37 protein-coding genes and 1 pseudogene are annotated in these 43,439 nt (G+C 72.2%); 21 read left to right on the top strand and 17 right to left on the bottom strand.

What is annotated here, in order from left to right:
* Positions 1-142: 142 nt before the first annotated feature.
* Both N798_RS11055 and N798_RS11050 read right to left on the bottom strand, forming a co-directional pair.
* Positions 143-772, bottom strand: coding sequence for a hypothetical protein (locus N798_RS11055; RefSeq protein WP_035948457.1), 630 nt, complete (start codon positions 770-772; stop codon positions 143-145).
* A complete protein-coding gene (locus tag N798_RS11050; RefSeq protein WP_035948481.1) occupies positions 769-2,121 on the bottom strand; it encodes a glycosyltransferase in 1,353 nt (450 codons plus the stop codon). The genes N798_RS11055 and N798_RS11050 overlap by 4 nt, the downstream gene beginning before the upstream one ends.
* Positions 2,122-2,212: 91 nt before the next feature.
* Here N798_RS11050 and N798_RS11045 point away from each other — a divergent pair, with 91 nt between their 5' ends.
* Genes N798_RS11045 through N798_RS11030 form a run of 4 tightly spaced genes read left to right on the top strand, consistent with a single transcriptional unit; the run spans position 2,213 to position 6,058 of the window.
* Complete coding sequence (locus N798_RS11045; RefSeq protein WP_052117208.1) at positions 2,213-3,328, top strand: glycosyltransferase family protein; 1,116 nt, start codon at positions 2,213-2,215, stop codon at positions 3,326-3,328.
* A 50-nt stretch (positions 3,329-3,378) separates the two neighbouring features.
* On the top strand, positions 3,379-3,978 hold the full coding sequence (locus N798_RS11040; protein ID WP_035948455.1) for an acyltransferase: 600 nt from the start codon (positions 3,379-3,381) through the stop codon (positions 3,976-3,978).
* The gene (locus N798_RS11035; RefSeq protein ID WP_035948454.1) at positions 3,975-5,072 is read left to right on the top strand and encodes a DegT/DnrJ/EryC1/StrS family aminotransferase; all 1,098 of its coding nucleotides are present in this window, start codon (positions 3,975-3,977) and stop codon (positions 5,070-5,072) included. The genes N798_RS11040 and N798_RS11035 overlap by 4 nt, the downstream gene beginning before the upstream one ends.
* The gene (locus tag N798_RS11030; RefSeq protein WP_035948452.1) at positions 5,072-6,058 is read left to right on the top strand and encodes a Gfo/Idh/MocA family protein; all 987 of its coding nucleotides are present in this window, start codon (positions 5,072-5,074) and stop codon (positions 6,056-6,058) included. Before N798_RS11035 ends, N798_RS11030 begins: the two co-directional genes overlap by 1 nt.
* Before the next feature lie 94 nt (positions 6,059-6,152).
* On the opposite strand, the gene wecB is transcribed toward N798_RS11030, so the two are convergent.
* Positions 6,153-7,220: a non-hydrolyzing UDP-N-acetylglucosamine 2-epimerase gene (wecB, locus tag N798_RS11025; RefSeq protein ID WP_035948450.1), complete on the bottom strand. Its 1,068-nt coding sequence runs from the start codon at positions 7,218-7,220 to the stop codon at positions 6,153-6,155.
* Positions 7,221-7,309: 89 nt separating this feature from the next.
* On the opposite strand from wecB, the gene N798_RS17405 reads away from it, so the two are divergent.
* The 4 genes from N798_RS17405 to N798_RS11005 are packed head-to-tail and all read left to right on the top strand — an operon-like array spanning position 7,310 to position 12,684.
* Positions 7,310-7,984, top strand: a complete 675-nt coding sequence (locus N798_RS17405) for a class I SAM-dependent methyltransferase (protein ID WP_052117206.1) — start codon at positions 7,310-7,312, stop codon at positions 7,982-7,984.
* 1 nt (position 7,985) lies between these two features.
* Complete coding sequence (locus tag N798_RS11015) at positions 7,986-8,720, top strand: hypothetical protein (RefSeq protein ID WP_035948448.1); 735 nt, start codon at positions 7,986-7,988, stop codon at positions 8,718-8,720.
* 50 nt (positions 8,721-8,770) lie between these two features.
* Positions 8,771-10,081 carry a nucleotide sugar dehydrogenase gene (locus N798_RS11010; RefSeq protein ID WP_035948447.1) on the top strand — a complete coding sequence of 437 codons (1,311 nt, stop codon included), beginning with the start codon at positions 8,771-8,773 and terminating at the stop codon, positions 10,079-10,081.
* Positions 10,078-12,684 carry a glycosyltransferase gene (locus N798_RS11005; RefSeq protein WP_229708656.1) on the top strand — a complete coding sequence of 869 codons (2,607 nt, stop codon included), beginning with the start codon at positions 10,078-10,080 and terminating at the stop codon, positions 12,682-12,684. The genes N798_RS11010 and N798_RS11005 overlap by 4 nt, the downstream gene beginning before the upstream one ends.
* Before the next feature lie 48 nt (positions 12,685-12,732).
* Here N798_RS11005 and N798_RS11000 read toward each other — a convergent pair whose 3' ends face one another.
* A complete protein-coding gene (locus N798_RS11000; RefSeq protein ID WP_035948444.1) occupies positions 12,733-14,205 on the bottom strand; it encodes an FG-GAP-like repeat-containing protein in 1,473 nt (490 codons plus the stop codon).
* A 171-nt stretch (positions 14,206-14,376) separates the two neighbouring features.
* On the opposite strand from N798_RS11000, the gene N798_RS10995 reads away from it, so the two are divergent.
* Positions 14,377-16,362, top strand: coding sequence for an FG-GAP-like repeat-containing protein (locus N798_RS10995; RefSeq protein WP_035948442.1), 1,986 nt, complete (start codon positions 14,377-14,379; stop codon positions 16,360-16,362).
* A gap of 118 nt (positions 16,363-16,480) precedes the next feature.
* Here the strand turns inward: N798_RS10995 and N798_RS10990 are convergent, their stop codons facing one another.
* Together N798_RS10990 and N798_RS10985 are read right to left on the bottom strand one after the other, a co-directional pair.
* Positions 16,481-17,119, bottom strand: coding sequence for a CoA transferase subunit B (locus N798_RS10990; protein ID WP_035948439.1), 639 nt, complete (start codon positions 17,117-17,119; stop codon positions 16,481-16,483).
* 1 nt (position 17,120) lies between these two features.
* Positions 17,121-17,903, bottom strand: a complete 783-nt coding sequence (locus tag N798_RS10985; RefSeq protein ID WP_035948437.1) for a CoA transferase subunit A — start codon at positions 17,901-17,903, stop codon at positions 17,121-17,123.
* 311 nt (positions 17,904-18,214) lie between these two features.
* Here N798_RS10985 and N798_RS10980 point away from each other — a divergent pair, with 311 nt between their 5' ends.
* Positions 18,215-20,062 carry a peptidoglycan-binding domain-containing protein gene (locus N798_RS10980; RefSeq protein WP_035948434.1) on the top strand — a complete coding sequence of 616 codons (1,848 nt, stop codon included), beginning with the start codon at positions 18,215-18,217 and terminating at the stop codon, positions 20,060-20,062.
* A gap of 30 nt (positions 20,063-20,092) precedes the next feature.
* Here the strand turns inward: N798_RS10980 and N798_RS10975 are convergent, their stop codons facing one another.
* Positions 20,093-20,818, bottom strand: coding sequence for a TIGR03089 family protein (locus tag N798_RS10975; protein ID WP_035948432.1), 726 nt, complete (start codon positions 20,816-20,818; stop codon positions 20,093-20,095).
* Positions 20,819-20,923: 105 nt separating this feature from the next.
* On the opposite strand from N798_RS10975, the gene N798_RS10970 reads away from it, so the two are divergent.
* Complete coding sequence (locus N798_RS10970) at positions 20,924-23,020, top strand: hypothetical protein (RefSeq protein ID WP_035948430.1); 2,097 nt, start codon at positions 20,924-20,926, stop codon at positions 23,018-23,020.
* Here the strand turns inward: N798_RS10970 and N798_RS10965 are convergent.
* The 4 genes from N798_RS10965 to N798_RS10950 all read right to left on the bottom strand — a co-directional run bounded on the left by N798_RS10965 (position 23,007) and on the right by N798_RS10950 (position 26,189).
* The gene (locus N798_RS10965; protein WP_035948429.1) at positions 23,007-23,795 is read right to left on the bottom strand and encodes an inositol monophosphatase family protein; all 789 of its coding nucleotides are present in this window, start codon (positions 23,793-23,795) and stop codon (positions 23,007-23,009) included. The genes N798_RS10970 and N798_RS10965 overlap by 14 nt on opposite strands.
* Positions 23,796-23,867: 72 nt before the next feature.
* Positions 23,868-24,629 (bottom strand): alpha/beta hydrolase family protein, encoded by a 762-nt coding sequence (locus N798_RS10960; RefSeq protein ID WP_035948428.1) that lies wholly within the window; start codon positions 24,627-24,629, stop codon positions 23,868-23,870.
* Between the two features lie 16 nt (positions 24,630-24,645).
* Complete coding sequence (locus tag N798_RS10955) at positions 24,646-25,686, bottom strand: succinylglutamate desuccinylase/aspartoacylase family protein (RefSeq protein WP_052117204.1); 1,041 nt, start codon at positions 25,684-25,686, stop codon at positions 24,646-24,648.
* A complete protein-coding gene (locus N798_RS10950) occupies positions 25,683-26,189 on the bottom strand; it encodes an ATP-dependent zinc protease family protein (RefSeq protein WP_084100540.1) in 507 nt (168 codons plus the stop codon). Before N798_RS10950 ends, N798_RS10955 begins: the two co-directional genes overlap by 4 nt.
* Between N798_RS10950 and N798_RS10945 the strand changes: the two genes are divergently transcribed.
* Complete coding sequence (locus tag N798_RS10945) at positions 26,188-27,378, top strand: RimK family alpha-L-glutamate ligase (protein ID WP_035948426.1); 1,191 nt, start codon at positions 26,188-26,190, stop codon at positions 27,376-27,378. The two genes, N798_RS10950 and N798_RS10945, sit on opposite strands and share 2 nt — an antisense overlap.
* A gap of 125 nt (positions 27,379-27,503) precedes the next feature.
* Here N798_RS10945 and N798_RS10940 read toward each other — a convergent pair whose 3' ends face one another.
* Entirely contained in the window at positions 27,504-28,544 is a 1,041-nt protein-coding gene (locus N798_RS10940; RefSeq protein WP_035948425.1) for a DNA polymerase III subunit beta family protein, read from the bottom strand.
* A 174-nt stretch (positions 28,545-28,718) separates the two neighbouring features.
* On the opposite strand from N798_RS10940, the gene N798_RS10935 reads away from it, so the two are divergent.
* Both N798_RS10935 and N798_RS10930 read left to right on the top strand, forming a co-directional pair.
* Complete coding sequence (locus tag N798_RS10935; RefSeq protein ID WP_035948424.1) at positions 28,719-29,237, top strand: SigE family RNA polymerase sigma factor; 519 nt, start codon at positions 28,719-28,721, stop codon at positions 29,235-29,237.
* On the top strand, positions 29,234-30,619 hold the full coding sequence (locus N798_RS10930; RefSeq protein WP_035948422.1) for a TolB-like translocation protein: 1,386 nt from the start codon (positions 29,234-29,236) through the stop codon (positions 30,617-30,619). Before N798_RS10935 ends, N798_RS10930 begins: the two co-directional genes overlap by 4 nt.
* A gap of 15 nt (positions 30,620-30,634) precedes the next feature.
* On the opposite strand, the gene N798_RS10925 is transcribed toward N798_RS10930, so the two are convergent.
* Positions 30,635-30,835, bottom strand: coding sequence for a hypothetical protein (locus N798_RS10925; protein WP_035948419.1), 201 nt, complete (start codon positions 30,833-30,835; stop codon positions 30,635-30,637).
* A 138-nt stretch (positions 30,836-30,973) separates the two neighbouring features.
* Between N798_RS10925 and N798_RS10920 the strand changes: the two genes are divergently transcribed.
* On the top strand, positions 30,974-31,669 hold the full coding sequence (locus tag N798_RS10920; protein ID WP_035948418.1) for a class I SAM-dependent methyltransferase: 696 nt from the start codon (positions 30,974-30,976) through the stop codon (positions 31,667-31,669).
* A gap of 22 nt (positions 31,670-31,691) precedes the next feature.
* Here the strand turns inward: N798_RS10920 and N798_RS10915 are convergent, their stop codons facing one another.
* Together N798_RS10915 and N798_RS10910 are read right to left on the bottom strand one after the other, a co-directional pair.
* A complete protein-coding gene (locus N798_RS10915; RefSeq protein ID WP_035948415.1) occupies positions 31,692-32,252 on the bottom strand; it encodes a suppressor of fused domain protein in 561 nt (186 codons plus the stop codon).
* A gap of 19 nt (positions 32,253-32,271) precedes the next feature.
* On the bottom strand, positions 32,272-32,907 hold the full coding sequence (locus tag N798_RS10910; RefSeq protein WP_035948472.1) for a trimeric intracellular cation channel family protein: 636 nt from the start codon (positions 32,905-32,907) through the stop codon (positions 32,272-32,274).
* A 100-nt stretch (positions 32,908-33,007) separates the two neighbouring features.
* Here N798_RS10910 and N798_RS10905 point away from each other — a divergent pair, with 100 nt between their 5' ends.
* From N798_RS10905 to N798_RS10880, 6 genes are read left to right on the top strand one after another with little or no spacing between them, the layout of a single operon-like run.
* Positions 33,008-34,231 (top strand): MFS transporter, encoded by a 1,224-nt coding sequence (locus N798_RS10905; RefSeq protein WP_229708660.1) that lies wholly within the window; start codon positions 33,008-33,010, stop codon positions 34,229-34,231.
* Between the two features lie 11 nt (positions 34,232-34,242).
* Entirely contained in the window at positions 34,243-35,361 is a 1,119-nt protein-coding gene (locus tag N798_RS10900; RefSeq protein WP_198030743.1) for a glycosyltransferase family 2 protein, read from the top strand.
* On the top strand, positions 35,354-37,324 hold the full coding sequence (locus tag N798_RS10895) for a glycosyltransferase family 4 protein (RefSeq protein ID WP_229708661.1): 1,971 nt from the start codon (positions 35,354-35,356) through the stop codon (positions 37,322-37,324). Before N798_RS10900 ends, N798_RS10895 begins: the two co-directional genes overlap by 8 nt.
* A 30-nt stretch (positions 37,325-37,354) precedes the next feature.
* Positions 37,355-38,287 (top strand): lysylphosphatidylglycerol synthase domain-containing protein, encoded by a 933-nt coding sequence (locus tag N798_RS10890; RefSeq protein WP_035948412.1) that lies wholly within the window; start codon positions 37,355-37,357, stop codon positions 38,285-38,287.
* The gene (locus N798_RS10885; RefSeq protein ID WP_084100537.1) at positions 38,284-39,144 is read left to right on the top strand and encodes a class I SAM-dependent methyltransferase; all 861 of its coding nucleotides are present in this window, start codon (positions 38,284-38,286) and stop codon (positions 39,142-39,144) included. The genes N798_RS10890 and N798_RS10885 overlap by 4 nt, the downstream gene beginning before the upstream one ends.
* Entirely contained in the window at positions 39,141-40,073 is a 933-nt protein-coding gene (locus N798_RS10880; protein WP_035948411.1) for a DNA-3-methyladenine glycosylase family protein, read from the top strand. Before N798_RS10885 ends, N798_RS10880 begins: the two co-directional genes overlap by 4 nt.
* Before the next feature lie 80 nt (positions 40,074-40,153).
* On the opposite strand, the gene N798_RS10875 is transcribed toward N798_RS10880, so the two are convergent.
* Together N798_RS10875 and N798_RS18400 are read right to left on the bottom strand one after the other, a co-directional pair.
* Positions 40,154-41,506 carry a vWA domain-containing protein gene (locus N798_RS10875; RefSeq protein WP_052117201.1) on the bottom strand — a complete coding sequence of 451 codons (1,353 nt, stop codon included), beginning with the start codon at positions 41,504-41,506 and terminating at the stop codon, positions 40,154-40,156.
* Positions 41,507-41,878: 372 nt separating this feature from the next.
* Positions 41,879-43,439, bottom strand: a pseudogene (locus N798_RS18400) (HNH endonuclease); the annotation flags it as partial.

Raw genomic sequence — 43,439 nt, 5'->3', positions numbered from 1 at the left:
CGCGGCTCCCTACGACGTGTTCGCGGCCCGGCTCGAGGCGCTCGCCCGCGCCTGACCCCGACCTCCGTCGACCGGACGGCGGGCGCGCGCGGCTCGGCAGCGATCGCGCGGCACTGCCGAGAGCCGGTGGAGCCGCGTCCGGCTAGGACGAGCTGTCAGCCCGACCGGCGCGGCGGGCAGCGATGACCCTGCGACCCGCCGCCGTGCCGACGACGACGTCGGGGTCCGGGTGCCGACGGGCGAGCAGCCACGCTGCACGGTGGGTGTGGGAGTCGAGGGCGACGACGACGTCCGCCGCGCCGAGCACGTCCTTCACCTCGCGGGCGCGCACGGTGTTGATCGCAAAACGCGCCGAGACCCCACCGGGGAGGAACGCGTTGGTCACCTTGCGAACCTTGGTGCTGTTGCGCACCCGGCTCACCTTCGGGTTGTCGCGCACCGCGAAGCGCACCCGGCGCGCCCTCCAGGCGACGCCGTGCGCGAGTCGGCGGGGCAGCGGGGTGGGGGCCTCGGGGGAGGCGTCGCCCGGCGCCTCGTCGTCCGGCTCCTCGGAGGTGTCGAGCGCGGCGACCGGCAGGACGATCGCGTGCCGTCGGAGGCTGAGGTCGGCACCGGTCCGCAGGGTCGCCTCCACCGGGAGCGGGCGGTAGGGGCGGTGGGCGGTGACGACCGTGACCGTGTCCTGGCCGTCGACCACACCGAGCTCCTCCCGGATGGTGCGGAAGGACGCCGGGCGCAGGTTCCTGGCGGTGGCAAGGATGACGATGTTCACGCCGACCTCTCCGTCGACTCGGTGGCGGACCCGGAGACGCCCGCGAGCAGCGCGGCGACCCGCGGCTCGAGCTGGAGGTCACGGGAGTAGCGGACGGCGAAGTCACGGCACGCGCTGCGGACCGACTCGTCGGCGGTGCGGGCGGCCTCTGCCGCCTTCTCGATCGCGTCGGCGACCGTCTCGGGCCCCAGGTCGGTCACCGGGAACCACAGCGGGTAGCCCTCGAGCACGTCACTGGCCGCGTTGCGCGGGTCGTGCACTGACACGATCGGCAGCGCGCTCGCGGCGTACTCGAAGACCTTGCCGCTCGTGACGTAGAGGCCGGCGCCGAGGATGAGCAGCGCGGCGTCGAAGGTGTCGTAGACCTCGCGGACGCGCTGCTTCGGCAGCGGGCCGGCATACGACAGGCCGTCGTCCGCATGGTCGGCGACGAGGCGCACGAGGTGGGGGCTGGGCGTCGCGTAGAAGCCGAGGTAGCCCCAGATCTGCGCCGTCGCACCGGCGAGGGCGGCACTGCGCCGACGGGCGATCGACCAGCCCTCGGCGAACTCCGCCAGCGGGACCTTCGCGCTCACGGTGCCGATGTAGCCGAAGTTGAGGGGCTTGTCCGGGGCGGGGGGCTCGAGGCGCGGCGACGGTGCGAACTCGGGGTCGTAGCCGTTGGCGACGACGTGCATGCGCTCGGCCGTGGACGGGTAGCGCAGGGTGTGCCAACGCCGGATCGGCTCGTTGACGAACCACACCTCGGTCGCGGCGTCGACGAGCTCCTTCTCGAGCTTCGCGACTCGCGAGCCCTCCTCGTGGAGCAGGCCACCGTCGAAGACGTCGAGCATCCAGGCGTCGCGGTAGTCCATGACGTAGGGCACGCCGGCCACCCGGTGCAGGTGGTGGGCGACGGTGAAGTCGACGTTCGGGTTGGCCGAGGCGACGACGAGGTCGACGGGGTCGGCGTCGTGGATGCGCTGGGCCGCCTCCTCCAGCGGCCGCTTCCACGGCCCGTAGCCGACCTCGGGGAAGTCCCGGGTGTCGAGGCGGACCCGGGCCTTGCGCCACAGCTTCGGCGTGAGCACCCGCCACGGCGACCACTTGCGCAGGTCGGTCTCGAGGTTGGGCCAGTCGAAGGGCACCCGGACGACCTCGATGCGCGGGTCGATGAGCTCCTCGAGCGAGGTGTCGGCACCGGTGTAGTTGAGGAAGGTCTCGCGGGTCGCCGTGAGCACGGTGACGCGCGCACCCTGCGCGGCGAACGCGTTGGCGGTGGCGAGCGCGCGATAGACCCCGCCTCCGCGACAGGGGGGGTATCCCCACGCCACGTAGAGAACGTGGGGGGCGTTGCCCTGGGCAGACATGCAGGTCTCCTTCACGGGGGCCGGCGGGCAGCCCACGGTCGTCGAGTCGGTGGCGCCTAGAGTAGTTGACCATGAGCAGCGGTCCTCGAGCATGACCACGGCCCCGGAGTCGGCGGCGGCCGACGTGCCGACCGAGACGCCCGTCCGCCTCCTCGTCGGGGCGGCCAACTTCGCGGGCCAGGGACGGCTCTGGGCGGAGGCGGCGGCCACGCTCCCGGAGGTCGCGGCGACCTCGTTCTCGGTCGGCAGCAGCAGCCTCACGGTGCCTGCCCACCACATCGTCGAGCGCGACGTCTTCGAGGACCCGGTGAGGTCCGTCGAGCACGAGCGGTGGGTGCGGTCGTTCACCCACGTGCTCGTCGAGGCGGGTCGCCCCGTGACGGGCACCACCCGGGGCAAGTACGCCCCCGGGGACGTCGCCGCCCTGACCGAGGCAGGCGTCGTCGTCGGTCTCGTGGCGCACGGGTCCGACGTGCGCCGACCCGACGGCCACCTGCGGCGCGAGCCCGACTCACCCTTCCACCACGCCGACGACCGCACCCTCACGATCCGGCAGGCCTACGCGGACCTCGTCGCGCCGCTCACCGACAGCGCGGACTGGGGCTTCGTGTCGACCCCCGACCTGCTCGACGACGTCCCGCACGGCCGGTGGCTGCCGGTCGTGGTCGACGTCGCCCGCTGGGAGGCTCCGACGTGGCAGGCCCCGCCGCCGGGGGAGCCGCTCCGGGTCGTGCACGTGCCGTCGGACTCCTTCATGAAGGGCACCGAGCAGATCGAGCCGGCCCTGCACCGCCTCTCCGAACGGGGCGTCATCGCCTACGAACCGATCCGCGGAGTCCCGCAGGAGCGGATGCCCCAGGTCGTCGCGGGTGCCGACGTCGTGCTCGACCAGTTCGCCCTCGGCAGCTACGGCGTCGCCGCGGTCGAGGCGATGGCGGCCGGCCGGGCGGTCGTGGGGCACGTGCGCGACGAGGTGCGCGGCCACGTGCTCGCGACCACCGGTCACGCACTGCCCATCCTCCAGGCGCGCGCCGGCGAGATCGAGGCCGTCCTCGTGGACCTCGCCGAGAACCGTCACCGCCTCGCCGAGGCCGCGGAGGAGGGTCCTGTCTTCGTCTCGGCGGTGCACGACGGCCGCATGTCGGCCTCGGTGCTCGCCGACTTCCTCTCGACCGGCGCGGTGGGCCGCCCGGACCGCGAGCCGTAGTCTGTGCCCGCCGGAGCACCTCCGGCGGACGACGTGACAAGGAGTGTCAGATGGCAGTGCGGATCCAGGACAGCGCGGACGTCTCACCCGAGGCCCGCCTGGGTGACGGGAGCTCGGTCTGGCACCTCGCGCAGGTACGCGAGAACGCCGTGCTGGGAGAGAACTGCATCGTCGGCCGTGGTGCCTACGTCGGCACCGGCGTCACCATGGGCGACAACTGCAAGCTGCAGAACTACGCCCTCGTCTACGAGCCGGCAGTCCTCGAGGACGGTGTCTTCGTCGGCCCCGCGGTCGTCTTCACCAACGACCACTTCCCCCGCTCCGTGGACCCGGACGGCACCCTCAAGCGCGGTGACGACTGGGAGGCCGTCGGGGTGACCTGCAAGCAGGGCTCGTCCATCGGCGCCCGCTCGGTGTGCGTGGCCCCGGTGACGATCGGACGGTGGGCTCTCGTGGCCGCCGGCTCGGTCGTCACGAAGGACGTGCCCGACTTCGCCCTCGTCGCCGGGGTCCCCGCGAGGCGGATAAGGTGGGTCGGCCGCGCCGGCGTCCCCCTCGAGGCCGGAGACGCGCCCCACACCTGGGTCTGCCCCAAGACCGGCGAGACCTACATCGAAGACAATGAGAGCCTGACGGAGGCCAAGAAGTGAACGAGTTCATCCCCCCGGCGAAGCCGCTCATCGGCGACGAGGAGCGCGCCGCCGTCGACCGCGTCCTGCGCAGTGGAATGCTCGCCCAGGGCCCCGAGGTCAAGGCGTTCGAGGAGGAGTTCTCCGAGCACTTCGGGCTCGGCCGGGCCTGCGTGGCGGTCAACTCCGGCACGAGCGGCCAGCACCTGGGACTGCTCTCGAGCGGCGTCAAGGCGGGTGACGAGGTCATCGTCCCGTCGTTCACCTTCGCGGCGACGTGCAACTCCGTCGCCCTCACCGGCGCCACCCCCGTCTTCGCCGACATCGACGCCGACGACTTCTGCATCAGCCCGGCCGCCATCGAGGCCAGGATCACCGAGCGCACCAAGGGCATCATGCCGGTCCACCTCTACGGCCACCCCGCCAAGATGGACCAGATCATGGCGATCGCCGACAAGCACGGCCTCCAGGTCTACGAGGACGCCGCGCAGGCCCACGGCGCCTCCCTGAACGGCACCCCCGTCGGTGCGTTCGGCACGTTCGCGATGTTCTCGCTCTACCCGACGAAGAACATGACCTCGGGCGAGGGCGGCATGGTCTCGGTGGGCGACGCCGAGGTCGAGCGCCTCATGCGCCTCTACCGCAACCAGGGCATGGAGCGGCAGTACCACAACGAGGTCGTCGGCTTCAACACCCGCATGACCGACATCCACGCCGCCATCGGCCGGGTCCAGCTCACCAAGGTGGGCGCCTGGACCAAGGCGCGCCAGGACAACGCGGCCTTCCTCAGCGCGAACCTCGAGGGCGTCACGACGCCGCCCGTCGCCGAGGGCGCGGTCCACGTCTACCACCAGTACACCGTGCGCGTGCCCGAGGACCGTGACGGCCTCGCTGCCGCCCTCAAGGAGCAGTTCAACGTCGGCTCCGGCATGTTCTACCCGGTGCCGAACCACCAGCTGAAGCCCTTCGCCGGCACCACCGACGATGCCGACCTCCCCGAGACGATGAAGGCCGCGGCCGAGTGCCTCTCGCTGCCGGTCCACCCGTCGCTCAGCCAGGCCGACCTCGAGCGCATCGTCGAGGGCGTCAACACCCTCGCCAAGGCAGGTGCCTGATGGCCAACCTGCGCGCGGGCCTCATCGGCCTCGGCATGATGGGCCGCCACCACGGCCGCGTCCTCGCGAGCCTCCCGGGCGTCGACCTCGTCGCCGTCGCCGACCCCGGTGGCGACGTCCACGGCATCGCCGGCGGACGACCGGTCCTCGAGAGCATCGAGCAGCTCATCGAGCAGGGGATCGACTACTGCATGGTCGCCGTCCCGACGATCTACCACGAGGAGGTCGGGCTCGCCCTCGCCGAGGCCGGCGTCCACGCGATCATCGAGAAGCCGCTCGCCCAGGACACCCCCGCGGCCACCAAGGTGGCCGAGGCGTTCGAGGCCAAGGGCCTCGTCGGCGCGGTCGGCCACATCGAGCGCTATAACCCCGCACTCCAGGAGGCGCGCCGTCGCCTCGAGGCCGGTGACCTCGGTGACGTCTACCAGGTGAGCACCCGCCGTCAGGGCCCGTTCCCGGCGCGCATCGCCGACGTCGGCGTCGTCAAGGACCTCGGCACGCACGACATCGACCTCACCGCCTGGGTCACCCAGCAGACGTTCACCGCGGTCGCCGCGCGCACGGCATACAAGAGCGGTCGTGAGTTCGAGGACCTCGTCGCGGTGACCGGGCAGCTGTCCAACGGCGTCGTGACCAACCACCTCGTCAACTGGCTCTCGCCGCTCAAGGAGCGGGTCACGATCATCACGGGGACCAAGGGCGCCTTCGTCGCCGACACGCTCACCGCCGACCTCACCTTCTACGCGAACGGCGAGGTGCAGACGACCTGGGACGACATCGCCAACTTCCGGGGCGTCTCCGAGGGCGACGTCGTCCGCTACGCGATCGCCAAGCCCGAGCCGCTGCGGGTCGAGCACGAGCAGTTCCGCGACGCCGTGCTCGGCAAGGACGCCGACATCGTCACGATGACCCAGGGCCTGCAGACGGTGCGCGTCGCCGAGGCCTGCATCGAGTCCGCGGCGACCGGCCAGACCATCACGCTCTGACACGTCGCACGACACGAACGCCCGCCTCGGATCGAGGCGGGCGTTCGTCGTGGTCCGGGGTGTGCGGAGACGGCGTATGCCGTCCGCCCACCGCTCAGGCGCGGCTGACCAGGCGCGCGGCGAGGGCCGCGACCGTGGCCTCGGCGGCGTGGCCGTCACCGTAGGGCGTTGCGTCGGTCGGCTCCGGGGCGGGCCGGTCGACGGTCTCGGCCAGGCGGTCGAGGTCCAGGGCGAGGACGTTCCAGCCGAGGTCGACGGTCTCCGTCCACTCGGTCTCGGTGCGCACCGTGGTGCACGGGGTGCGCAGGAGGAACGCCTCCTTCTGGAGCCCGCCGGAGTCGGTGACGACGGCGCGGGCGGCCTGCACCGCTGCAACCATCGTGGGGTACTCCATCGGCTCGATCGTGTGCAGCGAGCCGACGGTGAGGTCGAGCCCCTGCTCCTTGGCCTTGGCCACGAGCCGCGGGTGGGCGGTGAGGACGACCGGGTGGGGAAGGCCCGCGAGCCCCTCGACGATGGCCCGCAGGCGGGCCGGGTCGTCGGTGTTCTCGGCCCGGTGGATCGTCGCGAGGAAGAAGTCGTCACCGACCTCGTCGGTGAAGGGCAGGGCCCCGCCCCGAGCCTCCGCGGCGACCTTGAGGCACACGTCGGTCATGACGTCGCCGGTGAGCGCCGAGCGGTCGGCGAGCCCTTCGGCCGCGAGGTGGCTCATGGCGACCTCGGTGGGGGCGAGGCACAGGTCGGCGGCGTGGTCGGTGAGGACGCGGTTGTGCTCCTCGGGCATCCGTCGGTTGAACGAGCGGAGGCCTGCCTCGAGGTGGGCGAGCGGGTAGTGCAGCTTCACGGCCGAGAGAGCCCCGGCGATCGTGCTGTTGGTGTCTCCGTAGACGAGGACCCAGTCGGGGCGGTGCTCCTCGATGACCGCGTCGAGCTGGGTGAGCATCGAGCCGGTCTGCACGCCGTGCGATCCGGAGCCGACGCCGAGGTGCACGTCGGGAGTGGGGATGCCGAGGTCGGTGAAGAAGACGTCGGACATCTTGGCGTCGTAGTGCTGCCCGGTGTGGACGATGACGTGCTCGTGACCCGCGGACTCGAGCGCGTGCGCGATGGGTGCGAGCTTCACGAACTGTGGGCGGGCGCCGACGATGGACAGAACGCGCATGGGGCCTTCCGGACGTGGTGGTGCGGGCGACCTCCGCCGCGCGCTGTTTAGGCTAGCGTGTCCGCGACATGTCTCGGAGAGGAGCCGGAGTGACCGACGTCGACATGCCCGTGCCGGGCGTCCGTCCGTTGTCTCCCGACGAGTCCCGCACCTACTGGGACGAGCGCCACCGCACCCGTGACGAGCTCGCCTCCGGGGGCAACATCGCCTTCGACCGCGGCACCAACCACATGCTCTACGTCGTCCGCACGGCGCGGCTCGTCGAGGTCCTCGGGACGCACAGCGACGCCGAGTACCCGCTGCGTGTGCTCGACGCCGGATGCGGCAAGGGCTACTTCTCACGGCAGCTCGCGTCGTTCGGCCACCGCGTCGACGGCATCGACACGAGCCCGCACGCCATCGCGCAGTGCCGTGCCGAGGGTGGACCGGCCGAGACCTACCACCTCAGTGCGCTCACGGAGTGGGCGCCACCGCACCTCTACGACGCCGTCGTCTGCATCGACGTCCTCTACCACCTCATGGACGACGCGGAGTGGGAGGCCAGCGTGCTGCACCTGGCCTCGCTGGTGCGGCTCGGGGGAGTGATCGGCCTCGTCGACCACGACCGTGACGAGGACGTGGTCTGGCACGACTACCAGAAGACCCGTGCCAGGTCGCGGTATGCGGAGCTGCTCTCCGGAGCCGGCTTCGAGGTGACGAGGTTCGTCACCAACGACTTCATGGAGGATCCGTCGGGCATGCACGTCGCAGTGAGAGTGGGCTGAAGTGGCGCTGAAGGAACTGGCCTCGTCCTACACGGGAGGGGACGCTGGGCGTCGGCTCGTCTACACCGAGGCTGCCGCGCCCCTGGCGCAGGCGCTCGCGGACGGCCGTGGTGCAGGGGAGGACGACGGGGTCGACACGGCGGTCCGCGTCGACCTCGCCCCGTCGGGTCGCGAGGTCGAGTCGGTCGAGCGTGCGCTTGCCTCCGCCGGTGACCGGGACGTGGTCGTGCTCCTCTGCGTCTCGCTTCCCGAGAACCTCCCGGTGGGGCCCCTCGTCGACGTGGTGACCCGCGCGGGGGCCCGGGTCGTGCGGGTCGAAGGTCTGCGCACCCGCCACGCCCGCACCGCCCTGGTCCTCACCCGGGACGCCTCGGTGCCGGGAGTGAGCTACCTCCTCGGTCACGCCGTCTCCGAGGACGACTCCGCGCAGCGGCGCCTGGCCAACGAGTGGCAGCTCGAGGGCCTCCAGCTGCGCGCCCTCGCGGCGACCCTGGAACGACGGCTCGAGGGGGCGCTCTCCGAGGCCGCAGCCCTGCGGGTGGAGAAGGCAGCGGTCGAGTCACGTCTGTCGGCCCAGGCCAAGGAGCACGCGCGGTCCGTGGCGTCCCTCGAGCGCCGGCTCGCCGAGGGCGGCCTCGGGCCCCGGATCCGGCGCGCGGCGCGCACGATCTCGTCGGACCCGGTGGGGGGATCGCGAAAGGTGGCCAAGGCGGTCGTGCGCAGGGCATCTCGCTGACGCCCGTATGATCGAGGCGCCTCAACGGACTCCCAAAGGACTGAATACTCGTGAAGATCTGTGTTGTCGCCCTGGGCAAGATCGGACTGCCGCTCGCAGTCCAGTTCGCCAGCAAGGGGCACGACGTCGTCGGCGTGGACGTCAACGCCGCCACCGTGGACACGGTCAACGAGGGCAAGGAGCCCTTCCCGGGTGAGGCCCACCTCCAGGAGAAGCTGAGCGAGCTCGTCCCCGCCGGCCGCCTGCGGGCGACCACCGACTACGCCGACGCCGTCCCCGGCGCCGACGCGGTCGTCCTCGTGGTGCCGCTCTTCGTCGACGGTGAGGGCACCCCGGACTTCGGCTGGATGGACGCCGCGACCCGCGAGCTCGCCCAGCACCTGACCCCGGGCACCCTCGTCTCCTACGAGACGACCCTGCCCGTCGGGACGACGCGCGGTCGCTGGAAGCCGATGATCGAGGAGGTCAGCGGTCTCACCGAGGGCACCGACTTCCACCTCGTCTTCAGTCCGGAGCGTGTCCTCACGGGGCGCGTGTTCGAGGACCTGCGCAAGTACCCGAAGCTCATCGGTGCGCTCTCGGAGGAGGGCGCCGCCCGGGCGACCGCCTTCTACGAGGCGGTGCTGGACTTCGACGACCGCCCCGACCTCGCCCGGCCGAACGGTGTCTGGGACCTCGGGTCCGCCGAGGCCTCGGAGCTCGCCAAGCTCGCCGAGACGACCTACCGCGACGTCAACATCGGTCTCGCCAACCAGTTCGCGACCTTCGCGGCGACGCAGGGCATCGACGTCTTCCAGGTGATCGAGGCCAGCAACTCGCAGCCCTACAGCCACATCCACCGGCCCGGCATCGCCGTGGGCGGGCACTGCATCCCGGTCTACCCCCGTCTCTACCTCCACACCGACCCCGACGCGACGGTCGTGCGAGCCGCGCGTGCCGCGAACGCCGCGATGCCGGCATACACGGTCGCCCTCCTCGAGGGAGCGCACGGCGACCTCGACGGCGCCAAGGTCGTCGTCCTCGGCGCGGCCTACCGCGGCGGGGTCAAGGAGACGGCCTTCTCGGGCGTCTTCGACACCGTCACCGCGCTCGCCGACCGCGGCGCGACCGTCCTCGTCCACGACCCGCTCTACTCCGACGAGGAGCTGAAGGCCCTCGGGTTCGACGCCTACCACCTCGGTGAGGAGGTCGACGCCGCCGTCATCCAGGCCGACCACGCCGACTATCGCGACCTCACCCCGGCGGACCTCCCGGGGCTGCGCACCCTCGTCGACGGCCGACGGATGACCGACGCTGCCGACTGGGCCGGCGTGACCCACCGCACCGTGGGTGTCGCGCCGACGGTGACCGCCACGTCGTGACGACGGCACCCGCGGGGCCTCACCGGGTCCTCATGATGGTGGGCAACGACGTCCGCCACGACACGCGGGTGCTCAAGTCCGCGCTCGCGCTCGCCGACGCGGGGCTCGGGGTCACCGTCCTGGGCCTCAGCACGACCGGCCGGCGGGAGGAGTCCGACCTCGGACCCGTGCGCATCATCCGGGTGCCTGCCGGACGGGTCGTCCGCGACGCGGCCGCGGTCCAGCGCAGCCGCCGGCGGTCACGGCTCGCCCTCGCGGTGCCGGAGGAGGAGCGGCAGGCTCGTGAGCAGCGGCTGACCCTGCGCCAGCGCGACCGGGAGCTCCAGGACGACCTCGGCGCCCGCGTGCGCGCCGCCCAAGTCGACCTCGCCCACCGCAGCGTGCGAGCCCGGGCGGAGGCGGATCGACGGCTGCGCCGCGTCGAGCGCCTCGGGTGGCGTCTCGTCGACGCCGCGGTCAGCCGGTCGCCGGTCGCGGCCTCCTGGCGGCGCGTGCTGCCCGAGATCGACGACTACGCGCTGGCCCTCGGACCCGTCGTCGACTCCCTCGAGTGGGACGTCATCCACGCGCATGACGTGCACCTCGTCGGCATTGCCAGCCACGCCGTCGCCCGGCGTCGGCGCTCGGGTCGACGCGCGGACTGGGTCTACGACGCGCACGAGTACGTCGCCGGCATCTCCCTCTACGGCTCCCGCACCAGGCGCAAGCGGGCGGCCTACCTCGACCTCGAACGGGAGTACATCCGGGACGCCGCCGCCGTCATCACCGTCACCGACCCTCTCGCCGACAGGCTCCGCCGCGACCACCGCCTGCGTGAGCGTCCGACCGTCGTCATGAACAGTCCGGTGCTCGGGCCGCTCTCGCCCGACGCGCCGTCGCTGCGGCGGACCCTCGGGCTGGCGGACGAGGTCCCGCTCCTCGTGTATGCCGGTGGGGTGAGCGCCGCTCGCGGCATTGGCACCGCGGTCGAGGCCCTCGTGCGCCTACCCTCGGCCCACCTGGCCGTCGTCGCCGTCCCGTCCGTCGACGTGCAGGCGGCCCAGCGGCTCGCCGAGCTCGCCGAACGGTTGGGCGTCGACGACCGCTTCCACCTCGTCGACCCGGTCGCACCCGAGCAGGTCTCGGCCTTCGTGTCGAGCGCGGACGTCGGCCTCCTGCCGCTCCTGCACTTCGGGAGCCACGAGGTGGCGCTCGCCAACAAGCTCTTCGAGTACCTCCAGGGCGGACTGCCCGTGCTGGTCAGTGACTGTCGCGCCCAGGCCGACTTCGTGTCCACCCACGGCGTGGGGCGGGTGCACGTCGCCGGTGACGTCGACTCGTTCGTGCGGGAGGTGGAGCCCCTGCTGCGTGGGGAGTCCGTCCCCGCGCCGGGCCTCGTCGCGGAGCTGCTCGCCCCGCTGGCGTGGGAGCACCAGGCCGAGCGTCTCCGGGGGGTCTACGCCGCGCTGCTCGGCGACGAGGTGCGCCACTCCGCGGCCGACGGGTCGGCCCCGGCGGCACTGCGAACCGCGAGGGTGACCGAGCTGGCCGACGTCGTCGAGGTGCCGGCGCCGACCGCGGCGCGCCCGTCGGTGCTGGCCATCGGTCCGGCGAACATGGCCGGGCAGGCCTGGGAGTGGGCGCGGGCCGCCGAGAGGGTCGTGCCAGGCGTGAGGGCCGAGGTGCTCTCGGTCGACCGCGGCTCCGCTGTGGCGTTCGAGGCCGACGTCGTCGTGCCCGCCTCGACCTTCGCGCGCGACCGAGGATGGGCCGAGCGGCGCCAGACCGAGGCGCTGGCGACCTGGACACACGCCCTCCTCGAGGCCGGTCGTCCCGTCTTCGGCACGATGAACGGGCGTGACTTCACGGGGGACGCCAACGTCCTGCGCGCCGGGGGCGTCGAGGTGGGGCTCGTCATGCACGGCTCGGAGATCCGCAGTCCCGCCGGCAACGCCGCACGCTCGCCGTGGTCGCCCTTCCGGGACCCCGGGGAGCCACTCACCCGGCGTCTGCAGGAGCAGTGGGAGACGCTGCACCCCAGGGTGCGTGCCTTCGACGGGCCCGTCTTCGTCTCCACACCGGACCTCCTCGTCGACCTCCCCGAGGCCCACCTCCTGCCGGTCGTCGTGGACGTCGACGCGTGGGCGAGCGCGGCCCCGGTGCTCGAGCGAGAGGTGCCCAGAGTCGTGCACGCGCCGAGCCGCGCCGCGCTCAAGGGCTCCGAGCACGTCGAGCGCGTCATGGCGCGACTCGTGGCCGACGGCCTCGTCGAGTACGTGCGTGTCGAGGGCGTGCCGCCGGACGAGGTCCGGGCAGCCGTGCGCTCCTGCGACATCGTGCTCGACCAGTTCAGCATCGGGACCTACGGCGTGCTCGCCGCCGAGGCCATGGCGGCCGGACGGCTGGTGGTCAGCTACGTCTCGCCACTGGTGCGGCGCGCGGGGGAGCTGCCCATTGTCGAGGCGACCCCGGAGGACCTCGAGGAGGTGCTCCGGTCCGTGCTGGCGGACCGTGATGCCGCACAGGCGACGGCAGCCGCGGGCGTTGCGTTCGTCCGCGAGCACCACGACGGGCGTCGTTCGGGTGAGGTGCTGCGGGACGTGCTGGGGCTGCGCGGGACCTGACCGACGACGGGCCGACCCGCAGCGGTGGGACGCCGCGGGCCGACCGGATCAGAGGAAGTTGCTGTAGGCGTCCCAGCCCGTCGCGATCTTCGTCGCCCGGCCGAGGGCGCCACCGGCCCCGCCCGGGTAGAACCACAGGGCGCCGTCCGAGCTGCGCGCCACGATGTCGTCGTAGCCGTCGGCGTTCATCCGCCCCGGGCTGCTCGCGTGGTTCATGATGTTCCATCCCGAGCCCACCTGACGCGCGCTGCCGTAGGTGAGGGACGAGGTCATGAGGTAGCTCCACATCGTGCCGTCGTCGCGGATCCCGATGAGGTCTCCCCGCCGGTCACCGTTGAGGTCCCCGCGACCGATGACGAGACGGGTGGTGTTCCAGCCGTTGCCGATCTGCTTGACCCGCTTGACGGCGCCACCGGCACCGAACGTGTAGAGGTGCAGCGTGCCGTCGGTGGCGCGACCGAGCAGCTCGGGGCGGCCGTCGAGATTGACGTCGCCCGGCGTGGCGATGGCGGTGATGACGTTCCACCCGGTCCCGATCGTCACCGCCGACGAGAAGCCGGCGTCGCCGCGGCCGTAGTAGAGCAGGAGCGTGCCGTCGCCGCGTCGGGCCACGAGGTCGGTGCGGGCGTCGCCGTTGACGTCACCGGGCGAGGCCAGCCACGTGAACGAACCCCAGCCCGGTCCGATGAAGCGTGGCGTGGTGGTGATCGTGCCGTTGCCACTGCCCGAGAAGAGCAGCAGGTCCCCGGGGCTGGTGTTCGTCGTCAGCAGGTCGACCTTGCCGTCACCGGTCCAGTCGCCGCGGGTGAAGGGGATGGGGACGCAGGTGTAGACGCGGACCTCGTCCACCTGGAGGGCCGAGGTCTGGGAGCGGTCGGCCGTCGTGTCGTTGAAGAAGAAGACGTCGAGGTAGCCGGCGTTCGTGGTCGCCTCGGACGTGACATCGAGGGCCACCCGTGTCCAGTCCGCAGCCGGCGCGAGCGCACCACCGCTCGAGTTGACGCTGAAGCCGATGGTGTCGCCGGGGGTCGAGCCCTTGTAGGCGAACGACAGGCCGAGGCTCACTCCCCGCGGGACGGGCGCGTGCGTGCTGTTGAGGTAGGCCAGGATCGAGGCCCCCGCGGTGATCGTCGAGGTGGCGTGCCACGTGCCGTGCGTCGTCGGGACCGTGTTGCGCGCGGCGAAGCCGTAGCTGTCGGCCGGGTAGGGGAGACCACCCTCGAAGCTCTGGAGGTTGAGCAGCGTGCCGGGCTTCTTGCCGGTCGGGCAGAAGTCCGGCAGCTCGACGACGTCACTGGCCGTGGCCGACCGCTGGGCGGATCCCGCACCCGCACCTGCGCCGGAACGGCGCAGGGCCGAGTCCGCCCGGGTGAGGAGGGGGGCCTGCGACGTGCGCACCGCGGAGCCGGACGGGGGACCTCCGGGCGTCACCGGGTCCGTGGAGGCAGCCGCGCCCCCGGAGGCGGCGACGAGGAGCGAGAGGCCGGCGAGGGACCCCAGTAGTGACCGACGGATGTACATGGGCGTCTCCCCTGGTGGGCTGGCTGGCGCGGAAGGGTGCCGAGCTCAGGGGTCAAGGTAGCAGTGAGCTCCGACGGCGCCGAGCGACGCCGCGGCTGGTCATCGTGGTCCTGCAGGAGTAGTCCGAAATCACTACAGTGGGTGGCCCTGACCCTGCAACTGGAGCTAGTCATGCACCGACCCCCTGCCATCGCCACCGGCGTCCTCCTTGCCGCCCTCGGCCTCGTCACCGCGAACCCCGCCGCCGCCTCGCCGTCAGCCGAGGCGCCGGCCGAGTCGCCGGTCGCGGCCCGAGCGAGTGCGGCGTCCGCCCCGAAGGCGCGCACGGTCGCGTTCGCGGCCGTTCCCTCCAGCGCCCGCGCCAAGGGCGTCAGCGCCCAGGACCGTGAGACGGCCGAGCACCACGGTGTCCCCGCGTTCGTCACGGCCGCGACCCGGCCGATCGCGGTCGAGGACCGCGCGACCGCCATCGGCGTCACGTGGTCGGGTCGCGCGTCGCAGGGAGTGGTCCAGTGGAGGTTCAGGGCCGACGGCGGCGCCGCCGGAGCCTGGTCGGAGCTGCCCACGGGGGCGCATGGCCCGGACGCCGGGTCGGCGGAGGCGCGCGCCGCGAGGACGACGTCCGATCCCCTGCTCACGACGGACCCGGGCTCGGTCGAGCTGCGCGTGCTCGGTGGGTCGGCCCCGGCGTCCTCGCTCGTCGCCACCGTCGACGAGCCGGGTGGGGCTGCGGAGGCCACTGCGCCGGATGCTTCCCGGGCTCCCGCGCCGGGGTCACCCACGGCCACGCGCACGTCGTCGTCGACACCGACCATCCTGACCCGCGCGTCGTGGGGAGCCGACGAGTCGATGCGCAAGGGATCGCCGTCCTACGGCGCGGTCAAGGGCGAGGTGGTCCACCACACCGTCAACGCCAACACCTACGCGGCGGACGACGTCCCCGCGCTCATCCGTGCGATCTACGCCTACCACGTGCAGCGCAACGGCTGGAACGACATCGGCTACAACTTCCTCATCGACCGGTTCGGCCGCACGTGGGAGGGCCGCTTCGGGGGGACCAACCGGGCCGTCGTGGGCGCGCACAGCCCCGGCGTGAACTCATGGACGACCTCGGCGTCCACGATCGGCAACTTCTCGAGCAGCGGCACGTCAGTCCCGGCAGCGGTGACGGCGGCATACCAGAGCCTCTTCACCTGGAAGGCGCGGCTGCACCAGCTCGAGCCGGAGTGGACGGTCAACCTCGGCGGCACGACGCAGCGCTCGATCTCCGGCCATCGCGACAACACCTCCACCGAATGCCCCGGTGACGCGCTCTACGCCCGCATTCCGGCGATCACGAGCGCCGTGGCCGCGGCCACCCCCGACAGCCCCGCCCTCACGGTGCGACGCGACGCCGACAACGCAGGCGGCAACGACGTGCTCACCATCGACAGGTCGGGTCGGCTGGCCCTCGTCACCGCCGATGACAGTGGCCTGCTGCAGGAGCCCGAGACGAAGACGACACTGGACCCCACCGGTTTCGACATGTTGCGGGTCGTGGGGGACTGGGACGGCGACGGCGCCGTCGACGTCGTGGGGCGCTTCGGCAACGGCAGCCTCTACCTCTTCGCCGGGGCCGGGGACGGTGGCTTCGAGCCGCCGGTCCGGATCGGTGTCGGCTGGAACACGATGCGCATCATGACCGGCGTCGGCGACGTCACCGGCGACGAGCACCCCGACCTCATCGCCGCGACGGCGACCTCGTCGGAGCTGCGGGTCTACCCGGGCGACGGTCGCGGCAGCTTCCTGGTGCCGAAGGTCATCGGCACCGCCGGCTGGGGCGGCATCCGTTCCCTCGTCGGCGTCGGCGACTGGGACCGCGACGGTGACGCCGACGTGCTGGGCATCTGGGCCGACGGCAGGCCGACCGTCTATGCCAACCGTGGCGACGGTCTCCTCCGGACGGGACCCACTCTCGACTTCCGTGCGCCGGAGGGGTCGGTCGTCTCGGCCATCGGCGACGTCACCTTCGACACGCTCGTCGACCTGGTCGTCAAGGACGAGGGCGGCACCGTCCGCGTCGCGGCCAGCACCGCCGACCCGGCGGTGACCCGGTGGGTCGAGCAGTCGGGCACGACGGTCTCCACCTGGCGCTCGCTCACACCGCAGGAGGGTTGAGCGGAGCACCTTCCCTGGGCGGGCGAGGGAGCAGGACGGAGCCCCGGGCACGACGCCCGGGGCTCCGTCAGGGTCCGTCACGGTCCAGCGGTCGGGGCCGCCGGGGTCGTGCGACCGGTCAGACGAGGGCGAACCTGAGCTCGGGCCCGGTCTTCTCGCGCAGCTCGTCCTCGGTGACACCGGGCGCCAGCTCGCTCACCACGAGGCCCTCGTCGGTGATGTCGATGACGGCCAGGTCGGTGATGATCCGCTGCACCACGCCGAGTCCGGTGATCGGCAGGTCGCACTCGTCGACGATCTTGTGGCTGCCGTCCTTGGCGACGTGCTCCATGAGCACGATGACGCGCTTGGCGCCGTGCACGAGGTCCATCGCCCCGCCCATGCCCTTGACCATCTTGCCGGGGATCATCCAGTTCGCGATGTCACCGGAGCGCGAGACCTGCATCGCGCCGAGGATGGCCGCGTCGACCTTGCCGCCGCGGATCATGCCGAAGCTCGTCGCGCTGTCGAAGTAGCTCGCCCCACGACGGGTCGTGACGGTCTCCTTGCCGGCGTTGATGAGGTCGGGGTCGACGGCGTCCTCGGTCGGGTAGGCGCCGACCCCGAGGATGCCGTTCTCGGACTGCAGGACGATCTCGACGTCGTCGGGCACGTGGTTGGGGACGAGGGTCGGCAGGCCGATGCCGAGGTTGACGTAGGAGCCGTCGGTGAGCTCGGAGGCCGCGCGGGCCGCCATCTCGTCACGGGTCAGGGGCATGTCAGCTCTCCTCGCTCGTCGTGCGGACGGTCCGCTTCTCGATGCGCTTGTCCGCGGCCTGCTCGGGTGTGAGCGGGACGACGCGCTGGACGTAGATGCCGGGCAGGTGGATCTCGTCGGGGTCGAGCTCACCGGGCTCCACGAGCTCCTCGACCTCGGCGACGGTGATGCGGCCGGACATGGCACAGAGCGGGTTGAAGTTGCGCGAGGACTTGTTGAAGACGAGGTTGCCGTGGCGGTCGCCCTTCCACGCGCGGACGAGACCGAAGTCTGCGGCGATGCCCTCCTCGAGGACGAAGGCGCGCTCCTCGCCGCCCAGGGTGAAGGTCCGGGTCTCCTTGGGAGGCGAGGCGAGCTCGACGCTGCCGTCCGCGGCATACCGCCAGGGGAGGCCGCCGTCGGCGACCTGGCTGCCGACACCGGTGGGGGTGAAGAAGGCCGCGATCCCGGCGCCGCCGGCGCGCAGCCGCTCGGCGAGGGTGCCCTGCGGGGTCAGCTCGACCTCGAGCTCGCCCTCGAGGTACTGGCGGGCGAACTCCTTGTTCTCGCCCACGTAGGACGAGACCATCCGACGGATCTGCTTCGCGCCGAGGAGGATGCCCAGGCCCCAGTCGTCGACGCCACAGTTGTTGGAGAAGACCTCGAGGTCTCGCACCCCCTTCGCGTGCAGCTCGGCGATGAGAACGCTGGGGATGCCGCAGAGCCCGAACCCGCCGACGGCCAGACTGGCCCCGTCGCGGACGTCCTCGAGGGCTGCGGATGCAGAGGAGACGACCTTGTCCATGGCGGGCACTCTAGTTCCCACCACCACGGGCTCCGATGTGGTGGGGTGCCAGTGGTCGGGCTGGGTGATGGGGTCCCAGCACGCGGCGACGATCTTGCGGCCAATGACGAGTCAGGCCGCAAATCCTCCTGATTGACCGGGGGTGAAACGAAGTACATCCGTGTAATTTTCAGGTTCGACTTGCGCAACGCGTGTGACGGATGGGACAACTGACGAGCCAACGTGTCGGAAGTGACGTCTGTGACGAACTCTTCCGCGGCGGTGGCCGAACACGACAACCCCCTGACCCGCTCGCCCCTGAGGAGCCTTCGTTGACGCGCGCCACCCTGCCTGCCACGTCGACCCGAGGACCGGTCCGTGCCCTCGGTGCCGTTTCCGTCTCGCTTCTGTCGATCCCGCTCGGGATCTCCGTCGCAGGGGGGAGCAGCGCCGCCGTCGCGGCTGCCGTGCCGGCCCCGCCGACGAAGGCGCTTCCCGCCGAGCTCGACATCGCGCCGAAGTACCAGGCGGGCTACCGATGCCTCTCCGGCGACCTTCCCGGGCCCACCGCCTTCGCTCAGCTCCTCAACAGCCACTACGGCAAGCACGTCTACGGCATCAACCGCACGTGCGCGGCGGAGCACGGCGAGGGCCGGGCCCTCGACTGGATGGTCAACGCCTACAACTCGGACGGGCTCGCGCTCGGCAACGCCATCACCCGTTGGCTGTCCGCGCCCGACTCGCAGGGACGGCCTGGCGCGATGGCGCGCCGCTTCGGCATCAACTACATCATCTGGAACCGCCAGATGTGGCGTGCCTACGACCCGGCTCGGGGATGGGCGGCCTACTCGGGCAGCTCTCCCCACACCGACCACATCCACATCTCGTTCACCTGGGACGGTGCCTACAAGCAGACGTCGTGGTGGACCGGCAAGGCCCTCACCGAGGTCCGCTTCACGGGTCCGTCGTCGAGCGCCGGCACCCCCGTGCCCATCGTCACCCCGCCCCTGACCGCCAGCGGCTACCCGCTTCTCAAGCGCGGTGACAGCGGCAAGGACGTCATGCTCGCCCAGGGAGTCCTCGGTCTCACGAAGGACGGTCAGTTCGGTCCGGCGACCGAGACGACGCTCAAGTCCTGGCAGAGCCGCAACGGCGTCCCCGTCACCGGGCAGCTCGACAACGCGACGTGGACCAAGATGGTCGCCCTCGGTCTGGTGCCCTCTCGCAACGGCGGGTCGACCACGACGACGAGCCCGCTGTCGGCCTACATCGGCACGGTCCTCCAGCGCGGCTCCAAGGGCCCGGCCGTCGTCGCCCTCCAGAAGGCACTCGGCATCCTCGCCGACGGTTCCTTCGGCCCGGGCACCGAGACCAAGGTCAAGGCCTTCCAGCAGACGAAGGGCATCAGCCCGACCGGCGTCGTCGCGAAGTCGACCTGGCTCGCCCTCATCGGCACCACCCCGACCTCGCCGACGGCCCACCCATTGGCCCAGTTTGCCGCCCTCGTCCTCCAGCGTGGCTCGACCGGGACGGCCGTCACCGCGCTCCAGAAGGCGCTCGGCCTCCCCGCCGACGGCTCGTTCGGTCCCGGCACCGAGACGCGGGTCATCGCCTACCAGAAGTCCAAGGGCCTCTCGCCCACGGGTGTCGTCGTCGCGTCGACCTGGGCCGCCCTCATGGGCCAGACGTCGACCGGGACGCCGACCACGACCACGCCGCCCGCCCCGCCGGCGCCTCCCGCGAGTGGCGCTGCGACCGAGTTCACGGCATACAAGACGACCGTCCTGCGTGCTGGCTCCAAGGGCACGGCGGTCAAGGTGCTGCAGGCCGGGCTCGGCGGCATCGCCGTCGACGGCTCCTTCGGTCCCGCGACGACGAAGGCCGTCCAGGCACTGCAGACGCGATGGGGCCTGCCCGCGACCGGCGTGGTGGACCTGCGCACCTGGAACCGGCTCGAGCTCACCGTCCACCCGCTCTTCCCCTACTGGGGCACGGTGCTGAAGCAGGGGTCGACGGGCAGCGTCGTCCGGGTCCTCCAGAAGGCCCTGCGCATCACGGTCGACGGCAACTTCGGCCCGGCGACACTCGCCGCGGTCAAGGCCGCCCAAGCGAGGGCGAAGCTGAGCCAGACCGGCGTCGTCGCGACCCTCACGTGGCGGGCCATCGAGAAGCAGATGTGAGCCAGCGCCCGGGTCGAGGCGACGCGCCGCTCAGGGGCCGGTCGCGCCCTCGACCCGGGACCGCTCCGCGAGGACGTCCGCCGGCGCCTCACCGCGACTGAGCACGACCGAGCCGTCGGCCGCCCACAGGGCGAGGCAGGCGGAGAGGAAGTCGGCCGTGTCCGTCGTGGTGAGGTGCCGGCGTTCGGCCGTGGCGCTCTGTGCCACGACGAGATCCGCGTATGCCGTCCGCTCGCCTTCGCGCACGAGCGCGACGTCGTCGTCGTCCGGCTCCTCCCACGGGTCGAACCGGTCGCCGTGGGTGCTCAGCTCCCTCGCCTCGTCCATGGCGCCCGGTGGCACCGGCACGGTCGCGGCGCGGGCCAGGCCGGCGAGCGTGACGAGCACGCCGCGCGTGCCCGCCTCGCCGGCCGCCCGTGCTGCCTCCGGGTCGGTCGTCACGAGGACGGCGTCGGGTGCGTCGCCCGGCGTCGGCGTGCCCACGCCGACCGCGCCACCCACGGACCACGTGGCGAGCGCCCAGTAGGCCGTCCGCCAGTGCGGCGGCAGGTCGAGCCGGACGACGGACCCGGGCGCGACGTCGAGCTCGTCCTGGAGGGCGTTGGCGGCCTTGCTCACCCAGTTCGACAGGACCCGCGCGGAGAGCTCGATGCGCTCGCCGCGGGTCGGGCCGTCGGTGTCGTCGTAGGTCGTGATCCGCGGCTTCGCGGAGTCGGAGCGGAGCATGTGCTGGAGGACGTCGGCGGGTCGGGTCACGCACCCGAGGGTAAGCCCCCTCCCGTTGCGTCCGGCAGGACGACGACCTGGCCACCGGAGTTGCGGACGCAGGGGAGCGTGCGGTGACGGATACGGTGGGGCATCATGAGCCGCTCGCCGCTGGTCGCTGACGAGGACCTCCCGACGACGAACCTCGAGCGGCGGGCTGGGCGGTGGCTCCAGACGGTCGTCCTCGGCGCGGCGACGTGGGTCGTCGTCATGTCGCTGCTCGCCGTCGTCCTGGCAGGTCTCGGGGTCTGGTTCCCCTGGCTCGTCCTGCCCCTCGCGGTCGTCGCGGCGGGCGCGAGCGGGTGGTGGGCACACGGCATACCGGCGCGGTCCCTTCCGGTCTGGACCGCGGCGCTCCTCGTCGCGGTGTGCGCCGGCGCCGGCATCTGGACCGCCGCGACGCACTCGGAGCAGGTGCTCCCGAGGCGTGACTCGGCGAGCTACCTGCAGACGGCGATCTCGATGGCGGAGACCCACCGACGGGTCGTGCCCGTCGACCCGGCCGACGTCGGAGGTCCCGAGGTGCTTGCCCTCGACGGGGTCACCCTCTCGAGCCCGGCGTTCTACGAGGTGGACTCGTGGCAGGGGCCCTCCGTCCAGCCGCAGTTCGTCATCGGGCCCGGCGCGGTGTGGTCGCTCGGGGTGTGGCTCGGCGGGCCGACCGGCGCCATGCTCCTGCCCGCGCTCGCCTCGGCGATCGGGCTGCTCGGCATGGGGCTGCTTCTGGCGCGGTGCGGCGCCCCGAGGTGGTCGCCGGTCGCTGCCGCAGGGGTGGCCCTGCTCTTCCCTGTGCTGCACACAGCGCGCTCGACCTACTCGGAGCCGCTCGCGATGGTGACCCTCGGCGGCGGGCTCCTCGCGCTCACCGTCGCCTCCCACCGCAGCGCCCGTGGCGAGGCCGGTCGGGCCGCGCTGCTCGCGGGAGTGCTCATCGGCGGCACGGCCTTCGTGCGGATCGACGGCCTGCGCGAGACGATCCTGCTCGTGCCGGTCGCGGCCCTGGCCCTGGCGCAGGGCCACCGGTGGATGCGGACCACGCTCCTCGGCGCCGCGGTCTCGACGGCGCTCGCCGTCCTCTCGGCGCTGTGGCTGTCGAACGAGTACCTCGGCACCATCGCGGCGAGCCTCGTCCCGCTCGTGGCACTCGGTGTCCTTATGGGCTCTGGCACGGCCGCGCTCCTCTGGTGGCAGCGGCGTGGAGGCGCTGTGCCGCAGGCGATCTCGCGACGTCTGCCCGACGCACTGGGGCTCGCGGTCGTCCTCGTCGGCCTCTTCCTCGCCAGCCGGCCGCTGTGGCAGACCGTGCGCCAGTCGCCCGACGACCCGGGGTCACGCGTCGTCGCCGGGCTCCAGCTGCGGCAGGGCCTCGCCGTCGACGGCGGGCGGACCTATGCCGAGCAGACCGTTGCGTGGCTGTCGTGGTGGGTCGGCGTGCCAGCGCTCGTCATCGCGCTCGCCGCGCTCGCGTGGTCGGTGCGGACGGCGGCGACGTGCTGGACGCGCGGGGAGCGGCTGCCGTCATGGACCGGCGCGCTGCTCATCGCCGCCGGCTCGACCGTCCTCACCCTCTGGCGACCCGGCATCACGCCCGACCACCCGTGGGCCGAGCGCCGGCTCCTCATCGCGCTGCCCTTCGTCGTCGTCCTCTGCGTGGCAGCCGCGGCGTATGCCGTCCGCCACCTCTCGCGCCGTGCTCCCGTCCTGCTCGCGGTCGCCGCGGGGGTGGCCTTGCTTCTCGCCACCCTCGTGCCGACGGCAGCGGCCACGTGGCCGCACCGGTCGGAGCGGGTCGAGCTCGGGGAGCTCGCCGCCGTCGACGGGGTCTGCCGCCAGATCGGCCCCGACGACGTCGTGCTGGCGGTCGACTCACGCGCCGCCAACGAGTGGCCGCAGGTCGTGCGCGGCCAGTGCGGTCGCCCCGCGCTGTCGACGACGAACGCGCTCCGGCGTGACCCGGTCCGGCTGGCCGAGACGGTGACGACGATCCAGCGCGCGCTCGAGCCGAGCGGGCGGCGGCTCGTCCTGCTCGCGGCCGACTCGCCGGAGGCGCTCGAGACCCTCGGCGTGACGAGCCGGCTCGCGCTCGACACGACCGTCCTCGAGGACATGCGGCTGCTCGAACGGCGACCCGACCACCTCGTCACCCTGCCGCTCCAGGTGTGGCTGGGGACGGGACCGGTCAGCGGCGGCTGAGGTCCTTGGGCATCCGGCGGGCGACGGCGGCATACGTCGTGCGGTCCGCGGCCACGACGAGGCCGGGCTGGGTGGACCGGGGTCCGTAGGTGACGCCGTCGAGGTGGCCGACGTGACCGCCCGCCTCGGTGACCATGAGCGAGCCCGGGGCGTGGTCCCACGCGTTGGAGCGGCTGTAGAGGATGTAGTCGACCTCACCCTCGAGCAGCTTCGGGTAGTCGACGCCGCAGCAGACCCACGAGGGGCGCAGGGCAGGCAGGTCCTCGAGGGCGTGCCCGCGCAGTGACCAGATCGAGGTGGCGCCACGGGGGTCGTCCTCGTCCGCGACGGGTCGCCGGGTGATGCGCTCGCCGTCGCGCTCGACGCCTGCGCCGCGCTCGGCCACCCAGGCCACCTCGTGCTCGGGCTGCCAGATCCATCCGCGGGTCGTCTCGCCGGAGCGGGTCTCCGCGATCATCACGGCGTGGTCCGGGCTGCCGTGGACGAAGTTCTTGGTGCCGTCGACCGGGTCGACGGTGAACGCGTGCTCGGCGCCGAGGTAGCGCTCGAGGACGCGCGGGTCGGCCGCGTGGGCCTCCTCGCCGAGGACGACGGCGTCGGGGAAGGCGTCGTTGAGGGCGCGCGTGATGAGGACCTCGGCCTCGCGGTCGGCGACGGTGACGAGGTCGCCCGGATTCTTCTCGATGACCTCACCGTCGGCGAGCGAGCGGAACCGCGGGGTGATGACCTCTGCGGCCACCTGCTTCATGAGCTCGAGAACTGCGCCTGTGTCCACGGACACACACGCTCCCACACAAGGTGGGCGGACGGCATACCGGGTGGGCGGGGCCTCGCACGGTGGTGCTGGTCAGCCGAGGGCGAGGTACTGGTCGGCCCACGCGCTGATGATGCGTCCGGCGCGGCGGGCCTGGCCCGGCGTCGTGAGGAGGTGGTCCGACCCCTCGAGGGAGATGAAGTTGCGGGGGTGGCGCGCGGTGCGGAAGATCTCGCTCGCGTTGGCGATGCCGACCGTGTTGTCGGTGGGGGAGTGCATGACGAGCAGCGGACGGCGCAGGGTCCGGATGCAGTCGCGCAGGTCGGCCCGTCGCACGTCCTCGACGAAGTCCCGCCGGAGGGTGAGGGCCTTGTCGCCGAGGCGTACCGGGGCTTCGCCGTCAGCCAGCACGCGATCGAGGACGGCGTCGTAGTTGTGCTCGACGTGGGACGGGTCGAACGGCGCAGCGACGGTGGCCACGGCACGCGCGCCCGGGATGTCGCCGGCCGCCGCCAGGATGGCCGCGCCGCCGAAGGAGTGGCCGACGAGGAGCTCGACGGGTCGGCCGGTCGACGCCATGAACCGTGCCGCCTCCACGGTGTCGGCGACCTTGTGCGAGAACGAGCCATCCCCCCAGTCGCCCTCCGAGTCACCCAGACCGAGGTTGTCGAACCGCAGCATGCCGACGCCCTCGGCGGCCAGCTGCTTGCAGATGCGCGAGGCAGCGGGGCAGTCCTTGCCGAGCGTGAAGCCGTGCGAGAACACCCCCCAGCCGCGCACCTCGCCGTGCGGCAGGTCGACGAGACCTGCGAGGAGCTCACCGGAGCTGCTGGGGAAGCGGACCTTCTCGGCCATGGGGACCTCGGGTGGGTCAGAGGACGGGGATCTCGTCGAGGGCGTCGAACGCCTCGGCGGCGTCCGGATGGTCGGGCACGCCGGGCGGCTCAGCTCCCTCGATCTCGGCGATGTGGACGAGCGCGTCGCCGCGGTTGACCAGCGGTGCGGTCGTGCGGCCGATGACGAGGCCCGGACGGTCGGCGCGCACGAGGCGCAGCGTCTTGCCGAAGGAGTCGCTGAGGCCGCCGAGGCGGTCGCCGACCTCGACTCGCTGGCCCAGGGTGGCGTCGAGGTGGACGATGCCGCTGCGGCCGGCCCGCAGCCACCCGCTGCGCCGGCTCACGAGGCTCGGCGGGGGAGTCGGAGCGCCCGGGGTCTCGACCATGTCGAGGGCGGCGAGGACGCGCATGACCCCGGAGACGCCGGCCTCGATGGCCCACTGGTCGAAGCGCATCGCCTCGCCCGACTCGAAGAGGAGGACCGTCGCGCCACGCTCCCGGGCGGCCGCGCGCAGCGAGCCGTCGCGCAGCCTCGCGTGGAGCATGACGGGCGCCCCGAACGCCTCGGCGAGCGCGCGGGTGCGGGGGTCGTCGAGGTCGGCCCGGATCTGCGGCAGGTTGGTGCGCCTGTCCGAGCCGGTGTGGAGGTCGATGCCGACCTCGGACTTGTCGACGACCTCGCGCATCATGAGGTTGGCGATGCGGCCGGCGAGCGAGCCGCGGGCCGAGCCGGGGAAGGAGCGGTTGAGGTCGCGGCGGTCAGGCAGGTAGCGGTCGCCCGCCATGAAGCCGTGGACGTTGACGATCGGGACCGCGATGAGGGTGCCGCGGAAGGTGCGCGGCGAGAGGCTGGCGAGGACGCGCCGGATGACCTCGACGCCGACGACCTCGTCGCCGTGGATGGCGGCGTTGACCCAGACGACGGGCCCGTCGTGGCGGCCGTGGAGGACGCGCAGCGGCAGGCTCACCTCGGCGCCCGTGACAAGCTTGGTGATGGGCAGGCCCATCTCGCGGGTCTGACCGGGGCGGATCTTCACCCCGCCGATGGCGAAGGACGGCCGAGCGACCGGGCTCATCCGCGGCCTCGGTTGCGACGGCGCAGATGCAGCTTGGGGCGGGGTCCGAGGTAGGACTCCGCAGGGTCGACGAGGAACCCGTGGCGCAGGGTCTCGCGGCCGATGAGCATGCGGAACCCCATCTCGTCGCGGCGGCTCAGCGTCACCTCGGTGGTGAGCCGGCGGCGGGCGAGGACGAGCTCGAGCTCGACGACGAGCCGGGTCTCGGAGTGGCCGTTGGAGGAGCGCACGACGCGCTCGTCGACGACCGGGCGCTCGAGCACGACCGCGTCATCGTCGCTGGCCTGCCAAGGGTGGATCGAGAAGCGGACCCACGGCTCACCGTCGCGCTCGAACCTCTCGAGGTCGAACGCGTGGACCGCCGACGAGCGGGCCCCGGTGTCGATCTTCGTCTTGATCCATGGGACGTTCACGGACGGCATACGCACCCACTCACGCCATCCGACGCGGATGGTTTGATGGGTCGCTCCGTGCACCCGACCATCCTTGCAGGTACCCCACATGAAGCTCGCCATCCTCTCGCGCGCGCCGCGGGCCTACTCGACCCAGCGCCTGCGCACCGCCGCCCTCGACCGTGGACACGACGTCAAGGTGCTCAACACCCTGCGCTTCGCGATCGACCTGTCCGGGCCGGAGCCCGACCTGCAGTTCCGGGGGAAGGCGCTGTCGGACTACGACGCGATCCTGCCGCGCATCGGCAACTCGATCACCTACTTCGGCACGGCCGTGGTGCGCCAGTTCGAGCAGATGGACGTCTACACGCCCAACACCGCCAACGGCATCGCGAACTCGCGCGACAAGCTCCGCGCGACCCAGATCCTCTCGCGCCACCAGATCGGTATGCCGGCCACGACCTTCGTGCGCAACCGCGCCGACGTGCCGGCCGCCATCGAGCGGGTCGGTGGGGCGCCCGTCGTCATCAAGCTGCTCGAGGGCACCCAGGGCATCGGCGTCATCCTCGCGCCCGACAACAAGGTCGCCGAGGCGATCATCGAGACGCTGCAGAGCACCTCGCAGAACGTGTTGATCCAGAGCTTCGTCAGGGAGAGCAAGGGCCGCGACATCCGCGCCCTCGTCGTCGGTGACCGCGTCGTCGCCGCGATGCGGCGGACCGCCCAGGGCGACGAGTTCCGGTCCAACGTGCACCGGGGCGGCTCCGTCGAGGGCGTGACGCTCGACCCGGCGTTCGAGCAGGCCGCGGTGCGGTCGGCGCAGATCATGGGGCTGCGCGTCGCCGGTGTCGACATGCTCGAGGGCGCCGACGGTCCGCAGGTCATGGAGGTCAACTCCTCGCCCGGCCTCGAGGGCATCGAGGCAGCGACCAAGCTCGACGTCGCCGGCGCGATCATCGACTACATCGGCAACCAGGTCGCCTTCCCCGAGATCGACGTCCGCCAGCGGCTCACCGTCTCGACGGGCTACGGCGTCGCCGAGCTCGTCGTGCACGGCTCGGCCGACCTCGTCGGCAAGACCATCGCGGAGTCGGGACTCGAGGACCGGGACATCACCGTGCTCACGCTCCACCGGGGCACGTCGGTCATCCCCAACCCGCGTCGTCGGACCGCGCTCGAGGCGCAGGACCGGCTGCTGTGCTTCGGCAAGCTCGAGGAGATGCGGTCGATGATCCCCGAGCGCCGTCGGCGCCGGGCCAAGGTCCGCAAGCTCCCCAAGGAGCCGATCCACGAGGGGTGAGGACGGGTCTGGGGTGAGGTGACGGGTCGGATGACGCGGAAATCGTGATCGGCCGCGGTTGCAACCACGTCAGATGACGATTTCCGCGTCACGGTGGCAGGGGAGCCCGTCCGCCGTGGGCGCGGTCAGGCGGGCTGGTCGAGACGGACGGGCATGAGGACCGACATCGTGTGGCCACGACGCGTGTCGCGGATGGCGAGCGGTGAGATGGGGTCGTCGAGGCCGAGGGTGAGCTGGTCACCCACCTCGAGTGCCTGCACGAGGAAGTCACGGTTGACGGCGACGACGAGGCCGTCCGTGTCGTCGGTCGCTCCGACGTGCACACCGGTCTCGTCGATGGTCAGCACGCTGACGTCGTAGGTCCCGGTGGTGCCCTCATGGGACAGCGACCTCGTCGCTCCGTCCGCGAGCGCGGCCCGCAGCGCGGCGGCGTCGACGGCGACCTCGCGACGTCCGTGCTCGAGCAGGCTGCGGTACGACGGGAAGTCGACGTCCGGCACCTGCGCCCGCACGGTGAGGCGGTCACTGGTGAGGGTGACCGTCCCGGCGCCAACGACGACCTCGATGGAGCCGGTGAGGTCGGCCGACAGCAGCTCGTCCACCACGTCGGTCGGGAGGAGCAGGTGCAGGTCGGTCTCCTCGGACGTGGCGACGGCACTCGTGGCGAGACGGTGCCGGTCGGTGGCGACGAGGCGCACCCGGCCGGGCTCGCTGTCGAGGTAGACGCCGTGGAGGCGAGGCTGGTCCGGGTCGTCGCAGACGGCATACCGGATCTCGCGCAGGGCGAGGACGAACTGGGCAGCTGGCAGGGTGCAGCGGTGCATGGGGATCTCCGGGTTCTCGAGCAGGTGGTGGACGATGGAGATCTCCCTGCGGGCGTCGGCGAGTCCGGCCTCGAGGCGGTCGAGGTGGGCGGCCAGGACCGCGCCGGCCTGAGCCGGCTCGACCACGACGGTCCTGATGTCGTCCAACGGCAGCCCGACCCGGCGCAGGTGCGCGACGAGCCGGGCCTGGGTGACCTGAGCCGGGCTGTAGAAGCGGTACCCCGAGGAGGGGTCCACGAGCCATGGCGTGAGGACACCCGCGCCGTCGTAGAAGCGCAGCGCGCTCACGGGCAGCCCGCTGAGGGCTGCCACCCTGCCGATGCCGAGCAGTTCGTTCTCCACGCGGCCAACCTCCCGTCTCGACCTGCTCGAGGGTCAAGCCCCCGGGTCATCATGTCGTGCCGCGCGCGCATGGCACCTCGGTGACGATCGTCGGCTCCACCCTCCACCCGCCGGAGCGCCTGCATCCGTATCCCTGGGTGGAACGGTAGGACTGGATCGGCGAAGGGGGTGGGCATGGCGGACCGCGAGGCGTTCGACGCGTTCGTGCGCGAGCGGTGGGCACCCCTGCTCCGCACGGCGACGCTCCTCACCGGGGACCGGCACTCCGCCGAGGACCTCGTCCAAGAGACGCTGATCCGGGCGGCTCAGCACTGGAACCGGGTCGACCCCGCCACCGCAGACGCCTACGTCCGGCGCATCCTCTACACCCGCTCGGTCGACGCCTGGCGCTGGCGACGGCACCAACCCGACCCGGTCGAGGGACGCGAGGGCGACAGTCACCTCGGACCGCAGCCCTCGGACGAGGTCGACGTCCGGCTGACGCTCGCCGCCGCCCTCCGCCGGCTGACCCCGCGGCAGCGAGCCGTCCTCGTCGCCCGGTTCTACGAGGACCGCACCGAGGTGCAGGCCGCCAAGGTCCTCGGATGCTCCGTGAACACGGTCAAGTCGCAGACCCGGCACGCCCTCGAGAGGTTGCGGGTGCTGGCGCCGGAGCTCGCGGACACCTTCGGTCGCAAGGAGGCCGCGCGATGAGCACGGACCAGCTGTCTCACGCCCTGAGGAACCTCGTCGCCGACGTCGAGCGGGGCGCCAAGGGACCGGACGCCGCCGAGCTGTGGGGCGCGGGCCGCCGCCGACGTGTCGGCACGGTGGTCCTGCCGGCCGTGGTCGCCGCCTGTGTCGCGGCCGTCGTGGCGGCGGTCGTCTGGCCGAGTGGCGTCCCACAGGCCGTGGTGCCGGCCGAGCGCAGCGGTGACGTCGGAGCATCGCGACTCACGGCATACCCGAAGACGATCGCGAAGCCTCCCTTCACGCAGGTCACCCGCGCTCCGTCGGTCACTGCCGCACTCGTCCCGTCCGGTGGATCCGACAGACCTCCGTATGCCGTCTCGCCCGAGGGCGAAGTGACGCGAGTTGCGCTGCCCCACAGTGCTTTCGGGCTGCCGGACCAGGCGCCGTCGCTGTCGCCCGACGGGCGATGGGTAGCCCGGGGCGTCGTCCTCACGGACCTCGTGCGGGGCGAGACGACACCCAGCGAGGCGGAGCAGACCCGTCTGGACCGACGGTGGACGCCACCGCAAGAACCGAGCTGGTGGTCGCCCGACTCGCGTCGCGTCTTCGTCGCCGCCGTCAACCAGGGCGCCCTCCGGTCGGACGGCGTCGTGGTCGGGGTCGACGGCACCACCACGGAGGTCCCTCTCGTCGAGGGAGGCCTGCAGGCGACCTTCGCCGGGTGGCTCGACGACGACACGCTCCTCGCCCTGCTCGACCTCGGCGAGGGGTTGACGCGGCTCGAGGTGCGGACGTGGAGCATGGGAGACCCCTCGTGGACGTCGGACGACGTGGTTCTGTCGTGGTCGAGGGACGACTCGGCCGAGCTGCGGGCCCTTCTGTCGCCGGACGGTTCCCGGCTGCTCCTCACCGCGGCCAACATCGACGCAGAGACGAACGAGCTGGCCCGGACGTGGGCGATGCTCTTCGACCCACGTTCGGGAGCGCGGCTAGGGATGCCGCTGACGGACGGGTCGCTCGACGTCTCCAAGTGGGCCGAGGGGTCTGCCGCGGGATGGGAGGGCTGGGGGTGTCGACCGGCTTGGCACGACGGGCTGCCCATCATGACCGACCGTGGTGTCAGGGGCTTCGTCAACCCGTCCGGTCGCGAGGGGGACGACGAGCTCGTGTCAGTGTCATCACGCTACGACCAGCCGTGTGTCGCCTTCGCCGGCAATGAGCTCCGAGGCACACCCGTCGGCAACCCCGCGCTCGTGTGGAAGGAACGGCTCTGGGCCTGGGGCCTTCCCGTGCTGGGTGTGACGCTCGCGGGTCTGGCGCTGTGGGCCTGGAACCGGCGCCACCGGGGAGCGTGGCGACAACCGCCGAAGCGCCGTCCGATGATCATCACGCAGCCCTTCTGATCCCGGCGTCGGGCGTCAGGGTCCGTCGCCGCCGAGGCCCCCGCCTCCGGTGTAGTTCATGCCCCAGTTCGCCTCCGGGGCCTTCGTGCCGGGGGCCGCGCCCCGGTAGCGGCGCCGCCCGCACCGGGTGCACGTCCCCACCTGCATCTCGTCCTCGACGGCGACCCGGCAACGGTGCCAGCCGACCCTGCACGCGATCCCCCTGGTCGTGTCCATGCCCCATGCTGTCGGTCCGGCGCGAGCCATGTCCATGCTTTCCGCGCGAATGGCGGATCTCGGTCTGTCGGCTTGGTCGACGCTCGCCACGGCAGTACGAAGGACGTCCACGTCCGTGATGCGAACCGGGGGACCTCGATGACGATGACCGACTACGACGACTTCGCTGCTGCCTACGCGGCCGAGAACGAGAAGGGCCTCTTCAACGCCCACTACGCCCGGCCGGCGATCCTCGGCCTCGCCGGTGACGTGGCCGGCCGACGGCTCCTCGACGCCGGCTGCGGGTCGGGCCCGCTCATGGTCTCGATGCGTGACGGGGGAGCGGAGGTCGCCGGTTTCGACGTGAGCGCGGCGATGGTCGACCTCGCCCGCGAGCGGCTCGGCGACGACGCCGCCCTCCGCGTCCACGACCTCCAGGAGCCGCTGCCCTACGCGGACGGCGAGTTCGACGACGTCATCTGCTCCCTCGTCCTGCACTACCTCGAGGACTGGAGCGGCCCGCTCGCCGAGCTGCGACGCGTCCTCAAGCCGGGCGGACGCCTGCTCGTCGCGGTCAACCACCCCACGGCATACGCGGTCGTCTATCCCGACGCCGACTACTTCAAGGTCACGCAGTACACCGAGGACTACCGGTTCGACGGGCGCGAGGTCTTCCTCACGTTCTTCCACCGCCCGCTGAGCGCGATGAGCGCCTCGTTCACGAGGGCCGGCTTCCGGATCTCGGTCCTCAGCGAGCCGCCCCTGTCGCCGGACACCCCGCCCGAGCTGCGGCCGCCGGGCTTCGAAGGCGAGGCGTTCATCTGCTTCCTCTTCGTCGTGCTCGAGGCTGTCTGACCCGTATGCCGGCCACGTCGCCTCAGACTGCGGGTGGTCGGGTCACGTCGTAGGGGTCCCACTCGAGCGCCCAGAACGCCTCGAGTCCCTGCTCCTTGATGAACGCGCGCTCGATGGCGTGGGTGGGATACATCCCGACGACGACGGGCAGGTCGTCGCCCACGTCGATGCGGGCGTCGTCCTGGTCGAGCGCCAGCGGGGCGAAGACGACGAACCCATCGAGCGCCGACCCCTCGGCGATCGGCTCGCCGAAGCTGATCGTGTCGCCGTAGCCGAACGGGCACTCGTGCCGAAGGGCCTCGGCGAGGTGGGCGATTGACAGGACCCACGCCGGGTCGTCGGATCGGACGAGGATCGACAGCTCCGGCCGGCCCTGCGTCCACTCCGGCTGAGCCGTCAGCGAGAGGCCGTAGGTCAGCCCCAGCAGCAGGCCCGGCTCGGGCAGGTCGCGGTAGCCGATCGCCGTGAGCCCGTGGTGGCCGGGTGCGGTGGACTTCACCGGCCAGAACGTCGGCTCGACCCCGCCGCTCAAGGCGTCGAGATGGGCGAGGTACTTCTCCACACGGGTGCTCACCACGGCCATCCTGCCGGGCGCGACCCCCTCAGGGGCGAACGCGCTTGCCCCGGCCGGTCTGCCAGTCGAGCGACCACGACGACATGCGCACGGCGATAACCACGCCGATCCCCACGAGCGCCGACACGAGCACCGGCATCTCGAGCGACCGGAGCACGAAGTAGACGACGCACCCCGGCACGGCCGCGAGGACGTAGAACGACCCCGGCTTGAAGTGCTCGGGAGCCTCGTTGATAAGGACGTCGCGGATGAGCGCGCCGCCGACCCCGGCGACGGTCCCGACGAAGACGCACGAGATCGGCGGCAGGCCGACGCTGATCGCGCGGTCGGTGCCGAGCATCGAGTACATCGCGAGCGACATCGCGTCGAGCAGCGTGAAGGCGACGTCGCGGCGGAACTTCAGCGGTCCGACGAGCTTGAGCAGCGGCGCGACGAGGATCCCACCGACGAACGCCGACGGCAGCAGCCAGGGCGACGTCAGCGCGCGCACCGGCACCTGGAGCAGCAGGTCACGCAGCAGCGCCCCGCCGAGGCCGCCGATGACCGCGAGGAAGAGGACGCCGACGATGTCGAACCCCTGCCGGCGCGCCGCCAGCGCCCCCGCGAGCCCACCGAACCCGACGGCCACGACGTCGAGCCAGAGCGGGATGGCGAGCGAGTTCACGCGAGCAGGCTAGTGGGCGGACGGCATACGGGACGGTCCTGTCCGCGACCCACGGCGACCGCGACGCAGAGCTGTCGCACGCATGCGGCAGGATGCGGACGTGCTGCAGCGACTGGGGTTCCCGAGGGTGGGGGAGCACCGCAGGTTCGTGTCGGCGATCGTCGCGGACACCGTCGGCAGCGGGCTGTTCCTGCCGCTGACGATCCTCTACTTCCTCGAGGTCACCGACCTCAGCCTCGTGCAGATCGGCTCCGCCCTCAGCCTGTCGGCGTTGCTGACGATGCCGGCGGCGTTCGTCATCGGCAGCCTCGTCGACCGGCTCGGCGGCCGCCGGATGATGCTCCTCGGCAACGTCGTCCAGGCCGTCGGGATGCTCGGTTACCTCTGGGTCGAGGAGTTCTGGCCGGTCGCCCTGTGCACCGTGCTGCTCAACCTCGGCCGCCAGGCGTTCTGGGGCTCGTTCGGCAACGTCGTCACCGCGATCACGAGGCCGGGGGAGCGCGAGCTGTGGTTCGGCTTCCTCCAGGCGCTGCGCAACCTCGGCTACGCCGTCGGTGGTGTCCTCGCCGGCATCGCGCTCCAGGTGGGGACGGAGACGGCCTTCAGGACGGTCGTCGTCGCCAACGCGCTCACCTTCGTCCTCGCCTTCATCCTCCTGCTCGACGTGCCCGACCACCGCTCCGTCCCCGCCGACCACGTCGCGGTGGGCGGCGGCTGGCGCGTCGTCCTGCGCGAACGCGCCTACCTCCGGCTCGTCCTCGGTCACCTGACCTTCGTCCTGGGCATCATGGTGCTCAACTTCGCCCTTCCCGTGTATGCCGCGGAGACGCTTGCGCTGCCGGGTTGGCTCGTCGGGGCGATCTTCACCCTCAACACCGTCATGGTGGGCCTCGGCCAGGGCCTCGCCGTGCGCTGGATGACCGGGCGGGTGCGGGCCCGGATGATGGCGTTCGCGCAGGTGCTCTTCCTCGCGGGCTACGCGACGTTCGTCGTCGCCGGGGTGCTGCCCCTGTGGCTCGCCGTCGCCGCGATGCTCCTCGGGGCCGTCGTCTACACGAGTGGCGAGCTCGTCGGCGGTCCGGTCTTCTCGGCCACCGCGGCCGAGGCGGCGCCCGACCACCTGCGCGGCCGCTACCTCGGTCTCGTCCAGCTCGTCTGGGGCGTCGGCGGCACGGTGGCACCGGTCGCCTACACCTGGCTGCTCGAGCACGGCACCGCGACGATCTGGCTCGTCCTCGGGCTCGTCGCCGTCGCCGGGGCGGCCTTCTCGCTCGCCCTTCCGCGCGCCCTGCCGACGGCGGGCGAACGCGTCACCGCCGGGTAGTCTCGACAGCGATGAACGAGCACCCGCAGACCCCGGCCACGACCGTTGAACCCGCGACCGTCGAGCATGCCCCGGCGACCGAGCCGATCACCGTGCGCACCGGCGAGCTCGCCGGCGGCAGTGACGACCCGGCCCGCGGTGGCGAGGTGGGCACGGTCCCGGCGCGGCCGGCATACGACCCGACGTTCCAGACCACGACGGCGCTCGACCCGCGACCCAAGGTGCTCGAGGACGGCAGCGAGCGGCCCTACGTGACGATCGTCCTGCCCTGCTACAACGAGGGCGCGCATGTCCTCAAGGAGATCGACCGCATCACGACGGCGATGAACGCGAGCGAGTTCACCTACGAGCTGCTCTGCATCGACGACGCCTCGACCGACGACACCCTCGCGGTGCTCGAGCAGGCGGCGCGCGACTATGCCAACCTGCGGATCATGCCGTTCCGCCGCAACGGCGGCTCGGGCACGGCCCGGCGCATCGGCACCCAGCAGGCCCACGGCGAGATCGTCGTGTGGACCGACGCCGACATGACCTACGAGAACGAGCGGATCCCCGAGCTCGTCCGGATCCTGCGCGACGACGCGAGCTACGACCAGGTCGTCGGCGCGCGCACCACCGAGCAGGGCACGCACAAGTGGGCGCGCGTCCCCGCGAAGTGGCTCATCCGCAACATCGCGCAGTGGCTCACCAAGACGCGCATCCCCGACCTCAACTCGGGGCTGCGGGCGTTCCGGCGCGAGGTGTCGCTGCCCTACCTGCGGTTGCTGCCCGCCGGGTTCTCGTGCGTCACGACGATCACCATCGCGTTCCTGTCCAACCAGCACGACATCAAGTACGTCGAGACGTCCTATGCCAAGCGCGCCGGCGTGAGCAAGTTCCACTTCGTCAGCGACGCGTACCGCTACATCCTCCAGGTGCTGCGGATGGTCATGTACTTCGACCCGCTCAAGGTGCTCATGCCGCCGGCGCTGTGGCTCGTCGTCATCGGCTTCGTCAAGGGCGTCGTCGACATGGTCCGCCACCCGTTCTACTTCCCGGCGTCGACGGTGCTGCTCGTCGTCAGCGGCATCATGATCGGCTCGCTCGCGCTGCTGTCCGACCTCGTCGTGAGGTCACGCGACGGTGTCTGACGCCGTGCCGGGCTCCGCGTCGGGCTCCGTCTCGGGCTCCGCGTCGCTGCGGCTCGCCGTCGTCGGCCCGACCCACCCCTACAAGGGCGGCGTCGCCTCGCACACGACCGAGCTGTGCCACGAGCTCGCCGAGGCCGGGCACGACGTCACGCTCGTGTCGTGGAGCCACCTCTACCCGTCGTTCCTCTATCCCGGCGAGCAGGCCGTGCCCGGGGGCGCGCCCGACGTCCAGCCCTTCCCGCGCACCGTCCGCGCGCTGTCGTGGGCGCGCCCCGACACCTGGGTGCGCACCGGCCGCCGGCTGCGCGATATGGACGCGATCATCGTCGTCCACGTCATCCCGCAGGGCGTGCCGTCCAACCTCGCCGTGCTCCGCGCCGCCGGCGTCGGTCGCACCTCGTCGTCGGGTCGCGGCCCGCGCTCGATCGTCATCGCGCACAACGTGCTGCCGCACGAGACCCGGCCCGGTGACCGGCAGCTCATGGAGGCGCTGCTGCGCCGCGTCGACTCGGTCGTCGTCCACTCGGACTCACAGGCCAAGCTCGCGCACGAGCTCGGCGCCGGTCACGTCCGGGAGCTCGACCTGCCCCCGCACCTGCCGGGCGGCGAGCCCGAGAAGCACGTCGACTTTACCGGCCCGGTGCGGCTGCTCGCGCTCGGCATCGTCCGCGACTACAAGGGCGTCGACCTCCTCCTCGACGCGATGCTCGACGTCCCCGACGTGAGCCTCACCGTCGCCGGCGAGATGTGGGGCGACAGCGGCCGCCGGGTCAAGGAGCTTGCCGCCGACCCCCGCCTCGCCGGCCGGGTCGAGGTGCACAGCGGCTACGTCCCCGCCGACCGCATCGCCTCGCTCCTGGCGCGCCACGACGTCCTCACCCTGACCTACCGCTCCGCCACCGCCTCGCAGAACGTCCTCCTCGCCCGCCGCCACGGACTGCCCGTCCTCGCGACGCACGTCGGCACCTTCGGCTCGCAGGTCCGCGACGGCGTCGACGGACTCCTCATCCCACCCGGGGATCGCGACGCTCTCGTCGCGGCGCTGCGTCGCCTCGCCGACCGCTCGTATGCCGGTGAGCTGCGTTCCGGGGTCCGCCCGCCCGACCTGTCGGGCCCGTGGGCCCACTACGTCGGCGGCATCGAGGCGCTGGCGAGCGCCGAGTCCGACGCGTTCGCGGACTCCGACGACGACTCGGACGGCGACGAGCCGGTCCCCGCCGACACCGTGGTGCAGCAGGCCAAGGACCTCGTGACCGCCGCCCGGCTGCGGCGCCGCCACCGGCTCGACCTGCGGCCCAGCGACTTCCCCGAATGGGTGCGTGCCTCCGACGTGCTCGCCCTCGACAGCGACGCGCTCGACGCGCAAGCGCTCGCCAAGGACCTCGGGCTGCCGAAGTGCTCCGACGCCGTCGCCGCCTGGGCTGCTGTGGGTGCGGTGGCCGCCGTCCTCCGCATCCGCGACGACGGACGGCGTGGCGCCGTCATCGTCGACGAGTCGGGCACGAAGAGCCCGTTCTCGCGGTGGGTGCGCGCCCTCGGCTTCGAGCCGGTCGAGCTCGAGCTCACCGGTCGCCGCACCTCCGTCGAGGTGCTCGACGTCGACACCGCGAGCCTCGACGTCATCGCCCGCATCCACCCCGGCGGCTGCGGCGCCGACGACATCGACCACGCCGTCGGCCAGGCGTCGTGGGCGCTGCGCTCCGGCGGCCTGCTCGTCGTCACCCTCCCGATCGGCGAGGACGACCCGGAGTGGGCGGTGAGCCCGGCCGACATCCGCGGGGTCCTCGCCCGGGCCGACGACCTCGGTCTCGTGCTCGTCGGTGACGTCGACGGCGACATCACCGAACGCATCCGCGCCGCCGCGACCTCGGCACGCGAGCTGCGGGCGACGCGACCGGAGGGGCGTCGCGACGGCGTGACGCCGGCATACGGGATCCTGCGACTGACGTTCCGGCGCCGGTGAGCCGGTGGCCGACCGGACGCGGGTGACCGGGTGACGCGCTCACGGGTGCTCGACCTCGTCCGCATCGTCGTCGCCCTGCTCGTCACCGCGGCGGTCGTCGTCGCGGTGTGGCGCAACTGGTCCGAGGTCTCCGGCCACCTCGGCGACATCCCGCGCGGAACGCTCGTCGCCGCGTTCGTCCTCACGCTGTTGTCACCGGTCTTCACCCAGCTCGGGTGGCGGGTTCTGCTCGCCGACCTCGGGACGCGGCTGCCGCTGCCGGCGGGGGCGAGCGTCTTCTTCGTCGGACAGCTCGGCAAGTACCTCCCGGGATCGGTGTGGAGCGTCGTCGCGCAGGCCGACATGGGCTCGCGGCTCGGGGTGCCCAGGCGCCGGATGGGCGTCGTCGGGCTGCTCTCGATCCTGCTGTCGGTTCTCACCGGTGCCATCGTCGGCATCCCCGCGGTGCCGCTGCTCGTCGCGCGCTCGGGTGAGGTGACGTCGCTGTGGTGGTTCGCCCCGGCGGTCGTCCTGCTGCTGCTCCTCTGGCCGCGGCTGCTCAACTGGGGCGTTGCCACCCTGCTCCGGGTGCTCCGCCGCGAGCCGCTCGAGCACTCGCTCACGGCGCCGGCGATCGCACTCACGTCGATGTGGTTCGTCCTCGCCTGGCTCAGCGTGGGAACCTCCGTTCTCCTGCTCGCCTCCGCGTTGGCGTCGGGGACGCCGGCCCGGGACCTCGTCGTCACGTCGGTGTGCGGCTTCGCGCTCGCGTCGGCGATCGGCATGTTCTCGGTGTTCGTGCCCGCCGGGGTGGGGGTGCGTGACGGCGTCCTCGCGCTGTTGCTCGGGGCGCTCATGCCCTTCCCGGCGGCGATCGCGGTCGTCGTGGTCTCGCGGTTCTTCTCCGTGGTCGCCGATGTCGTCGTCGCCGCCGTCGGCTGGGGCTGGGCCCGCATGCACCACCTCCTAGGATCGCGGACATGAGCGAGCAGCCGGGTGACGCAGCCGCGCGCCCCGCGCGCGAGGAGCAGCTCGCCTACTCCGAGCTCATGGACAAGATGCTCGACGAGAAGGCCCGTCGGCAGAAGGCCGCCAAGCTCATCTCCGTCATCGCCCACGGCCTGGGCCGGTCGGCCGACGACCCGGGTGGTCCGCTCGCGGGCCTGACGGCCGTCGACGTCGGCTGCTCGGCCGGTTTCATCGCCGACGAGCTCGCGCTCGCCGGGGCCCGCACGACCGGTGTCGACATCGACGAACCCGGGCTGGCCAAGGCCCGCGAGCGGTTCGGCTCCCGGGTCGACTTCCGGTTGGCACGCGGCGAGGACCTGCCCTTCGAGGACGGCTCGGTCGACGTCGTCGTGCTCAACCACATCTACGAGCATGTCGTCGACCCCGACGCCGTCGTCGCCGACATCCACCGGGTGCTGGCGCCCGGGGGAGTCCTCTACCTCGGGATCGGCCACCGCTGGCAGGTCATCGAGCCGCACCACCGGCTGCCCTTCCTGTCGTGGCTCCCGCAGCGTGCCGCCGACCGCTACATGCGGCTCACCGGCAAGGGGGAGCACTACTACGAGCAGTACGCGACGCCGGCCGGGCTGCGGCGGATGTTCTCTGCCTTCGACGTCTGGGACTACACCCTGCCCGTGCTCGCCGACCCCGCCGCGTTCTCCGGCGGCGACGTCATCCCCGAGTGGGTCGGGCGGGTGCCCGAGCGCGCCCTGGCCGCGGCTCTTCCTCTCGTGCCGACCTACGTCTGGTTGGCCTTCCGCTCGCCGTCGAAGCCGGCCGGGCCCAGGCTGCGGGTCGCGCCGCGGCACGTCCTTACCTCTCGGCCCAGATGACGGCGGCCCCGGACCTCACGCGGACCTTCCGCCCGAGCCGCCCGCTGCAGCTCGGCGCCGTCGTCCGGATCTTCATGCGTGGCGCGGGAGACCCGACGTCGTGGAGCGACCGCAGCCGCACCTGGGTCTTCGCGTGGCGGACGCCGACCGGACCCGTCACGCTGCGGCTCGTCGACCACCCCCGGCTCGGTGAGGTCGAGGCCCACGCGTGGGGTGAGGGGTCGGAGTGGATGCTCGACCGGTTGCCGTCGCTCCTCGGCGAGCACGACGACGACAGCGGTTTCGTCGCCCACCACGACGTCGTGCGCGAGGCACGACGGCGCTTCGACGGGTGGCGCGTGCCGGCTTCCGGGCTCGTCGTGCAGGCCCTCATCCCGACCATCATCGAGCAGCGCGTCACGGGCAAGGAGGCGTTCGCGGCATACCGGATGTTGGTGCGCCACAACGGAACTCCCGCTCCGGGAGTCGGTGCCGACCTGCGGCTCGTCGTGCCGCCGGAGCCGCGGACCTGGGCGCTCATCCCGTCATGGGAGTGGTTGCGCGCGGGGGTCGACGGGGCTCGGTCACGTCCCGCGGTCACCGTCGCCACCCGCGCCGGTCGTCTCGAGGAGACGGTCCGTATGCCGGTGCTCGAGGCGCGTCGCCGGATCGAGTCCCTGCCCGGTGTCGGCAGGTGGTCTAGCGCCGAGGTCGCGCAGCGCGCGCTGGGCGACGGCGACGCCGTGAGCTTCGGCGACTACCACGTCGCGAAGAACATCGGCTGGGCCCTGACGGGGACGCCGGTCGACGACGCCGGCCTCGCCGAACTGCTCGAACCGTATGCCGGCCATCGCTATCGGGTGCAGCGCCTCCTCGAGCTCGCCGGGGCGATGCGGCCGCGGCGCGGTCCCCGGTTCACCCTGCCGACGCACCTGCCCGGCCGCAGCTGAGCCGGTGGTCGGTCGGCGTCACGTCTGGGGTCGGTGACGGGAAGCGCGACTCGGCGGTCCGGGCCGGTCCGCTGGCGGCGTCAGTCCAGGGATCGCACGGCCTCGACGAGTGAGGCGAGCTCGGTGGCTCCCGGCGCCTCCTCGCCCTCGAGGGCCTCGACCCGACGCACGAGCTCCGGGGGCAGGGTGCTCTGGCCACTCCGGACGATTCGGGCGACGTCGACGACGGCTGCGGCGACGCCGAGCGCGCTCTCGGCGTCCTGCCTTCGACCTAGGCGCAGCGTGATGGCGTCCTCGTGCTGCTCGCCGTCGTCGGCGGAGCGCCAGCGCACCCGCGCGGTGCCGAGGCCCGTGCCCTCCTCGGCGCGGGGCGTCGTGCGGATCTCGTAGAGCGCGGTGACGCGGTGCCCCGCGCCGACCTCGCCGGCGTCGACCGTCGGGTCGTCGAAGTCGTCGTCGTCGAGCGCGCGGTTCTCGTAGCCGACGAGCCGGTAGGCCGCGACGGTCTCCGGGTCGAACTCGACCTGGATCTTCGTGTCCTTCGCGACCGGGGTGAGGGTCGTGCGGAGGTCGTCGACGAAGAGGCGACGGGCCTCCTCGAAGGTGTCGACGTAGGCATAGAACCCGTCGCCGCGGTCGGCGAGCTGCTCCATGAGGTGGTCGTTGTAGCTGCCCATGCCATAGCCGACGGTGACGAGGTGGATGCCTCTGCGACCGTTGTCGCGGATGGCGGAGGCGAGCGCACCACCGTCGGTGACACCGACGTTCGCGACGCCGTCGGAGGCGAGGAGGACGACGTTGGTGGCGTCCTTGCGGTATGCCTCCCGGGCGCGGTCGTAGCCGAGGAGGAGGCCGGCCTCGAGGTTCGTGCTGCCGCCGGCGCGGAGCCGGTCGATGGCGTCGAGGATGGTGTCGGTCCTGCTCACCGGTGTGGGTTCCAGGAGCGGCAGGGCGTCGGTCTCGTAGGTGACGATGGAGATGGTGTCGCTGGGGCGCAGGTTGTGGACCAGAACTGCGAGCGAGGCTTTGACGAGGCCGAGGCGCTCACGGCTGTCCATCGAGCCCGACGTGTCGACGACCATGGTCAGTGCCACCGGGGGCCAGTCGTCCTTGTCGATGTCCCTGGCCTGAAGGCCGATCCGCACGAGCCGGGTCTCTCCGCTTGGGGAGACCGCCTGGTCGGAACGGAGTTCGAGGTCCTGCCGGGACGGCGTCGGGAAGCCGTTGTCGAAGGCGTTGACCCACTCCTCGACCCGCACCGTGTCGGGGGACGGGAGCACCCCCTCGTCGAGACTGGCGCGCGCGAGCCGGTAGGAACCGGTGTCGACGTCCGCGCCGAAGGTCGACGTGGGCCGCACGCTGGTCTCGACGAAGCCACCGGGTTCGACATCGCGGAGGTCGGGGTCGGTCGGACGCGGGTCGGTGGGTGGCACCGGCCACGACTGGCTGGGTCGGGTGGGGCCTGACTGGGGGTACGGGCTCGACGGTCCCGTGGGTCCGGAGCCGCCCTGTGCTGGTGCGCTCAGACTTGAGCCCCCCTGTGCCGACCCGCTGCTCGCTGATCCGTTGCTTCCGGGAGCGGCTGAGCCGCCCGTGTCGCCACCCTGCTCGGTGTAGCTGTCGTAGTAGCTCTTCGCATCGGCGGACCCATCGGATCCACCGGAGGTCGAGCACCCCGTGGTGACGACGACGAGACCGGCCAGCAGCGCTGCGGGAAGGGTTCTCATGCCAGGTCCGACGGGGCTCGGCGGACGGTGGTTCCGTCCGCCATCCGGCCGTTGCCGATCCGCAACACTTCGCTCTCGTCAGAACGGTGGCGGGCCCGGTTCGCCGGTCCTGGCCTGGCAGCCCGCCGGCCCGATACGGACAAGGACGTCTCGGTCGGGCGAGTGCCAGTCGACGGCTGAGGTGTCGTGACGCGGCGGCGGATGAGTGGCATCGACGCGGGCCAGCTCGAGGAGGCGGGCGAGGGTCAGCTCGGCCAGGCTGTGCGGCGCGGCGGCGGGGCTGCTCATGAGGCCCGCCAACGCCGCGGGTGTCATCCGGGAGGCCGGGCCCCACACGTGCTTGAGGTCGCGGTCGTCAGCCGGAGCACCGTCGTCGGTGTGCGAGGCGTGCTCGGGGCTCGCGTGGCTGCGGTCGTCGGTGGGTTCGCGAACGTCGTCGTGGTGCACGCGGTCGAGGTGGTCGACGGGTGCGGTGGTGGTGTGGCGGCCGGTGGGGTCGCTCCAGTGCACGACCCCGTCGGGGTCGAGTCGGACGGTCCAGCCGGGTCGTTGTTTGACGCGGTGGTGGCGTCGGCAGAGGCAGATGAGGTTGGTGGCGGTGGTGGGTCCGGTGGGCCAGGCGATGACGTGGTCGAGGTCGCAGGAGCGGGCCGGGACGCGGCATCCGGGGAAGCGGCAGTGTCCGTCGCGGAGCCGGACGAGGCGTTGCAGGGCGGGGCAGGGTCGGTAGCGCTCCTCGATCTCGTCGTTCGGCGCGTCCTGACGTGTCGAGGACCTCCTGCGCTTGGCGGGGGCGAGGCTTTTGGGTACGTGCCCGGAGATGAGGGCGCCGGTGTCGGGGTGGCAGGTCAGGGTCGTCGAGTCGGTCAGGCGCACGCTCGCGGGGAGCCGGTCGAGGTCGACGGTGGTGGTGCCGGGCCGGTTGAGCCCGCCGAGCTCGACGACCCCGCGGACGGCGCGCTCGGCCAGCCCGTCCCGGTGGCTCTGCGCCGCCGCGACGAGTGCGTCGGCCGCGGCTGAAGCGGGCGCAGTCGCGGAGCGACTGTTGACAGGAGCAACGTTCGGGCGGCCGCGAGGTGCGGTGGCAGCCCGAGGTGCTGCGGTGGCGGTGGCTGCGCGTGCCGACTCCGAGGCGGTGGCTGCGCGTGCCGAGTCCGATGTGGTGGCCGTGCCGGATGTGGTGGCTGTGTCGGGGGCGGCGGGGTGAGTGGCGTGCAAGTGGATGGTGACGTCGGCCTGACCGAGGATGAGCTGCTGCATCGCGTCGACGCGGGCCTGGTCGAGGGTGAGGGCGGGGTCGGCTGCTTGGAGGGTGCGGGCGAGGGAGTCGACGGCCTGCCACATGACCAGCGACTGCTCGACCGGGACGAGTCCGTGCCACTGGTCCGCGGCCTCGGAGATCGCGCGCCGGGTGAGGCACCGATCCTTCACTGCCTGCTTCTTGCGTGCGGCGGCGACGTCGGGGGCGTGGCGGGTCACGAGCCGGCGGGTGCGTGAGGCCAGCGGTCCGGCGGTCTCGTCCCACCCACGCCTCGGGGGGCTCGGTTCGCGCCCACGGTCGGCGCCGGCGTCGGTGGTCTTCCACGGGGCGGGTTCGGTGGCGCGGGTGACGAGGCGGTCGACGATGGTGGCGGCGGTG

The sequence above is a fragment of the Knoellia flava TL1 genome, assembly GCF_000768675.1.
Classification (GTDB): domain Bacteria; phylum Actinomycetota; class Actinomycetes; order Actinomycetales; family Dermatophilaceae; genus Knoellia; species Knoellia flava.
Note: the sequence above shows the minus strand (reverse complement) of the source record. Positions and strands in the feature narration are given on the sequence as shown.

Coding starts and splice junctions, on each gene's coding strand:
- N798_RS11050 (WP_035948481.1), bottom strand. CDS start 2,121: ATGTCTGCCCAGGGCAACGCCCCCCACGTTCTCTACGTGGCGTGGGGA.
- N798_RS11040 (WP_035948455.1), top strand. CDS start 3,379: ATGGCAGTGCGGATCCAGGACAGCGCGGACGTCTCACCCGAGGCCCGC.
- N798_RS10885 (WP_084100537.1), top strand. CDS start 38,284: ATGAGCGAGCAGCCGGGTGACGCAGCCGCGCGCCCCGCGCGCGAGGAG.
- N798_RS10960 (WP_035948428.1), bottom strand. CDS start 24,629: ATGGCCGAGAAGGTCCGCTTCCCCAGCAGCTCCGGTGAGCTCCTCGCA.
- N798_RS10985 (WP_035948437.1), bottom strand. CDS start 17,903: ATGGACAAGGTCGTCTCCTCTGCATCCGCAGCCCTCGAGGACGTCCGC.
- N798_RS10930 (WP_035948422.1), top strand. CDS start 29,234: ATGAGCACGGACCAGCTGTCTCACGCCCTGAGGAACCTCGTCGCCGAC.
- N798_RS10970 (WP_035948430.1), top strand. CDS start 20,924: ATGAGCCGCTCGCCGCTGGTCGCTGACGAGGACCTCCCGACGACGAAC.
- N798_RS10925 (WP_035948419.1), bottom strand. CDS start 30,835: ATGGACACGACCAGGGGGATCGCGTGCAGGGTCGGCTGGCACCGTTGC.
- N798_RS10995 (WP_035948442.1), top strand. CDS start 14,377: ATGCACCGACCCCCTGCCATCGCCACCGGCGTCCTCCTTGCCGCCCTC.
- N798_RS10915 (WP_035948415.1), bottom strand. CDS start 32,252: ATGGCCGTGGTGAGCACCCGTGTGGAGAAGTACCTCGCCCATCTCGAC.
- N798_RS10955 (WP_052117204.1), bottom strand. CDS start 25,686: ATGAGCCCGGTCGCTCGGCCGTCCTTCGCCATCGGCGGGGTGAAGATC.
- N798_RS10920 (WP_035948418.1), top strand. CDS start 30,974: ATGACGATGACCGACTACGACGACTTCGCTGCTGCCTACGCGGCCGAG.
- N798_RS10880 (WP_035948411.1), top strand. CDS start 39,141: ATGACGGCGGCCCCGGACCTCACGCGGACCTTCCGCCCGAGCCGCCCG.
- N798_RS11045 (WP_052117208.1), top strand. CDS start 2,213: ATGACCACGGCCCCGGAGTCGGCGGCGGCCGACGTGCCGACCGAGACG.
- wecB (WP_035948450.1), bottom strand. CDS start 7,220: ATGCGCGTTCTGTCCATCGTCGGCGCCCGCCCACAGTTCGTGAAGCTC.
- N798_RS11030 (WP_035948452.1), top strand. CDS start 5,072: ATGGCCAACCTGCGCGCGGGCCTCATCGGCCTCGGCATGATGGGCCGC.
- N798_RS10990 (WP_035948439.1), bottom strand. CDS start 17,119: ATGCCCCTGACCCGTGACGAGATGGCGGCCCGCGCGGCCTCCGAGCTC.
- N798_RS11000 (WP_035948444.1), bottom strand. CDS start 14,205: ATGTACATCCGTCGGTCACTACTGGGGTCCCTCGCCGGCCTCTCGCTC.
- N798_RS10945 (WP_035948426.1), top strand. CDS start 26,188: ATGAAGCTCGCCATCCTCTCGCGCGCGCCGCGGGCCTACTCGACCCAG.
- N798_RS10950 (WP_084100540.1), bottom strand. CDS start 26,189: ATGTGGGGTACCTGCAAGGATGGTCGGGTGCACGGAGCGACCCATCAA.
- N798_RS10900 (WP_198030743.1), top strand. CDS start 34,243: ATGAACGAGCACCCGCAGACCCCGGCCACGACCGTTGAACCCGCGACC.
- N798_RS10935 (WP_035948424.1), top strand. CDS start 28,719: ATGGCGGACCGCGAGGCGTTCGACGCGTTCGTGCGCGAGCGGTGGGCA.